This window comes from Paenibacillus tundrae, assembly GCF_030812775.1.
Lineage (GTDB): Bacteria > Bacillota > Bacilli > Paenibacillales > Paenibacillaceae > Paenibacillus > Paenibacillus tundrae_A.
In genome coordinates, this window is record NZ_JAUSTI010000005.1 from 230120 (window position 1) to 287790 (window position 57671).

The 57671-nt window shown below is 45.1% G+C and carries 55 protein-coding genes and 1 pseudogene (2 of these 56 running past the window's edge); 36 read left to right on the forward strand and 20 right to left on the reverse strand.

Annotated features, from left to right (window positions below; genetic code table 11):
- Window positions 1-5 carry the 5' portion of a DegV family protein gene (locus tag J2T19_RS11345; RefSeq protein ID WP_307215718.1) on the reverse strand. It extends 844 nt beyond the left edge of the window, so the window shows 5 of its 849 coding nt (coding positions 1-5); it begins with the start codon at window positions 3-5; its stop codon lies beyond the left edge, outside the window.
- Between the two features lie 102 nt (window positions 6-107).
- Window positions 108-533 (reverse strand): hypothetical protein, encoded by a 426-nt coding sequence (locus J2T19_RS11350; RefSeq protein ID WP_056698381.1) that lies wholly within the window; start codon window positions 531-533, stop codon window positions 108-110.
- A 294-nt stretch (window positions 534-827) separates the two neighbouring features.
- Between J2T19_RS11350 and J2T19_RS11355 the strand changes: the two genes are divergently transcribed.
- A complete protein-coding gene (locus J2T19_RS11355) occupies window positions 828-1214 on the forward strand; it encodes a DUF423 domain-containing protein (RefSeq protein WP_307215721.1) in 387 nt (128 codons plus the stop codon).
- Between the two features lie 157 nt (window positions 1215-1371).
- On the opposite strand, the gene J2T19_RS11360 is transcribed toward J2T19_RS11355, so the two are convergent.
- Window positions 1372-1929 carry a hypothetical protein gene (locus J2T19_RS11360; RefSeq protein ID WP_307215723.1) on the reverse strand — a complete coding sequence of 186 codons (558 nt, stop codon included), beginning with the start codon at window positions 1927-1929 and terminating at the stop codon, window positions 1372-1374.
- Between the two features lie 260 nt (window positions 1930-2189).
- Between J2T19_RS11360 and J2T19_RS11365 the strand changes: the two genes are divergently transcribed.
- The gene (locus J2T19_RS11365; RefSeq protein ID WP_307215725.1) at window positions 2190-2798 is read left to right on the forward strand and encodes a hypothetical protein; all 609 of its coding nucleotides are present in this window, start codon (window positions 2190-2192) and stop codon (window positions 2796-2798) included.
- 326 nt (window positions 2799-3124) lie between these two features.
- Window positions 3125-3427 carry a YunC family protein gene (locus tag J2T19_RS11370; protein ID WP_239292180.1) on the forward strand — a complete coding sequence of 101 codons (303 nt, stop codon included), beginning with the start codon at window positions 3125-3127 and terminating at the stop codon, window positions 3425-3427.
- 178 nt (window positions 3428-3605) lie between these two features.
- Here the strand turns inward: J2T19_RS11370 and mtnA are convergent, their stop codons facing one another.
- Window positions 3606-4679, reverse strand: a complete 1074-nt coding sequence (gene mtnA, locus J2T19_RS11375; protein WP_307215727.1) for an S-methyl-5-thioribose-1-phosphate isomerase — start codon at window positions 4677-4679, stop codon at window positions 3606-3608.
- A gap of 25 nt (window positions 4680-4704) precedes the next feature.
- On the reverse strand, window positions 4705-5922 hold the full coding sequence (gene mtnK, locus J2T19_RS11380) for an S-methyl-5-thioribose kinase (protein ID WP_307215729.1): 1218 nt from the start codon (window positions 5920-5922) through the stop codon (window positions 4705-4707).
- Window positions 5923-6218: 296 nt separating this feature from the next.
- On the opposite strand from mtnK, the gene J2T19_RS11385 reads away from it, so the two are divergent.
- The 9 genes from J2T19_RS11385 (at window position 6219) to J2T19_RS11425 (ending at window position 14232) form a co-directional block, all read left to right on the forward strand.
- Window positions 6219-6680 (forward strand): Dps family protein, encoded by a 462-nt coding sequence (locus J2T19_RS11385; RefSeq protein ID WP_056698356.1) that lies wholly within the window; start codon window positions 6219-6221, stop codon window positions 6678-6680.
- Window positions 6681-6821: 141 nt separating this feature from the next.
- Entirely contained in the window at window positions 6822-7403 is a 582-nt protein-coding gene (locus J2T19_RS11390) for a DUF1802 family protein (RefSeq protein WP_307215732.1), read from the forward strand.
- 365 nt (window positions 7404-7768) lie between these two features.
- The gene (gene sufC / locus J2T19_RS11395) at window positions 7769-8551 is read left to right on the forward strand and encodes a Fe-S cluster assembly ATPase SufC (RefSeq protein WP_056698351.1); all 783 of its coding nucleotides are present in this window, start codon (window positions 7769-7771) and stop codon (window positions 8549-8551) included.
- A 25-nt stretch (window positions 8552-8576) separates the two neighbouring features.
- Entirely contained in the window at window positions 8577-9881 is a 1305-nt protein-coding gene (gene sufD, locus J2T19_RS11400; RefSeq protein ID WP_056698347.1) for a Fe-S cluster assembly protein SufD, read from the forward strand.
- A complete protein-coding gene (locus tag J2T19_RS11405) occupies window positions 9878-11098 on the forward strand; it encodes a cysteine desulfurase (protein ID WP_251382885.1) in 1221 nt (406 codons plus the stop codon). Before sufD ends, J2T19_RS11405 begins: the two co-directional genes overlap by 4 nt.
- Window positions 11088-11519, forward strand: coding sequence for a Fe-S cluster assembly sulfur transfer protein SufU (gene sufU, locus J2T19_RS11410; protein WP_056698341.1), 432 nt, complete (start codon window positions 11088-11090; stop codon window positions 11517-11519). Before J2T19_RS11405 ends, sufU begins: the two co-directional genes overlap by 11 nt.
- 20 nt (window positions 11520-11539) lie before the next feature.
- The gene (sufB, locus tag J2T19_RS11415; RefSeq protein ID WP_307215740.1) at window positions 11540-12937 is read left to right on the forward strand and encodes a Fe-S cluster assembly protein SufB; all 1398 of its coding nucleotides are present in this window, start codon (window positions 11540-11542) and stop codon (window positions 12935-12937) included.
- Between the two features lie 253 nt (window positions 12938-13190).
- Window positions 13191-13910 carry a M23 family metallopeptidase gene (locus J2T19_RS11420; protein WP_307215742.1) on the forward strand — a complete coding sequence of 240 codons (720 nt, stop codon included), beginning with the start codon at window positions 13191-13193 and terminating at the stop codon, window positions 13908-13910.
- Between the two features lie 187 nt (window positions 13911-14097).
- Window positions 14098-14232 carry a YjcZ family sporulation protein gene (locus tag J2T19_RS11425; protein ID WP_217363773.1) on the forward strand — a complete coding sequence of 45 codons (135 nt, stop codon included), beginning with the start codon at window positions 14098-14100 and terminating at the stop codon, window positions 14230-14232.
- 144 nt (window positions 14233-14376) lie between these two features.
- Here J2T19_RS11425 and J2T19_RS11430 read toward each other — a convergent pair whose 3' ends face one another.
- On the reverse strand, window positions 14377-15426 hold the full coding sequence (locus tag J2T19_RS11430; protein ID WP_307215745.1) for an HD-GYP domain-containing protein: 1050 nt from the start codon (window positions 15424-15426) through the stop codon (window positions 14377-14379).
- 120 nt (window positions 15427-15546) lie between these two features.
- Window positions 15547-16296 (reverse strand): molybdenum cofactor biosynthesis protein, encoded by a 750-nt coding sequence (locus J2T19_RS11435; protein WP_307215747.1) that lies wholly within the window; start codon window positions 16294-16296, stop codon window positions 15547-15549.
- 123 nt (window positions 16297-16419) lie between these two features.
- Between J2T19_RS11435 and J2T19_RS11440 the strand changes: the two genes are divergently transcribed.
- The 11 genes and pseudogenes from J2T19_RS11440 to J2T19_RS11490 all read left to right on the forward strand — a co-directional run bounded on the left by J2T19_RS11440 (window position 16420) and on the right by J2T19_RS11490 (window position 26792).
- On the forward strand, window positions 16420-17850 hold the full coding sequence (locus J2T19_RS11440) for a bifunctional metallophosphatase/5'-nucleotidase (protein WP_307215749.1): 1431 nt from the start codon (window positions 16420-16422) through the stop codon (window positions 17848-17850).
- A gap of 69 nt (window positions 17851-17919) precedes the next feature.
- Window positions 17920-19044, forward strand: a complete 1125-nt coding sequence (locus J2T19_RS11445) for an HD-GYP domain-containing protein (RefSeq protein WP_307215751.1) — start codon at window positions 17920-17922, stop codon at window positions 19042-19044.
- A 348-nt stretch (window positions 19045-19392) separates the two neighbouring features.
- Window positions 19393-20529, forward strand: coding sequence for a radical SAM/CxCxxxxC motif protein YfkAB (gene yfkAB / locus J2T19_RS11450; RefSeq protein ID WP_145047912.1), 1137 nt, complete (start codon window positions 19393-19395; stop codon window positions 20527-20529).
- Window positions 20530-20574: 45 nt separating this feature from the next.
- Window positions 20575-21927, forward strand: coding sequence for a hemolysin family protein (locus J2T19_RS11455; RefSeq protein ID WP_307215755.1), 1353 nt, complete (start codon window positions 20575-20577; stop codon window positions 21925-21927).
- 193 nt (window positions 21928-22120) lie between these two features.
- Window positions 22121-22345: a spore coat associated protein CotJA gene (locus J2T19_RS11460; protein WP_056698319.1), complete on the forward strand. Its 225-nt coding sequence runs from the start codon at window positions 22121-22123 to the stop codon at window positions 22343-22345.
- 3 nt (window positions 22346-22348) lie between these two features.
- Window positions 22349-22627 (forward strand): spore coat protein CotJB, encoded by a 279-nt coding sequence (locus J2T19_RS11465; protein WP_307215758.1) that lies wholly within the window; start codon window positions 22349-22351, stop codon window positions 22625-22627.
- Between the two features lie 87 nt (window positions 22628-22714).
- Window positions 22715-23284, forward strand: a complete 570-nt coding sequence (locus J2T19_RS11470) for a manganese catalase family protein (RefSeq protein WP_056698312.1) — start codon at window positions 22715-22717, stop codon at window positions 23282-23284.
- Between the two features lie 928 nt (window positions 23285-24212).
- Window positions 24213-25286 carry a collagen-like domain-containing protein gene (locus J2T19_RS11475; RefSeq protein ID WP_307215761.1) on the forward strand — a complete coding sequence of 358 codons (1074 nt, stop codon included), beginning with the start codon at window positions 24213-24215 and terminating at the stop codon, window positions 25284-25286.
- A gap of 272 nt (window positions 25287-25558) precedes the next feature.
- Window positions 25559-25836 (forward strand): annotated as a pseudogene (locus tag J2T19_RS11480) (PBSX family phage terminase large subunit); the annotation flags it as partial.
- Window positions 25837-25972: 136 nt separating this feature from the next.
- Window positions 25973-26338, forward strand: a complete 366-nt coding sequence (locus J2T19_RS11485) for a YybH family protein (RefSeq protein WP_307215763.1) — start codon at window positions 25973-25975, stop codon at window positions 26336-26338.
- A 238-nt stretch (window positions 26339-26576) separates the two neighbouring features.
- Window positions 26577-26792 (forward strand): hypothetical protein, encoded by a 216-nt coding sequence (locus J2T19_RS11490; RefSeq protein ID WP_307215765.1) that lies wholly within the window; start codon window positions 26577-26579, stop codon window positions 26790-26792.
- Window positions 26793-26925: 133 nt separating this feature from the next.
- On the opposite strand, the gene J2T19_RS11495 is transcribed toward J2T19_RS11490, so the two are convergent.
- From J2T19_RS11495 to J2T19_RS11510, 4 genes are all read right to left on the reverse strand, one after another.
- Complete coding sequence (locus J2T19_RS11495; RefSeq protein WP_307215767.1) at window positions 26926-27918, reverse strand: 3-oxoacyl-[acyl-carrier-protein] synthase III C-terminal domain-containing protein; 993 nt, start codon at window positions 27916-27918, stop codon at window positions 26926-26928.
- A gap of 54 nt (window positions 27919-27972) precedes the next feature.
- Complete coding sequence (locus J2T19_RS11500; protein WP_307215769.1) at window positions 27973-28323, reverse strand: hypothetical protein; 351 nt, start codon at window positions 28321-28323, stop codon at window positions 27973-27975.
- A 125-nt stretch (window positions 28324-28448) separates the two neighbouring features.
- Window positions 28449-28817: a carboxymuconolactone decarboxylase family protein gene (locus tag J2T19_RS11505; RefSeq protein WP_307215772.1), complete on the reverse strand. Its 369-nt coding sequence runs from the start codon at window positions 28815-28817 to the stop codon at window positions 28449-28451.
- Between the two features lie 11 nt (window positions 28818-28828).
- On the reverse strand, window positions 28829-30472 hold the full coding sequence (locus J2T19_RS11510; protein WP_307215774.1) for a thiamine pyrophosphate-binding protein: 1644 nt from the start codon (window positions 30470-30472) through the stop codon (window positions 28829-28831).
- Window positions 30473-30884: 412 nt separating this feature from the next.
- Between J2T19_RS11510 and J2T19_RS11515 the strand changes: the two genes are divergently transcribed.
- Window positions 30885-31841 carry a Gfo/Idh/MocA family protein gene (locus J2T19_RS11515; RefSeq protein ID WP_307215776.1) on the forward strand — a complete coding sequence of 319 codons (957 nt, stop codon included), beginning with the start codon at window positions 30885-30887 and terminating at the stop codon, window positions 31839-31841.
- A gap of 193 nt (window positions 31842-32034) precedes the next feature.
- Here the strand turns inward: J2T19_RS11515 and J2T19_RS11520 are convergent, their stop codons facing one another.
- On the reverse strand, window positions 32035-33753 hold the full coding sequence (locus tag J2T19_RS11520; protein WP_307215778.1) for a methyl-accepting chemotaxis protein: 1719 nt from the start codon (window positions 33751-33753) through the stop codon (window positions 32035-32037).
- 285 nt (window positions 33754-34038) lie between these two features.
- Here J2T19_RS11520 and J2T19_RS11525 point away from each other — a divergent pair, with 285 nt between their 5' ends.
- The 8 genes from J2T19_RS11525 to J2T19_RS11560 all read left to right on the forward strand — a co-directional run bounded on the left by J2T19_RS11525 (window position 34039) and on the right by J2T19_RS11560 (window position 44115).
- On the forward strand, window positions 34039-34725 hold the full coding sequence (locus J2T19_RS11525; protein WP_307215780.1) for an HAD hydrolase-like protein: 687 nt from the start codon (window positions 34039-34041) through the stop codon (window positions 34723-34725).
- A gap of 247 nt (window positions 34726-34972) precedes the next feature.
- Window positions 34973-35863, forward strand: coding sequence for a carbohydrate ABC transporter permease (locus J2T19_RS11530; protein WP_056698288.1), 891 nt, complete (start codon window positions 34973-34975; stop codon window positions 35861-35863).
- A 22-nt stretch (window positions 35864-35885) separates the two neighbouring features.
- On the forward strand, window positions 35886-36755 hold the full coding sequence (locus tag J2T19_RS11535) for a carbohydrate ABC transporter permease (RefSeq protein ID WP_307215783.1): 870 nt from the start codon (window positions 35886-35888) through the stop codon (window positions 36753-36755).
- A 108-nt stretch (window positions 36756-36863) separates the two neighbouring features.
- A complete protein-coding gene (locus J2T19_RS11540) occupies window positions 36864-38615 on the forward strand; it encodes a cache domain-containing sensor histidine kinase (RefSeq protein WP_307215785.1) in 1752 nt (583 codons plus the stop codon).
- An 11-nt stretch (window positions 38616-38626) separates the two neighbouring features.
- On the forward strand, window positions 38627-40231 hold the full coding sequence (locus tag J2T19_RS11545) for a response regulator (RefSeq protein WP_307215787.1): 1605 nt from the start codon (window positions 38627-38629) through the stop codon (window positions 40229-40231).
- Window positions 40232-40364: 133 nt separating this feature from the next.
- Complete coding sequence (locus J2T19_RS11550) at window positions 40365-41765, forward strand: ABC transporter substrate-binding protein (RefSeq protein ID WP_307215789.1); 1401 nt, start codon at window positions 40365-40367, stop codon at window positions 41763-41765.
- A 77-nt stretch (window positions 41766-41842) separates the two neighbouring features.
- Window positions 41843-42178 (forward strand): cupin domain-containing protein, encoded by a 336-nt coding sequence (locus J2T19_RS11555; RefSeq protein ID WP_307215791.1) that lies wholly within the window; start codon window positions 41843-41845, stop codon window positions 42176-42178.
- Window positions 42175-44115 carry an alginate lyase family protein gene (locus J2T19_RS11560; RefSeq protein ID WP_307215793.1) on the forward strand — a complete coding sequence of 647 codons (1941 nt, stop codon included), beginning with the start codon at window positions 42175-42177 and terminating at the stop codon, window positions 44113-44115. Before J2T19_RS11555 ends, J2T19_RS11560 begins: the two co-directional genes overlap by 4 nt.
- An 82-nt stretch (window positions 44116-44197) precedes the next feature.
- Here J2T19_RS11560 and J2T19_RS11565 read toward each other — a convergent pair whose 3' ends face one another.
- Genes J2T19_RS11565 through J2T19_RS11585 form a run of 5 tightly spaced genes read right to left on the reverse strand, consistent with a single transcriptional unit; the run spans window position 44198 to window position 50559 of the window.
- Window positions 44198-45376 (reverse strand): YheC/YheD family endospore coat-associated protein, encoded by a 1179-nt coding sequence (locus J2T19_RS11565; RefSeq protein ID WP_307215795.1) that lies wholly within the window; start codon window positions 45374-45376, stop codon window positions 44198-44200.
- 54 nt (window positions 45377-45430) lie between these two features.
- Window positions 45431-46537 carry a YheC/YheD family endospore coat-associated protein gene (locus J2T19_RS11570; RefSeq protein WP_145047820.1) on the reverse strand — a complete coding sequence of 369 codons (1107 nt, stop codon included), beginning with the start codon at window positions 46535-46537 and terminating at the stop codon, window positions 45431-45433.
- On the reverse strand, window positions 46537-47910 hold the full coding sequence (locus tag J2T19_RS11575) for a YheC/YheD family endospore coat-associated protein (RefSeq protein WP_307215798.1): 1374 nt from the start codon (window positions 47908-47910) through the stop codon (window positions 46537-46539). Before J2T19_RS11575 ends, J2T19_RS11570 begins: the two co-directional genes overlap by 1 nt.
- A gap of 60 nt (window positions 47911-47970) precedes the next feature.
- Window positions 47971-49161, reverse strand: coding sequence for a YheC/YheD family endospore coat-associated protein (locus J2T19_RS11580; RefSeq protein ID WP_307215801.1), 1191 nt, complete (start codon window positions 49159-49161; stop codon window positions 47971-47973).
- A gap of 30 nt (window positions 49162-49191) precedes the next feature.
- Complete coding sequence (locus J2T19_RS11585) at window positions 49192-50559, reverse strand: YheC/YheD family endospore coat-associated protein (RefSeq protein WP_307215802.1); 1368 nt, start codon at window positions 50557-50559, stop codon at window positions 49192-49194.
- Between the two features lie 273 nt (window positions 50560-50832).
- Between J2T19_RS11585 and J2T19_RS11590 the strand changes: the two genes are divergently transcribed.
- The 3 genes from J2T19_RS11590 to J2T19_RS11600 all read left to right on the forward strand — a co-directional run bounded on the left by J2T19_RS11590 (window position 50833) and on the right by J2T19_RS11600 (window position 53210).
- A complete protein-coding gene (locus tag J2T19_RS11590) occupies window positions 50833-51180 on the forward strand; it encodes a YlbF/YmcA family competence regulator (protein ID WP_145047816.1) in 348 nt (115 codons plus the stop codon).
- A 150-nt stretch (window positions 51181-51330) separates the two neighbouring features.
- Complete coding sequence (locus tag J2T19_RS11595; protein WP_128101172.1) at window positions 51331-51615, forward strand: hypothetical protein; 285 nt, start codon at window positions 51331-51333, stop codon at window positions 51613-51615.
- A gap of 260 nt (window positions 51616-51875) precedes the next feature.
- On the forward strand, window positions 51876-53210 hold the full coding sequence (locus tag J2T19_RS11600) for a DRTGG domain-containing protein (RefSeq protein ID WP_307215805.1): 1335 nt from the start codon (window positions 51876-51878) through the stop codon (window positions 53208-53210).
- Between the two features lie 160 nt (window positions 53211-53370).
- On the opposite strand, the gene J2T19_RS11605 is transcribed toward J2T19_RS11600, so the two are convergent.
- The 3 genes from J2T19_RS11605 to J2T19_RS11615 all read right to left on the reverse strand — a co-directional run bounded on the left by J2T19_RS11605 (window position 53371) and on the right by J2T19_RS11615 (window position 54677).
- On the reverse strand, window positions 53371-53712 hold the full coding sequence (locus J2T19_RS11605; RefSeq protein WP_307215807.1) for a YtpI family protein: 342 nt from the start codon (window positions 53710-53712) through the stop codon (window positions 53371-53373).
- A 125-nt stretch (window positions 53713-53837) separates the two neighbouring features.
- Window positions 53838-54326 (reverse strand): sporulation membrane protein YtrI, encoded by a 489-nt coding sequence (locus tag J2T19_RS11610; RefSeq protein ID WP_307215810.1) that lies wholly within the window; start codon window positions 54324-54326, stop codon window positions 53838-53840.
- A gap of 21 nt (window positions 54327-54347) precedes the next feature.
- The gene (locus J2T19_RS11615) at window positions 54348-54677 is read right to left on the reverse strand and encodes a YtrH family sporulation protein (protein WP_056698247.1); all 330 of its coding nucleotides are present in this window, start codon (window positions 54675-54677) and stop codon (window positions 54348-54350) included.
- A 238-nt stretch (window positions 54678-54915) separates the two neighbouring features.
- Here J2T19_RS11615 and J2T19_RS11620 point away from each other — a divergent pair, with 238 nt between their 5' ends.
- Window positions 54916-57671 carry the 5' portion of a DNA polymerase III subunit alpha gene (locus J2T19_RS11620; protein WP_307215812.1) on the forward strand. 1258 nt of this gene lie beyond the right edge of the window, so the window shows 2756 of its 4014 coding nt (coding positions 1-2756); it begins with the start codon at window positions 54916-54918; its stop codon lies beyond the right edge, outside the window.

The window sequence follows — 57671 nt, forward strand, 5'->3', positions numbered from 1 at the left end:
GACATGTTGATCTCCTTTGGATATGATAATTTGAACAAAAGTTATGCCATATGTTTGATGTCTGCAACGTAAATGTTGCTGCTTCATATCGACACTGTGTTGCCTAATTACGCCATGAACATCCCTGCTAGAATCAGTCCAGCAAATGCCAAAATCAGAATACCATTCAGAATCGTTCCGATAATGGCGAAGATTTTCTTCCGATTTTTGAGCACAAGCCCAATGACACCAACGATAAGCCCAGCCAAATTCAGGACGAGACAAACTAGGATGGAAAGCGAAGCAAGAATCACCGCAGGATGCAGAGCAATTTCTTCAACGTTCGCAGGTGTGAACGAATCTAGTGAGCTAGTCAGAGCCATCGCAGCAAAGAAGAACGTTAAAATATAAGCAAACAGAGCGACTAGTCCAAGTATAAAGCTAGCAATACCAGGGCCAGATTGTTTCAAGCGGATGTTGTTCGGTTCTTCTGGATATGGCGTGAACGAGTTGTTATCGTATGAATGTGGTTCATTCAGATGGTTATTATTCATATTATAGGATTTCCCTCCTTATCCTCCTGATTAGGTCATGCATGTTATTACCCTTATTTAAACGTAGTGATTCTTGAGTTGGTTTCAAAAACACACCTTTTTACTTTTCCATAAAAGTCGATAAAAATCAAGATATCTCAGCACTTTCGCCATTGTTTTCGAGTGAATATGTATTTTATAACAACCAAAGTAGGCGAGTACGTTCAGTTATTGAGCTAACTGGCAAACGATAGTGAGATTCGAGTACAATAAAACATAGTGTAAACTATGAACTTAAAGGAGAGAGAAAGGGAAATGCAACGTAAATGGATGATGCTGGGCGCAATACTTACGATGTTGTCTGTGGCGATTGGTGCGTTCGGTGCACACATTGTGAAGGAGCATATTGATGCCAAAGCCCTTGCTACCTATGAAACGGGTGTACAGTACCACATGATCCACGCTGTCGCTTTGCTGATTGTTGGACTTACAGCAGGACAACTAGGGGAGTCGACGAAGCTTAGATGGTCGGCACGTCTTCTGCTGATTGGTATCATTGTGTTCTCTGGTAGCTTATATGTACTCAGTACAACAGGCATCAAAATATTAGGTGCCATTACTCCAATTGGTGGTGTAGCTTTTATTGCAGGTTGGCTACTGTTCGCGTTAGACGTGTGGCAACGAGGTAAGGGGCGATCCTAATTACATAAGGATGCTTCCGTGTTTCACTTGAAAAACCATTGTTAATATGGAATGCTTCATTGAACTGATGCGCTTACACCATGTTTAAAAAAAGCAGCCTACATGGAAATGTTATGGGATTTCCACGCGGGCTGCTTTTCATTATACTTTGTTGTTTTTACAAAAACTCATCAATTTCATTGGTTCTGAATGAATAAACCTGCTTCTCATCAACATGGTAAATGCTTACGATGTTATTATCCCGATCAAAATTTAAAATGCGGCAAGGGATACTCTGATGCTTACCATTCTTGTTGTTTACGACGATACGTGTCAGGCGATTTTCCTTAATCAGTGTGTCGATCCATTCATCAAATGAGTTTCCGCTTTGGGAAGGCTCAGGTGATTCTTTCTTTGGAGTGACATCTTTAGGTTGCTCTTTTTTGGCTGGAGCAGAAGAAGCATTCGTTGAAGCGCTTTTCTGTACCGTACTGTCCTGAGCTTTTTTTCGTCCATTGTAAAGAGTCGTAATGGATTCTTTTTTTGATTGAATTGTCGCTTCAATAATCTTGCCAAGCTCTATACCGGATTGAACCCGGAAGTCCACAATCTGTTCCTCTTTGTTCATGAGCTCCAACAGGGACTGCAGTGCCAGTGCATTTGAGCGGTTCTTAATCAGAACATCGACGTTAAATAGATAGCCGATTTCTTCTTCGTTGGATAAGGTTTCTTTCATTCATCCCAGCCCCGTTAAAATATATGTGAAAACCATAATACGTCTAACCTACTATATCATTAATGTGGCAATAATCATAGTGTCAAGGCTGAGAAAATGCTATGGAAGAATCGGTCAAAATCATGGTGATTGAAGGGTTCTTTATTTTTGCTTATTAGCTATGTTATATGTATATAAAGTTGGTAATGACTGGTGATTTCAGTAGGGTTGTATCATTGTGAGAACGGTAAACCGTAATCAAATTCGAAAGATAGAAGACTATGAAAGAACATTTAGAAATTGATGAGGATGAACAGATGAGTTATTACGAATTGGCAGCGAAGAGGATTAGAAATATTGCCCCTAATTTATACAAGGAGATGTCGCAGAAAAGCTACAAAGAAGTTAGGTCAAGAGGACAGTATGAAGCAGACACCATATTAATTGCCGAGTACTACCGCAGAGTCGGTGGTTTTTTGCAGCATCTTTCTAAAGGAGGAACAGGCATTTATGTGGGAATGGACATGTTAATTGGTTATCGAATTCCTGATGATGCATGGGACAACTTCGTAGTCGATTTTCCGAATTTTACAGATATTGATATTATGCTTATGAAGATGTCAAGTATCCACTATCTTCGATGGTGCGCTTTAATGGATGACAGAAATAGTTTTGCATTACAGTACCCAGACATCTATGAGCCGATCATTAAGCTGTTCGAAAGAGGTGGTGGACGAATTAGTACTCATCACCATGAACTAGTTGGAGGATTTGGAGGTTTCCCTAAGACTATCTTGGCCACGAGAGGGGACATGAACCCTTTTGAAATTAGTGAGTCAGCACTTGAAAAGATTATTGAAGAGGTTTTATTTGCGGAGGAATACGTATAGGTGTATAAAACTGGAGATTTAACTGAGCGGAACTGTATTCGTTGCGGTAATCGTTTATTGATCCATTCACACATCACGGAATATGGTTATCCATGGTACTAAATTAAATGTGTTTCTGAAAATTGTTTTGATAAAAATTTCTCATGATTCTTCTGATAAAAGCCGCAATGATGTGTTTTCTAATTTGAAATAAGTTGATTTCATTTCGAAAGTGAAAGACGGATTGGGAAGCCATTTTCTCGATACACGGCAGGTGTCCACACGACTCTTCAGGGCAAGGCATACAATTATCTTGACCTGCGGAAGAGGAGGTGGATCGGAAGACTATGGTGACGATGGAGCCGATTGTCGTTGGGGAACACGTGTTGGTGGGAGTGGAAGTGAAGCTGCCCAAAACAACGCTGCTTACAATTAACACATCGAAGGGGTATATCATGTGTGGAGCACTCGATGTGGGATTACTTAATGAGGTGCTGGGAGATCGCAAAATCATTGCAGCTCGGGCAGTAGGTGTGCGCACACTGGAACAATTGCTGCATGCTCCGATGGAATCGGTGACGACAGAAGCCGAAGCTATGGGAATTACAGTGGGTATGACAGGCGTAGAGGCATTATTGAAAATGATATGAACATCTAAATGAACTAACACATCCAATCCAATCTAATATGATCCCTATCCCAATTTAGTTACAGCAACTCAATGTCAACTTAACTTCGATTGTTTACGCCAAAAAAGGGCTCCTTTCAGGGAGCCCTCGTTTCTTTACGTATCATTTTTTCATGAAATTCCGTTCATAAATATAGAAATTAAGCTTCTTCCTTAGCAAACAATGCAGCAAGGTTCTCTTTGAAAGGCGCACGTACGACACCTTTTTCCGTAATGATGGCTGTGACATATTCGTTCGGAGTGACATCAAAGGCTGGATTAAATACTTTAACACCTTGGGGTGCGGTACGTTTACCAAACCCTTCGGTAACTTCCTCTGCTGCACGCTCTTCAATTGGAATAAGATCGCCCGATGGTGTAGACAGATCAATGGTGGACAGTGGGCTAGCTACATAAAACGGAATGTTATGAGCTTTAGCAAGCACGGCAACACTGTACGTTCCGATTTTGTTCGCTACATCGCCATTCGCAGCCACACGATCTGTGCCGACAATAACGGCTTGAATCCATCCCTTCGACATGACCATTCCGGCCATATTATCACAGAGTAGTGTAACGTCAATGCCAGCTTGTTGCAATTCAAATGCAGTCAGGCGTGCCCCTTGTAGTACAGGACGAGTTTCGTCCGCAAAGACTTTAAGGTTGATACCGCGTTCTTGAGCGAGATACATCGGTGCAGTTGCTGTGCCGTATTTGGCTGTCGCGAGTCCACCGGCATTACAGTGTGTCAGTACACCCATACCATTCTCGAACAGTGGGAGTGCGTTCTCACCGATCATACGGCATACTTCTTCGTCTTCTTTTTGAATGAGAAGAGCTTCGGCTTCAAGCGCTGCATTACCATCCTCAATCGATGTGCCAGCTTCTGCAAGCTCATTTGCCTTTTGCATCATACGATCCAACGCCCAGAACAGATTCACTGCTGTTGGACGAGATGTTGCCAAGTGAGCACAGATGGATTTTACATGATCCAGCCAGCCTGGTGTACCCATTCCATCATAAGCTTTAGCGCCTAGAACGACGCCGAATGCAGCAGCAATCCCGATCGCAGGAGCTCCACGTACTTTCATGGAATGAATCGCTTCCCATACTTCCTCAGGTGTGTATAGCTTCAGCATCAGAATGGTTTCAGGTAGAAGACGCTGGTCAAGCATTTCAAGCTTGTCCTGTTTCCATATCAGGGAGGACAAAGGCTGGTGTTCAGAAGTTGTCATGGGTGTGCCTCCGTTTTTGTTAGATTTATGATTTGAGTGCAGAGACAGCTGTAGACACGGTGTCTAACAGTTCTCCGATGGTGTTCAAGCGACGATTGCTCTTAATTAGAGCTTTACCAATGGCGAGTGATTTGCGCTGTGCGCGTTCACGTTCTGTTGCATCTTCAATGCTATCGATATCCGCTACATGTGCAAGACCTACAATACGGCGTACCATTTTAGCACCAGCGAAGCCGGCAGTATCCCGGAACACTTTTTGCACATAGAGGTCTTGATATCCCGGAGCTTTTGCCATAGGGTCAACCAGATCATTCACCCAAAGTGCACGGAAACGGCTCTCAAATTCAGTCCAGACGTCCCGAACCATGTCTAGCAGCAGAGCTTCACGCTCTTGAAGTGCTTGGCTATCTTTGATCGATCCTGGGAGGGAAGCATAATTGAGTAGCAGGTTCGCAATCACCGCACCAATATCGAAGCCCATCGGCCCATAATAAGCAAACTCTGGATCAATGACTTTAGTGGATTCTGGTGTTACAAAAATGCTGCCTGTGTGCAGGTCGCCATGGAGCAGTGCTTCACCATGAGTCAGAAATTTCTCACGTAATAAAGCGACTTCCAAGTGAAGTTCTCCATCCGTACGAAGCGCTTCAGCCTCGTCCTCAATAGAAGCTTCATAATTATTTTTCTCAGCGATCCGGTAGGGCTCATCGAATATCAAATCCTCGGTTATTTTACACTGATCTGGATTGATAAATCGACCTTGTTTTTCTTTCTTCAGTTGTTGGTTCATACCGAGGTCTGAAGTAAAGAAGAGCGTTCTTGCCATAAATTCACCAATATGTTGTGCAAAAAGTGGATAGCTTGTACCCTCTATAAGACCTTTGCGCATAATCACATGATCACTCAGATCCTCCATCACCGTTAATGCAAGATCGTCATCGTAATGATACACCTCAGGCACCATTCCAGGGCAGAGACGATACTCTTCCTGTAGAATTTCACGCTCAATGCGAGCCCGTACAAGAGACAATGGCCATGATTCTCCTACGACTTTCGCATAAGGAAGCGCCTGTTTGATAATGATACTTTTATCGGAGTTCTGATCTGTGATATGGAAGACCAAATTCAGATTGCCGTCGCCGATCTCACGACATTCTAGATTTGAATCTGCCGTAAACGGATCAGGTAATGTTCGCGCCAATTCAATTGCTTCCTGGGGTGTTAAAGGGTGATATTGGGACAAGAGTGCCACCTCCATATATATGAAGAAACAGGAAAACCCACTTCTTTGCTTGGTATATGTCAGTATATCGGAATTAGCTCGGCTTTTGTACCCTTTTTTTGATACCGGCGATGTCAATCTTGTTTCACACTTCAGGGACAAGGGTAAAAATAAATAGGCCGGACGGTTGAAGTAAAACGCCCGACAAGGCTTCCCGCAAGCAGCGGTGCCGAATAGTTAAATCTCTGTTATACAGGGGCAGAACGACTCTGCTTTCTCGTATAACGGACTAACTTTAAATAAAGGATGGGATTCAAATGGCTACAACTAACAAAACAAATCAAACAAAAACAGTTGAACAATTACTTAATCGTCAAGTGGCAAACTTGAACGTCCTTTACGTCAAAATTCATAACTATCACTGGTATGTAAAAGGCCCTAATTTCTTCACGTTGCACGTTAAATTTGAAGAGTTTTACAATGAAGTGACTGTACAAATGGACGAAATTGCTGAGCGTATTCTTACACTTAAAGGCAGCCCAGCAGCTACAATGAAAGAATATCTGGAGCTCTCTTCTATTCAAGAAGCTGCAGGCGGAGAAGATGCGAAACAAATGGTGCAGAACCTAATTGAAGATTTCGCAACGCTGTCTAATGAATATCAGGAAGGTATTGAAGCGGCTGACGCTGCTGAAGACCAACCAACATCAGATATGCTGACAGGATTCAAGGCAGATCTGGAGAAACATATGTGGATGCTTCGCTCCTTCTTGGGCTAAGACATCGAATTCATCCATTACTATAGTACCTAAACTATGTACTAGTACACGAATCGTCGCCTTTCCTACTTTATGGAGAGTTGTCAGGTAGGCGCTTGAACGTCTATACTGCTGACAAGACCGATTCGGGGAGGGGAGCATATGATAGGTAACAATATACCGGCATTGAAAGAGTGGGCTTCCACGATCAAAGCCTTAGAGCAAGGTCGCCAAATTATGGTGATGCGTAAAGGCGGGATCGTGGAGGAAACTCGACATTTTGAGCTGAAAAGTCCAGCGTTTGTTCTGTATCCGACTTATGAACATCAGCGTAAAGAACTGATTAAGTCCTCTGATCATTCCTATGTTGAGGAATCATTGGCCGAATGGGTGCCCGAAGCCTCGACAATCCGCATCACCTCTTATGCCGAAGTGGTGCAAGACGTGGAGATTAGAGATCAGGAGACGCTGGATAAACTTCTAGATTTACATATGTGGACTGCGGATTTTGCCGAAGACCGCCTGAAGTGGAAACGAAAAGATCCGCTCCATGTATTATTGTTGCGCGTGTACCGTTTGAATGAACCGATGGAGATTCCGATTTTGTCTGAATATAATGGTTGTCGTTCATGGATTTCCATTCCGAATGGTTCTTTGCCGAGCGAAATGACGCCGGTGATGGACGTTGCGGATTTTGACAAACAGGTACGGAAGGTTAACGAATTGCTCAAAAATGAAGAATAATGACAAGAAGGGCTTGTCCATCATATGGATAAGTCCTTTTTTTTGTAGGAGGACATGCTATGACAAAAGATGAGTTACAGTGATTTTTGTCACTGTTTATATACTGTCAGGATGTATTCTCATTTGATTCAAACCTACTTTTATTATAGAATCAGGTAGAATAATGTTTTCTATAGAGGACAAAAGTTCTCGGAAATGACTTGATAATCAATGAGAATCAGTTTAGAATTATTCTAAAGTGTTCTTGGCTTTACAGATTACAGTACCATAAGAAATTCAGAGGAAGCTCTGTTCAGATATTAATAGGCGCTTTTTCGTTTTCGACAGCAAACATCAAATTTAATCAATGGAGGGAAACAATACACATGGCTACGAATTTCGTCATTGAAGGTCTGAAAGCGACGATCGAAGGTAAGGAAATCCTGAAAGGAATCAACTTGGAAATGAAAGGTGGAGAAATCCACGCAATCATGGGTCCAAACGGAACAGGTAAATCTACACTGGCTTCCGCGTTGATGGGACATCCTAAATATGAGGTAACTGATGGTGTAGTAACACTTGACGGTGAAGACGTACTGGATATGGCTGTAGATGAGCGCGCACGTGCTGGCTTGTTCTTGGCAATGCAATACCCAAGTGAAATTGCTGGTGTTACTAACTCCGACTTCTTGCGTAGTGCAATCAACGCACGTCGTGGCGAAGGAAACGAAATCTCATTGATTAAGTTCATTCGTCAAATGGAAGGTAAAATGAAAGAACTTGATATGAATCCTGAGTTCGCTCATCGTTATCTGAACGAAGGTTTCTCCGGTGGTGAGAAAAAACGTAATGAAATTCTGCAAATGATGCTGCTTGATCCAAAAATCGTAGTACTTGATGAAATCGACTCCGGTCTGGATATCGACGCTCTGAAAATTGTTGCAGACGGTGTAAATGCAATGAAGAGCGAAGATCGTGGATTCTTGATCATCACTCACTATCAACGTCTCTTGAACTACATCACACCTGACTACGTTCACGTTATGATGCAAGGTCGCATTGTGAAATCCGGCGGACCTGAGCTGGCTCAACGTCTGGAAGCTGAAGGTTATGATTGGGTAAAAGCAGAACTGGGAATTACAGACGAAACTGTAGGTCAAGAAGCGTAATAGACAAAACGGAGGAGGATAATAGATGACAACACAAACAATTCTTCCGGTTGAGTCTGAAGCGCTTCGTACTTTGTCGGAGAGCAACAATGAACCCGGCTGGTTGACTGAGCAACGGCTTGAGGCTTTGAAGCTTGCAAGTGAGCTTGCGCTTCCTAAACTGGAAAAGCAAAAAATTGAACGCTGGAACATCAGCGAGTACGGAACATATAAAACGAACGGAGCAATTGCTTCTTTGGAAGAAGTACCTGCTTCAATTAAAGAGTTGGTTCAAGACCAAGCTGAAGGTAGTCTGGTTATCCAACGTAACTCTGCTACAATTTACTCTAACCTGTCTGCTGATTTGGCAGCAAAAGGCGTGATTTTCACAGATCTAGCTTCAGCTGTTCGTGAACATGGTGATCTGGTGAAACAATATCTGGGCACAGCAGTAAAAGCGGATGAGCATTCTATCGCGGCACTACATGCAGCTTTGTGGAATGGTGGAGTGTTCCTCTACGTTCCAAAAAATGTTGAAATTGAAATTCCATTGCAAGCGGTCTTGCTTACAGATGATGCATCTGCAACATTTGCACCTCACGTGCTCGTTGTTGCTGAAGCAAACAGCTCTGTAACTTACGTAGACAACTATGTATCCGGTGAACTGTCCGCACCTGTTTTCCATAATGGGGTCGTGGAAGTGTTCGTTAAATCTGGTGCGAAAGTACGCTTCGCAACAGTACATCAGTTGAATGTGAACGTAACGGATGTTTCCTACCGCCGTGCAGTGGTAGAGAACGACGGCTCGATCGAATGGATCGTTGGTGAAATGAACAATGGTGACACAGCAAGCAACACGATGACTGTGCTCAAAGGGAATGGATCCAGTTCCGATTCCAAAGTAATTGCTGTCGGTTCCGGTTCACAGAAGATCAACTACACGACAGAAGCTCGCCACTTTGGTAAAAACACGCCAAGCCAAATGATTACGCGTGCGGTTATGCGTGAAGAAGCTTCAGCGATTATCAACGGTATTACGAAGATCGAGAAAGGTGCCACAAGAGCGGATGGACAGCAAACAGAGAAAGTATTGATGCTGAGCCCTAAAGCGCGTGGAGATGCCAACCCGATCCTTCTCATTGATGAAGATGATGTAACAGCAGGTCACGCAGCTTCCGTAGGTCAAGTGAACGCGGAGCAGATCCATTACTTGATGTCGCGCGGGATTAACCGTACGGATGCGGAACGCCTGATCATTTATGGCTTCCTCGCACCGGTGGTGGCGGATATTCCTTTGGAAGCACTGCGTACCCAATTGCAGTCCCTGATTGAGAAGAAGCTGGGACAATGAATCCATCTATTCGCGAGCAATTTCCGATCCTCCACCAGGAAATTAACGGACATCCGCTCGTTTATCTAGATAGTGCTGCAACTTCACAGAAGCCTCGTGCTGTGATAGAAGCAGTTAAGCATTATTATGAATATGAGAACTCAAATGTGCACCGCGGTGTTCATACCCTTGGTAGCCGTGCCACAGACGCTTATGAAGGCGCGCGTGAGAAGGTTGCTAAGTTTATCAATGCACGTCGCACGCAAGAGATCATATTCACACGCGGGACTACGACAGCCCTGAACCTAGTGGCTTCGTCGTATGCTCGTGCGAATTGCAAAGAAGGCGACGAAATTGTTATTACGCAAATGGAGCACCATAGCAACCTGATTCCTTGGCAGCAAGTGGCTAAGGAGACAGGTGCAACATTGAAATACATCCCACTTCAGCCTGATGGTCACATTGAATTGGCTGATGTGGAGAAGACGATTACGAACAATACCAAAATTGTAGCAATCGCGTATGTATCCAATGTTATGGGATTAGTCCATCCCGTGAAACAAATTGCTGAAATTGCACACCGCAATGGTGCGGTCATCGTGGTTGATGGCGCACAGAGCACACCGCACATGAAGGTGGACGTGCAGGATCTAGATTGTGATTTCTATGCGTTATCCGGCCATAAAATGTGCGGTCCAACCGGAATCGGTGCACTTTACGGCAAAAAGGCGCTGCTGGAGTCCATGGAACCGGTTGAGTTCGGCGGTGAAATGATTGATGATGTAGGTTTGTATGAATCAAACTGGAAAGAGCTACCTTGGAAATTCGAAGGTGGAACGCCAATTATCGCTGGTGCGGTAGGCTTGGGCGCTGCTATCGATTTCCTAGAAGAGATTGGCATGGATGAGATTGCGCATCATGAAGGTGTACTGGCAGCGTATGCTACAGAACGTTTGTCCGAAATTGATGGGCTTACGATCTATGGACCAGCTAAACGACATGTCGGTGTCGTAACCTTTAACTTGGGAGATGTTCATCCCCATGATGTGGCAACGGTGCTAGATGCGAGTGGCGTAGCTATTCGTGCCGGACACCATTGCTGTCAACCGCTAATGCGCTGGCTTGAAGTGAGCTCAACAGCTCGAGCTAGTTTTTATCTATACAATAACGAACAAGATGTAGATCGGCTTGTCAGCGCCTTAATCCAGACAAAGGAGTATTTTGGCGATGCAACTTGATGATCTGTACCGGCGTGTTATAATGGATCACTACAAAAATCCGCGTAACCGCGGAACGTTTGATAATGACGCTGTCACGGTGAATTTGAATAATCCAACGTGTGGCGACCGGATTTCACTGCAACTTATGCTGAAAGACGGAATCGTTCAGGAAGCCAAGTATACGGGCGAAGGCTGTTCCATCAGCATGTCTTCGGCATCGATGATGTCTGAGGCGGTTAAAGGTAAAACCATGGAGCAGGCTCTCGATATGGCTAACCGTTTTTCCTCACTGATGAAAGGGGAAGAAGTCGATTTCGACGATTATGAAGATCTCGAAGCCCTATCCGGTGTGAACAAGTTCCCTGCACGCATCAAATGTGCCACCCTGGCCTGGAATGCATTACGCAAAGGAATTGACGAAGAGGACAATGTACAATAACGATAGGGAGGTAGAGTAAGATGGCTAAAAAAGCACCAGAAATGGAAGAGTATAAATATGGTTTTCGCGATGAGCACGAATCCATCTTCAAAACCGGTAAAGGTCTGACTGCAGAGATCGTTACTGAAATTTCTCGGATTAAGAACGAACCGGAGTGGATGTTGGAATTCCGTTTGAAATCCTTGAAGCAGTTCGAAAAAATGGCTATGCCTAACTGGGGTGGAGACCTCGACGGATTGGACTTCAACGATATTCAATACTATGTTCGCCCTTCTGATAAGCAAGGGAAAACATGGGAAGAGGTTCCTTCTGAGATCAAAGAAACCTTTGATAAATTGGGTATTCCTGAAGCAGAGCAGAAGTTCCTTGCCGGTGTATCGGCTCAGTATGAGTCCGAGGTGGTATACCACAACATGCAAAAGGAATTGGAAGATCAAGGTGTTATCTTCATGGATACCGATACAGCTCTGAGAGAGCACCCGGAAATCCTGCGTGAATATTTCGCTACCGTTATTCCACCAGCAGACAACAAGTTTGCTGCGTTGAACAGTGCCGTATGGTCCGGAGGAAGCTTCATCTACGTGCCAAAAGGCGTGAAATGTGAAGTGCCTCTGCAAGCATATTTCCGGATTAACTCCGAAAATATGGGACAATTCGAGCGTACACTGATCATTGCGGACGAAGACAGCTTCGTTCACTATGTTGAAGGTTGTACAGCTCCGATCTACAGCACAAACTCACTTCATAGTGCGGTTGTTGAGATCATCTGTAAGAAAAATGCCCGTGTTCGTTACACAACGATTCAAAACTGGGCACCAAACATCTACAACCTCGTTACGAAACGTGCGGTTGCAGAAGAGAATGCAACGATGGAATGGGTCGATGGTAACATTGGTTCCAAACTGACAATGAAATATCCTGCTGTTGTTCTGAAAGGTCGTGGAGCGAAAGGTTCCGTTCTGTCCATCGCTGTAGCTGGTAAAAATCAGCATCAGGATGCAGGTGCGAAAATGATCCACTTGGCTCCAGATACAACATCAACGATCGTTTCCAAGTCCATCAGTAAACATGGTGGTAAAGTAACGTATCGTGGTCTGGCGTCCTTTGGTCGCCAAGCGGAAGGCGCGAAATCCAATATCAAGTGTGATACGCTCATTCTCGATAATGAGTCCACATCCGATACAATTCCTTACAATGAAATCATGAATGACAACATCATGCTGGAGCATGAAGCGACGGTATCCAAAGTATCTGAGGATCAACTCTTCTATCTGATGAGTCGTGGTCTGACCGAAGCAGAAGCAACACAGATGATCATCATGGGCTTCATCGAGCCGTTCACGAAGGAATTGCCAATGGAATACGCGGTAGAAATGAACAGATTGATCAAATTCGAAATGGAAGGCAGTATTGGTTAACCTTTGTCTGACAATGGTTAGCGGATAAGCTGGACGCTTGCGTCCTAATTCCTACCTAAATAAACTTCATGTAATACAGATTAAGATCGAGGATTCTTCTCGGTCTTTTTTTGTTGTCAAAAAGTAGGTTTTATTTTGTGTGAAACGAACCTTAAGTGTATGCTAAATGTTGATTATTTGGTATAAAATAGGATCATTCGCACAAGCCATCTCATAGATTCAAGCATCTATTGATAGAAAAGGATGTGACATGATGAGCTTAAATCCGTTTGAGGGATATCGTATTACCAGCTCATTTGGTTATCGTATTCATCCCATCCATGGCGGGCAGACATTTCATCGGGGTATAGATCTGGTCACAGAGCCATGGAATGGCCCTGTGTATGCTTTTTTGGAGGGAGTCGTACGATTTGCTGGTGAAGGGGTTACAGGCTCAGGATTCGGAGGTTACGGGCTTACTGTAGCGATAGAAGATCATCGTGGTTACTTACATTGTTACGCTCATCTGTCCCGAATTGCGGTGAAGGTTGGACAACATGTTCAGCAACAGCAACTTATTGGCAATCAGGGCAGTACTGGCCAGAGCACAGGGCCGCATGTGCATTATGAAATACGTAAAGCAAGCAGACCCTCTTATGGATTCACAGCGAGTGAGAGTGGCGTTGTCGAGCCGGAAACATATCTGAAGTCCGAATATCGCTCCATGGCGGAGGAAGAGGAGGCGCAACCCATGACAAGTGAGGAGAAGCAAAGGTTTGAGACTATGCAGAGAACATTGGAAGCTCAGGCGTCCTGGATTAAGCAGCAGCAAAATCGTGCCAATATGCCTTGTCCCCCCTGGGCACAAGATGCATTCAATTATTACCGTTCATTCATCATGACGGATACAGGGAGCTATGATTTCTGGAGACTGCTTGTCATTATGTATCGCAAAGAGAAGAATATTAACGTAAACCCCGATGCGACAAGTTGACAACTAGGTATTGACCAGGCTAGTGATCGTTCCAACCATGCGATAAGCTTTAACAAAGCCCTAATGCTCTTCATCAAGTATCTGAACTTAGGCGGATAACCATTTATGGAATATTGCCAATTCGCCCGGTTCAAAAAAATGCGGTTGTCATATGTTAGGGTATACCTGATGAAGAGGAGGCAATCACATGAGCGAAGTAGGATATGGCTGTGGTGGTAACAACGTAGGTGGCGTGGGTGGTTACAACCCATTCACATCGACAGGTGCAATCTTGGTATTGTTCATTCTGTTGGTTATCATCACCAAAGCGTTCTGTGTATAATTCGTAAACAATTCTCTAAATAGAAAAGGGAAGCCGTTCACACGGCTTCCCTTTCATACATTATAATGACGAATGTAGTGACATACATATCTTGACATATCTGAATCGAATCTCAATAGGTCTGTTGATGGTGTTTATTAAATACTACTGGACATAAATCTCGACAATCGCAACATCTCTTTCCTTCGCTAAATCGATAAAGGCAGAGGATGTCTGTACGAGTGGACGGAAGTAATCCGCAGGATTATTCATGACAATGAGACCAGTCTGACCTGTGGTGAGAAGAACTCGTTTACCAATAAAATTAGGAAGCATATGTTTAATAAGTTCCTGCGTAACTTCTCCATTTAATTGACCAAAGCTAAGGCTGTACAGCTCGCATAAGACAGAGATTAGCTCTTGTTTGGTTTGATATACCCGATTGGTTGTCATGGCGCTATACACGTCAGCTACAGCCGTAATACGGGAGTATGGATGAATTTCGTCTCTTTTTAGTCCGTAAGGATAACCACTACCATCCTCACGCTCATGATGCTGTAATGCTACGGTTGCAAGAAGTTCATCTTGAGTAGATTCCATAATAATCTCATACCCATATAGGGTGTGCTTTTTCATTTCTTCGAATTCTTCCGGAGTTAATTTACCCGGCTTATGTAACATTTCAGGTGGAATCTTCGATTTGCCAATGTCGTGCAAATAACCAGCTTTGGCCACGGTCAAACACTCTTCTGGATTATACCCCATCCACCCCGCGATATAGAAGGCAAGCATGCCAACTTGTAACGAATGGGTATACGTGTATTCGTTATCTCCATCCATCATGAGTAGAAGGGAAACGACATCTTTTTGTTTTTCAAGCTGAGAAGTTAAGTTAACTAAGATATGATCGACCTGAGACTCATCAATAAATCCCTTTTCCATAGCTTGCTCGAACAACATTTCAGTACCTTTTATCGTATCTTCAAACAGATTAGTTAAAAGACGGGTTTGATCGGAACGTAAGGTTTGTTCATCAGAGTGTAAATCGGATGGTGTATGCTCTACATCTGCGTAATCGATTCCGTGTTGCAGCAATTTGGCAATATCATCTTCGCTAAGCGTGGAACCTTTCACCAGCATGTGGAGACCTGCATTGTTATATACGTCATTTATTAACAGGTCGCCAGGTTTAAGATCAGTAACATGCACTCTCACGTATAAACCACCTTTTCCTCGACTAATATCGACACATATCATTATAATAACAAGAAAAAAATGGGTTGACAACGACTTATTTACTAATTTAATTCGTAATTCAAGAGTTAGAATAACTAATTATTGTTGAAGCATAGGGTTCCAAGGACCCAATTGATGACCCTTCCACTCGGAGCCATCTTCCCAAATTTCTTTTTTCCAGATCGGCACAGTTTGCTTCAATCTCTCGATGGCATAACGACTTGCATCATAACAATCACTGCGATGAGGAGAAGAGACGGCAATGACCACACTAATCTCAGCAACGTCCACTTGTCCAATTCGATGGCTTATTGCGCATAACACGCCAGGCCAGCGCTCAGAGATTTCATCGCCGATGGCTGCCATCTGTGCTAGAGCCATGGGAACATAAGCTTCATATTCTAAGTGCACTGTTCGTTGTTCACCCGTCATCTCACGCGTAGTTCCGACAAACGTAAGAGCAGCACCATGATTAGCGGTAATAACGAGATTGGTCGTTGCTTCCACAGACAGAGGGGATGTGGTGATCTGATATCGCCCATCAGGCGTCGTGTGAGCGTTAGAAGAAACATCGTGCTCAGACTTCCGATCTTCAGTACCATCGCCTCCAGATACCGGAGGGATTAAAGCAATCTCATCTTGAGCCGATATAATAGTATCGGCAGGAGCGTACTGTTGGTTTACAGCAAGAAAGGAAGTACGAATCTGGGAAGCAAGCTCTGGGTATGTTTCTGCTAATTGTTCCTTTAGAAGAGCAGCCGTTGGTTCGGCTCCATCGTATTCATATTCAATCAGAGAAGTGCCGAGGCGTTCAGCAATACCTGCAAATAGTTGAATGTTCAATTTCATGAGAATGTTCCACCTTTTTTTCAAAATCTAAACCCTTTCAATATATCATAACGAGAAGGAAAATGTTATGCTTATCTATTAGAGGAATGAACGTTTTAAACGGAATCAGAAGGAGGCGGTGTGATGAGCACCACGAATACACAAGTGTTAACAATACTGCATACGAATGACATTCACAGTCATTTTGGTGCCATGAGTTCGATCGCCGCCATGATTGAAAAAGAAAGAGAACAAGCTGAGAATGTTTTGGTTCTTGATATAGGAGATCATATGGATCGTAAGGCTGTGGAAACGGAAGGCACCCTTGGAGCAGCCAACGTCGATGTGATTAATCTTACTGGGTATGATGCCATTACGATTGGGAATAACGAAGGACTTACGATAACACCTGAACAGCTGGCAAGAACGTATTCAGGGCTTCAATGTCCTGTTGTTTGCGGGAATGTTGTCGAATATGAGACTGGCCTTGTCCCATCCTGGATGCACACGTCGCTCGTCGTGACCAAGGGTGAATTTCGCATTGGTTTGTTAGGGGCAACAGCACCATTCACTACGTTTTATGATTTGTTAGGATGGAGTCTTCTTGATCCTATCGAGACGCTGAGTAAACAAGTTGCTGAATTGTCTCCCAAGGTGGATGTCATCATTGTTTTATCGCATTTGGGACTTTCCACAGATCGCAGATTGGCAGAGCAGGTTGAAGGCATTGACGTAATTTTGGGCGGACATACACATCATGTGCTTGAGGAGCCTCTGATGATTGGCAATACCACCATTGCAGCAAGCGGTAAGTTTGGGGAATGGCTCGGTAAAGTGGTCTTAGAGCGTCAGAACTCTGCGAGCAAGCCTGTCCTTGTAAGCAGTGGATGTGTTCCGGTTACAACCACCCTTCTGGAAGAGCGGGTTACTCTCGCAAATGCTACGAATCGTGCTGAAGCAGAGAAATCCCTAGAGCAGACAGCCGTAATGGTGGACAAGCCACTTTCGGTTCATTATGAGCGTGAATCCCCTTTCGCCACCTTGCTTGCACAAGCAGTTAGACAGGCTACAGGGACCCAAGTGTCTCTGGTGAATGCAGGGCAGTTACTTGGAGATCTTCCACAGGGAGTCATTACCAAAGGAATGTTACATTCCCTATGTCCTTCTCCGATCAATGCTTGTACAATATGCTTAAAAGGCAGGCACATCCGTGAAGCACTTGAGCAATCATTGCTGCCAGAGTTTACGGATAAGCCAATCATTGGATTTGGGTTTCGTGGGAAGGTTCTAGGAACGTTATCCGTGGATGGGATGGAGATTGAATATGATCCTAAGCGACCGGCATATGAGAAAATTCGTTCTATACGTATTGCAGGCAGTCCTATTCAGGAGGAACAACAATATGTGGTCGGTACACTCGGAATGTTTACGTTTAATGTAGGATATCCTCCACTCGCCCAGGGTACAGAGACGAATTATTATCTTCCAGAATTTTTACGGGATCTAGTGGAAATAGAACTTAAACGACCAGGAGCGCTGGACGAATGCTTGCGACCTCGCTGGCGAGAAATATAACAAGTACTTGCCTTCTGCTGAAGCGGCGGCTAGTTGCAATTACATCTACGGAGCGGGAGAGGATAGGCTGTGCGTTTAGTACATATAAACTTATTGCAGCCTGGCATGAAGCTGGGGAAACGGATATATAGTGAAGAGGGTTTGGTACTGCTCAGTGAAGATGTGGAATTAACTCAACGCTTAATCTCTCGAATGAAAGATCTAGGCATTGGATATGTCTATATAAAAGATGCGGCAACAGAGGATATTATTGTACCGGAGATGTTGCAGGAGGAGACCAAACGTAGGGCGCTGGTTGAGATTAAGCAGCAGTTTCAGAACATGTCAGGCTTTCGAACAAAAAGCCGGATTTCGCACTTTGGCAAAACGTTGACCGGTTTGATGAATACAATTCTGGAGGACATCGGTAGCCAGAAGGAAGCCATGATTATGCTCATGGACATGAACTCTACTGATTTTGACCTATATAATCATTCATTGAATGTTTGTGTATATACATTGGTTCTCGGGGTAGCATCAGGCTACAATAGACAACAGCTAATGGAAATTGGCCTGGGTGCCTTATTGCATGATATTGGTAAAACACAGATAGCTTCAGATGTATTGTATAAACCTTCTAAATTAACGGACGAGGAATTCAAACTGATTCAGCAGCACACTACATATGGACATCGTATCCTCAAAGACGAACCGGGCATACCGCTTCTGGCTGCACATTGCGCCCTCCAGCATCATGAACGAATTGACGGTAGCGGTTATCCCTTCGGCCTAAAAGGGAATGAAATTCATGACTATGCCAAATGGATTGCACTTGCGGACTCATATGATGCGATGACAACCAATCGAGTGTATCAAAAAGCCTTATTGCCCCACCAAGCGGTGGAAGTTCTCTATACGGGTTCTTGTACGCTTTACGAACAACGTATGCTTGAGAAATTCCGAGATTGTGTAGCGATTTATCCCATTGGCATGACGGTAACATTAAGTACAGGTGAGGTTGGGGTTGTATCCTCCATCCATACACGTATTCCGCAACGTCCAATCATACGTGTGTTGAAGGATACAGAGGGCCAAGTTTTACAAGCACCATATGAGATCGATCTATCTACTGCATTGTCAGTCATGATTACAGGTGTGGAGGGCGCGGATGAGATGCCTTCGATGCCAGTTAGTGGACAGTATTTGGAAAGCTGACATCCAACTTAATCAGTACGAGACGCTTCTATCGTGATATTTGGGTTGAATAGACTCAATATACAGAAGCGTTTTTTGCCTTGTAATTGTACCCATTAGTTATAAGGTTGTTCAAAGTTACGCTTTATGATAATGAAACAAATCTGGTCTGATTATCTACAATTAAGGTGGGTTTTACAGATACAAATGTAAGCCTACGTAGGGCAGTTTCCCTACACGAAATAGACAGACCCTTTCCTCCGAGCCATTCAAAATTGTGCTATGATAAAAGATAGCTCCAAAAGATTGAGTCGGAGTATGATGTAAATAAAAATTTTTAGGTTAATAAAAGGAATAAGGTGAAAAACAATGACCATGCTAAATTCAGGATCGGTTCAACCGATGCCTTTATCACCGACAAACGATCCATGGGATCCAATCGGTTCTTTGCGTACATATGGACGCCATGTACTGACCAGTGTAGAAATGACCGTGACTCACTTGTGCAATATGCGCTGCGAGCATTGTGCGGTAGGTGATATGCTTACGATGCGTGAGGCTCCAGCTCTTCCGTTGCCTTTGATGTTGAAACGATTAGATGAGGTAGAACATCTGCAAACGATTAGTTTGACAGGTGGGGAACCAAGCTTCAGTCAGAAAACGGTGGATGAGATGATTATTCCGCTGCTCAAATATGCGAAGGAGCGTGGCATAAGGTCCCAGATCAATTCCAATCTTACGCTAGATCTGAATCGATATGAGAAGTTGCTTCCTTATTTGGATGTCATGCACATTTCCTTTAATTATCTGAATGCGGATGATTTCCATCAAGTTGGGTTTGCGAATAGTGGCAGACCGGTTAAACGTGAAGTAGCGGTGAAGATGTACGAGAAAATGATCGAAAACTCACGTAAGTTAAGTGAAGCTGGCATGTTTATCTCTGCCGAGTCCATGATTAATTACCGTACTCATGACAAACTCGAGGGTATTCACCAGTTGATTCGTGAGATGGGCTGTGTACGTCATGAAGTGCATCCGATGTATAATTCAAACTTTGCATCCAACCTGCCTGTTCTGTCGCTGGATCATATGCGTACGGCCATTCATCGATTGCTGGACGTGCGTGATAAGGAGATGTGGATGTTGTTCGGTACACTTCCATTCTTCGCATGTAGCGCTGCAGAACAGGATCGTGAGCTGATTAATCGTCTGCACAGTGAACCTAACGTAACAGTTCGTAACGATCCAGATGGGCGTAACCGTGTTAACGTAAATATGTTTACAGGTAATGTGTATGTGACTGACTTTGCAGACATCCCAGCCTTTGGCAACATTCGAGATCGTAAGCTGGATGATGTCTTCCATGAGTGGTCAGCAGAGCATCCGCTGAACCAGACAGTGAATTGTCACTGTGATATCGCATCCTGCTGCGGCCCTAATCTGCTGGTGGCGGATATGTATTATAAGGGTGTTGATTTCAAATCAAGAAAGGCCATTACACGCTGACCTTCCAGGTGCATTCCTGAATAGATAGAAAAGGGGAGTTTCGACTTGGATATTCATACCGAATTTCATCTTGGGCAATTACTGTTTAATCTGGTGTGTGTGTTTCTGCTCGTCTTCTTGAATGGTGTATTTGTTGCAGCGGAATTTTCTCTCGTGAAAGTGAGGCAGACTCGCCTGACGCAATTACAGAGTGAGGGCAATCGTCTGGCTGGCTATGCACTTAAAGTGAACGGCAAACTGGATGCGTATCTATCTGCAACCCAGTTTGGAATCACGTTGACTTCCCTTGGACTTGGATGGCTCGGTGAACCAGCGATATCCGAATTGCTGGTTCAACCCCTCATGACCAAGCTTGGTGTGGTGGATACAGCGCTCATATCGACCGTTTCCGTTATCGTAGGTTTCAGTATTATTACGTTCCTACATATCGTACTTGGTGAGCTTGCTCCCAAATCACTGGCGATTCAAAAGACAGACGGAGTTGCGCTGTTCTTGTCTGCACCGCTATTACTTTTCTATAAAATCTTCTTCCCATTCATCTGGGTGTTGAATGCGTCGGCGAATGCGTTACTCCGTCTTGCTGGAATTGAACCTGCAAGTGAAGGAGAAGCACATTCAGAGGATGAGCTGCGCATTCTCATGAAACAAAGTGCCAAGAGTGGAGTTATTGATAAGGATGAGATCAAATTGATGGATAACATCTTTGATTTCTCTGATATGCTCGCTCGTGAAGTCATGTTGCCACGTACAGATATGGATTGTCTTTACACCAATTTGTCTTTGGAGGAGAATCTGAAGATCATCAATGCCACCAAGCACTCTCGATATCCGGTAGCGGTGGAGGATAAGGATGAGATTATTGGATTTATCCATATTACGGACTTACTTCTAGCTAAACCAGAACAACAGCATGACCTCGCTTCTCTCGTTCGTCCAATTCTTAACGTTCCGGAATCCATGGAAATTAGTCATGTGTTACGTCTGATGCAGAAGAAACATTCTCAGATGACGTTGGTAGTTGATGAATATGGTGGTACAGCCGGTTTGTTAACAGCCGAAGAGATTCTGGAAGAGATTGTCGGAGATCTGTACGATGAGTTTGAGGACGAGCGCCCACATATGGAGCGAAATGGGGATTCTTTCTCAATCGACGGTCGTTCTCTTATTGAAGAAGTGCATCAATGGACTGGAGCGGTTATTGAGGATGATGAAGTGGATACCATTGGTGGTTGGCTGTTCAAGGAGCTTGAAGGTAGTCCTGTCAAAGGCAAAACACGCGAACGGAACGGATACGTATTCGAGGTGGAGGAATCCAGTCGATTGCGAATTACGCGGGTGAAGGTGTACAAGCATACAATAACGCAGAACAATGATGAACCAGACAAACAAGATGAATAATGAAAGTGAACACGTTTGATGAATAATCGTGAGTCATATTGACCTTCGTGAAGCTTCCCTGTTGAGGGAGTGGAACGGAGGTCTTTTTTTAGCTTTTACTGAAAAATACGGATTAACCATTACGATTGAGACATATGGTTATAGTGACGGGAAGCGTATGGAGATTATGAAACGTAGAAAGGAGGTTTGTGGTATGAAGGATCCGCAGATTCGTGCATACAGGCCATTTATTGGACCGTTTGATCCGTGTGAACCGAAGGAGATTCGAACGTATCTGGTTCCTCCGCAGTTGTTCATTCCATTTCAACCTATGGGATGGCCGCAGTATAGTCCCGCAGAGGCGTTGAGATTAGGTACGTTGTGGCCCGCCTTGTACAGCCCATACACATCAGCAAAAGCGAAGGAAAAGGGGGTGTAATGGATGGATTCTGAAGAGGTAGCTAAAGCTTGTGATGCTAGATATTATGAGTTGCTGGAGGAGTTACAGGCGTTAGATTTTGTGTTGGTCGAGCTTAACCTATATTTGGATACACATCCTGGAGATTATCAGAGTATTGAGCAATATAATAAGTTTGCTCAAGAGCGAATGCGCGTAGCACAGGAATTTCAGCAATTGTACGGTCCGTTAATGAACTTTGGTCATGCCTTTTCCAAATATCCGTGGGAATGGTCGCAAACGCCTTGGCCTTGGCAAGTGTAGAAGTAGTGGGCAAAATTAGACCATATGCATGGAGCGAGAGTTAGACTTGAAGCTGAACCAAATGGATGAATAAAGGGGGAGCCCTGTGTGTGGGTGTATGAGAAAAAATTGCAGTATCCCGTTCGGGTAAGTAAATGTGACCCTCATATGGCTAAACTACTTATGGAGCAGTACGGCGGTGCTGATGGAGAATTGGCTGCTGCGTTGCGATATCTTAACCAACGTTATACGATTCCTGATAAGATCATTGGTCTGCTGAATGACATAGCGACTGAGGAATTCGCTCATCTCGAAATGATTGCTACCATGATCTACAAGCTTACCAAAGATGTAACGGTAGAGCAGTTGGAGCAGGCAGGCTTAGATGCACATTACGTCAATCATGATCGAGCGCTGTTTTATAATAATGCTGCAGGCGTGCCTTTCACTGCTACGTACATCCAAGCTAAAGGCGATCCGATCGCAGACCTTTACGAGGATATTGCAGCTGAGGAGAAGGCGCGAGCTACGTATCAATGGTTAATTGATATGACCGACGATGTTGACCTGCAAGACAGTCTGAAGTTTCTGCGTGAACGGGAGATTGTGCATTCTCTGCGATTCCGTGAAGCTGTGGAGATTCTGAAGGATGATCGGGATACGAAGAAGATATTTTAGGGTAGATAAAGGGTATAAAAGATTTGAACCAAGAGCCACTCCTTGCTATAGAGGAGTGGCTCTTGGTTGTACATTATTAGTCTAGCAAGAATTAGTTAGGTATGGATTAACGAACAGCTTAACAGTTAATTCTTGATATTTCGTGAAACCTAAAGAAAGCTTCCAGGTATGCTGGTGAAGGATTTGAACTAGAAAAGGGAACCAAATTAGTGTCTTCTAGATTATTCAATATCTTCTTTTTTTGTGAAGTTTCAAGGGAAATATTTTCTGTTAAAAACAGGTAAATAGCTAATAATCCCCAATACATAAACCCACATCCGAAAATAAAGGAAAAAGCATGACAGCATATGAATAGAAAGGTTTTTCGTATATTGTAGAGATTGTTCCAAATACATTAGCTATATCCTTAAACATTCAACTCCTCCAACAATGTAAAACAATCTAATATACTCTATCAAAAATTTTCAAAAAATCCATATTTTTAAATTAGAGAGAGTAGTGTTTTTTCTGCGGCCGGTATGGACGCCAATCTTTTAAAAGCGTCACATGAATCGCCAAAAACGTCATTTTATAGACAGAAAACGTGATAGCGTACGCATGCATATGATAGTCACCCGAACGTTGAAACCAACTCAGCACAATAAGAATAGGATTTATTTTAAGCTTCTGAACAGTTACTCAGTTTGGAAATTAATAATCATTTGGCTCTACGTACTAATCTAACATGTCAATAGCCTTTATTTCATTGAAAATAGGTTTTAGCATAGGTGAAAATAGTTAATAGTCCATGCCTGTAGCCAACTACCTACGTACACTGAGCTATGATTATAGGGAGGTGTACGTATTGAGTTATTCGGACGAAAAAAAACGGCATAAGAAAAGAAACGTAACTGTATGTCCAACTAGAGGGAAAAGAAAAGAACGTAGAGTGAAGGTAGTAAAAAAGATTGTCCAGGTAAAATGTCCGCCACCTGAAGTGAATGTAACTACACCGACAGTTGTTGGCCCTACAGGCCCCCAAGGTACGCAAGGAGCCCAAGGGGCACAAGGAAATCAAGGCGTACAAGGACCGCCCGGGCCACAGGGGCCAGCTGGAGGTCCTCCAGGACCTCAAGGACCCCAAGGAGTGCCTGGTCCAGCAGGAGCAGTAGGTCCTCAAGGTGTAGCAGGTCCAGCGGGGCCGATTGGTGCGCAAGGTGTTCCAGGCGAACAAGGACTGTTGGGGCCACAAGGGCCCCAAGGAGTGCCTGGCCCAGCCGGAGCCATTGGGCCACAAGGATTTGTTGGCCCAACGGGAGCTACTGGTGCAGCAGGAGCAGCAGGTCCGGCAGGCCCGGCAGGAGTTACTGGTGCAACGGGAGCAGCAGGTCCCGCAGGAGCTACTGGTGCAGCAGGAGCAGCAGGTCCGGCAGGCCCGGCAGGAGCTACTGGTGCAACGGGAGCAGCAGGTCCCGCAGGAGCTACTGGTGCAGCAGGAGCAGCAGGTCCGGCAGGCCCGGCAGGAGCTACTGGTGCAGCGGGAGCAGCAGGTCCGGCAGGAGCTACTGGTGCGACGGGTGCTACAGGTGCAGCGGGAACTGTATTGGGATTTGCTGATTTTTTTGCCCTGATGCCACCTGATAATGCTGCAACGGTTGCTCCAGGCACAGATGTTAGCTTCCCTCAGGACGGGCCAACAAGTGGAACGACTATCGCTCGCACGGGACCCAGCTCATTCAATCTGGCAGCCATAGGTACGTACGAGGTTTTGTTTCAAGTTAGTGTTAATGAAGCCGGTCAACTCATTTTAAATCTTAATGGCGCTGATTTGGCTTACACGGTAGTTGGGCGGGCAACGGGAACATCTCAGATTGTAGAAATGGCTTTAGTAGAAACAACTGTCATTAATTCAATACTAACCGTGCGAAATCCAGCCGGTAACTCCACTGCATTGACTATTACACCACTTGCTGGAGGAACAAGGCCAGTATCGGCACATCTGGTTATCAAACAATTAGCATAAAAATTCTACAAGTTTTACTCATAAATCAGAAGGATCAGTAATTCATATTATATAAGACGAGTTGATGAGACTCGTCTCTTTTTATTGTGAGAAGTATTTATATGAACATCAGAATCGTATCGATCGATCAAATTATTGCAGCAGCCTCCCCTCCCCGTGTTGATCTTCAACCTGGCGATGTTGAATATGAGAAGCTTCGCCGCAGCATAGAGGAATCCGCTAAGTTTGCTTGTGAGAACTTCCGCTATAGCCGTAGCTTGCCATTGGGTTCACTCAAACGTATGATTGCGAGTCGCGGGTACCAGGTCCATGACAACAAGATAAAAAACGTTCTGACGGTATCCCCTTGACTTGTCAGCAACCAGTTTTTCCTGTTTAATGGTAAGGACGTACGTTCGCAGGAACTAATCCAAGGTATCATCTTGGCGGGCATGTTCTTTGATGAGGTTGCACTCATGCCGAAGTCCTTCGTGGATCAGCAACTGCCCGTTGTTCGGTTGAAGATGCAAAGATGTGGTTCAACTGTAACCCTGCTGAACCTTATCACTGGTGCTACAAAGTTTGACCGCAAGTGTATATGTATTGACTACGGAGCCAATAACCGACCACATTCCTGAAATATGGTGTTCAAGGCAAGGTGTATTATAGAAATACTAACAAGTTAGCAGAGGAGAGAGAGCTAATCCATGAGCTATGAAAATGCATTGCAACGTTATATCCATGCGACAAACACCCATCAGTTTGAGAATGTTAAACAGTTACTACACCCTAATGCGGTTTACTGGTTTTCAGATCAAACGTGCAAGACGACTTATGAAATTCAAAATTATTTTGGGAAATCTTGGGATGCGATTAAGGATGAAGTCTACTCCATTTCGGATGTACATTGGCTAGTGACTGAAGAGAATACGGCAACATGTATCTATACATATCATTATGAGGGAGTGCTTAACGGGAAGTTTGTATCTGGCAGTGGTAGGGCAACGAATGTTTTTGTCAAAGTAAACGAAGAAGAGTGGAAAATCATTCACGAACACCTCAGCAGCCTTTAGCGCCTCCGTAACACATAGTCACAGAGAACATGCTCAAATGGAAACGAAATGGCTACCTATAGAACGGTATGGATTTCATCTGACTTCTTCTTACATTTCATATGTATAATTGCTATAATAATACTTATTAAGTTAAATCAAGAATTTCCCTCAAACTTCACAGAATACCTGCACCTCTAACGCTAGACACAATACATACATTAGGGGTGATCAGATGACAAGAAGCATATTTAGGAACATGCCGATGTGGTTTATACTCGTCGCAATTGTAGTGTTTGTTCTCCTTTCAGTCAATTTCTTTTACTTAAATACTGCGGTTAATATGCTTGCATTAACCATCTTGAATGTTGCCAACGCCATTCGATTGTGGAAGGCTGAGCGGAGCGTGGCCATCGTGTTATTAATAGCAGGTGTTGCTTGTGGACTGTACCTCACCAAGTACTTATTGAATTGAAATCCCTAAATGAGCGTTACAAATCAAATTTGGTCGTCCACGTTGGACGATCTTTTTTTACGCATAATAAAAAACAACCGCCATTGTAGTTCACCAATGAACGGTTGCCTTCATTTATTTAATAGTCAACTAATTAATATTCAACGATCATGGCAACATTTTGCCACCCAGCACCGACAGTCCAGAACAGCACTTTATCACCACGTTCAATCTGTCCGGAGGCAATGGCTCGATGTAATGCAATGAATGGACTGCTCGTGGATGTATACCCGAACTCATCTCCGATGTACACCGCAATTTCATCCGCAATCCCAATGTTCGCCGATACCGCACGAATATTGGCGATGGACAGTTGAGAGAAGCAAGCGGCTTTGATCTCACTCGGTGCTATTTCATTACGCGCGAGCAACGTCCGAATAGACTCGGAAGCGGCATCTACACAGATGGAATCATCGAAGGGTGTGAATTTCACGTGAAAAGCACCTGCATCTACTCCAGTTTTACCCAGCTTCGCTAATCCTTCAGCAGGAAAGAGAGAGTTACCATACACACACGTATCTGTCTGGTAGATGGAGTCAATGAAACCAATACTCTGCTCTTCGCGCTCCACGATTACGGCTGCTGCAGCATCTCCGAAGTTAGCAAAGTATACCGGATCATCAGGGTTCGCATGAGGAGCGACATAATCCGAACCGATAATTAGAGCGCGGCGGATTCTTGGATTGCCTAACATCTGGCGGCTAACCTGTTCGAAGGCTGCGGTCATTCCAGCACAGTTGGCATTGCTATCGATACAGATCGTATGAGAAGCTCCGTTTATCAGGCGATGAATCATTAAGGAATTCGTAGGGAAGATGTACTCTGGTGTTTGGCTTGCATATGCAATGAGGTCAATATCTGCACCCGTCAGTTCAGCTTTCTCAAGAACATTGCTAGCCGCTTCGAACGCCATACTAAGTGAGTTTTCATCCTCATTGTCAATCTTATAACGCTGATCGCGCCCAAGTGCTTTTAACAAACCGCGAATATCTACACCTCTCGCATCAAAGTGTTCAATATAAAATTCATTGCCCACCTTGTTTGATGGATGATAGATATCGATGTCTACTATACGAATTCCAGCCATCTTCGTTCTCCTCCTGTGCGGAACGGTGTATCCAGAGCTTGTCCGCCTGGTATTTTAAGTTGTCACAGTAGATATGATCTCGAGGTTATCCAGACCAACCGCACGGCCGAGTCGGGATAACTGCATTTTAAGAATAGAATTATTCTCAAGGGTCAGAACAATATTTTTGTACCCGTCTTTTTTGAACATCGCCAGGCAGCCTTCAAGCAATGGCACAATATCTGGAGCAGTAACGTTCAGTTTCTTGCAATCAATATTCAAGTTATACTCTTGGGTGTTAATCGGAGCAATGGTATCTTGATACGCAGAGATCGAACGCAATCCGTCTTCCTGTGAAAATGAACCTTCTAGCTCGATGTTTAATACCTTGTTTGCTGCATCCGTTTTAAGAATAAAACTTCCCATGATTGTTCTCTCCCTTTAAATGAGTTAAGGCTATCCCGAAGGATAATTTAACCATATTATAAAGGGGTTGATGTAAGAAGATCAATAAAAAAGTCGAATCATGTATAAGTATGTAGAAAAGTTAATTATTGGATTTCCTCGAGTGTTGTGAGCAAGATATTGAACGCGCTGATGATGCGCGGTGCGCCAACACATGGAGCCAAATGTAGCAGAATTCCTTTGAGTTCCTCGACGGTTATTCCAACACTCAGAGCCATTGTATAATGTACACCCAACTGCTCATATTGTCCCTGTGTAATTAATGAAGAGATGATTGCGACTTCTTTCCATTGATCTGTTATCGTGGTACGTTGAAAAATATCCCCGTAGGCTGTCCCCATAATGAATTCAGCCAATTCAGGAAACTGTTCTCTGATTGGATTAAGCGCACGTGCACCATACTCGCCAGATAACTTGGTAAAACGTTCTAATCCCTGATTTACGTGTTCACTCATCGCTGTTCCTCCTAGTTCAAATTAAGTGTACGATGGGCTGTTGGTGGAATCTCATCACGATCGGTAAGCAGTTCAATGACCGTAACTTGATTTAATTGTTGGGCTTCCTTGAGAGCAAGGGTGAATTCGGCGTGCGTCTCTGCTCGGAAGGCCACTGCGCCTAGAGATTCTGCAAACTTCGCTGCATCCATTGGAACCTCGAATAATGTGCCATCGATCCGGCCTGTTGTTTTTTGCATACCTTTGAGTGCCATGTCCAATTGCTTGTTGTTCACCACAATAAAAATCACGGGGAGTTGGTTGCAGACAGCGGTATTAATCTCAGTTCCTAACATCATGAAGCAACCATCCCCTGTAATACATACGATTGTTTCTTCAGGTGCTGCTGCTTTGGCTCCAATCGCCATACCGATGGCATTACCCATGCAAGCGAAGTAGGCATCGAATACGAAACTTCCTGGTTTCTTAACTTTGTATCGCTGAACCGCATGGAATCCGTGGCTACCATCATCTACGAACAAGGTGTGGTCATACGGAAGGATATCGCTCATGTTCTCTAGTACAGATGCCAACGATAACTGAGATAATTCTGGAAGCGGAAGGTAGTAATCCGCAGGTGGTAACGCTCTGTTCACTGCTTGAAGTTGATCTGTATGTTCTGTGAGGTGCCCAAGAAGATGGTTCATATTATCTTTAAGATCGCCGGAGATATGTAAGGTTTGTGAGTTTAGAATTTTACCAACGAAGGTGGGATTGCTATCAAACTGGATTAGGTGTGCCGGATGATTCTCTGACTTAAGGTTACAAATCGTCATATCACTCAAACGAGAACCTAGCACAATATATAGATCACTCTGATTCATCAGATCATCCGCATGTGGGAAACCGCCGACTCCACAAGGGCCATGATATAACGGATGATTCCAAGCAATAGCGCCTTTTCCACCAGGTGAAGTGATGACGGGAATATGAAGAAGTTCGGCAAGCTGTAACAGTTCATCATGAGCTTGTGCACGGCCAACGCCTTTGCCAGCGATAATTAATGGATGTTTGGACTGTTGAATTAAGGGAAGCACGCGGTTTAGATTGGGAACACTGATCATAGGCTCAGGCTCGGGAAGGATGATTCGGCATTGTTCCACAAGTTCGGTTTGTACATCAAACGGAAGACAGAGATGGACGGGGCCTTTGTTCGGACCTAGTGCGATGGAGATCGCATGATTAAAAAGGGTAGCGAAGTGGTCTCCGCGCTCGACTAACTTACTGAATAATGTGGCGGGTCTGAACATCTCAGCTAGATCGGCCAGATAAGACGAGGAATCCTGACACTGAGGAAGTCCCAATTCTTGAATGGACTGATGTCCGGTAATAAATAGTACAGGTAGGTTGTTCGCCTTCGCATGGGCAGCAGCTGTTAATAGATTGGTTCCGCCTGGACCTGAGGTTGCAAATGCTACACCCAATCTCCCAGTCTGAAGTGCATAACCCGATGCGGCGAATCCTGAACTAGATTCATGGCGTCCGGGGATGAATTCCAGGCCATAATCGACCATCTTCAACGCAGCAGGGCAAATGGATTTTCCGATAATTCCAAAGACATGGGTGACGCCTAGATTACGCAGAGCTTCCGCTAAATAATCTGCAACGGTTCTCATTTGGGCACCTCGCTTCATGAAATAGGTTTTTAGACCCAAAGGTCTGATTCCTTTTTTTGAGAGCAAATTAACGGTATTAGGTTGTAATAGGAAATAAATGCTTGATACTAGGAAGAGTATCTTTTTTTGTGGTTTTTTGTCAATAGATTTTTAAGATTATTAATTTTTGATTCTGAGGGTGGTAGCGTTTAAAGTCTTACTACAACTCACAAAAAAATATAGTAAAATATAAATGGCACAAAATACCTATTATTTTATAATTACATTTAATGTAAAATAATGACTGGAAATGATGGTTTTCAACTGAAATAAACAGAAAAATAAGAGCGAGGCTTCACTTTTCGTAACTATGCAAAAAGGAGTTGCGCTGTAACACTTTCTGGTATACTAGAATTCGATTGGAGTGAACTCAATGAAAAAACTTAAAATGGCTGTCATTGGATTAGGTAAAATGGGCTTACATATGATTCATCAAGCTAAGAATGAACAGCACGTAGAGGTAGTGGCAGTATGTGATAGCAATGAGCAATCTCTTGCGGATTATGTAGCCTCGAACCCTGAGACAAGTACATATACGGATTATCGCCTTTTGTTAGATGAACATGAGATTGATCTGGTATACGTTGCGGTGCCACCCAAGTATCATTATGGAGTAGTGATGGAAGTGCTTCAGCGTGGAATCCATATCTTCTGTGAGAAACCTCTAGCTAACAGTGTGGAGGAAGCCGAAGCTATGCTAGCTGCAGCTGAGCAGTCAGGTGTGATCCATGCGATCCATTTCTCCATGCCTCATGAACCAGCGGTGCTTCAATTGCAAAAGTTAATACAGGAAGGAAATACGCTTGGCACTATTCGTAAAATTGAACTGATTCTCCAGTTCCCGCAATGGCCGCGAGCTTGGCAACAGAATTCATGGATTACGACCAGGGATCAAGGTGGATTTATTTTAGAAGTGGGTATTCACTGGATTCATGTAATCCAGACGGTGTTCGGTGGACTGAATGTCATAAACAGTCAGGTCCAATATCCCGATCAGTCGAACGGATGCGAGACGGAAATTCATGCAGAAATGCAGCTTCAAGATGGCACACGGGTAGAGATGAACGGAATCTCACACTTTGCGGGTGAAGAACGTGTATCTATGGTGGTGTATGGGACGAAAGGAACAATTGCGCTGGAAAACTGGGATCAACTGATGAGTGGACGGATTGGAGAGTCACTTACACCAGTAACCGTTGATGAATCGTTGAGTGAATTACCTGTCCTGAAACATGTAATTGCACGTATTCAAGACAAACCGGGCAAAATTTATGATTTCAAAGCTGGGCTTGAAGCACAACGGATCCTGGAAGCACTTCGAAGTAAGTAACCTAAGCGATAAGATTAAATAACCGACGAGATACTTTCTGGATCTACATGATCAAAAAATGAACGTCACAGAAGACATCTTTTCCCTACACAGTGTCAATGTGATCCAAAACTAAATACAAAGAAGCAGTTGCCTAACTAAGGCTACTGCTTCTTTGTATTTAGTTTCACTAACGATGTTCCTCAATTTCTCATTATGCAAGTTTAAATCGATTTACGAGCTGATCCAGTGCATCGGACATTTGGTTCAACTGTTTGGATGTGTCAGTCATTTCTTGCAAGGAGGCTAATTGCTCCTCTGTCATAGCAGATACTTCTTCGGTTGCTGATGCAGTGTCTTCGACAACAGCGGATACAGCATGGATAGAAGACATAACAGCTTGGCTGCCTGCCGTAAGCTCTTCCACCACCGCGGATATATCCACCATTTCACCACTTAGATCATGAATGTGTTCTGTAATATTAGCAAAGGCATGCCCAGCATCCTCTATCGTTCGTAACCCTTCTGTGACATGTACAGTATTGGAATCTACGATCTGAACGGTGTTATGCACACCTGCAAGTACAGTTTCAAGAATGCTTGTAATATGTTTGGCTGAGGTAGCGCTTTGATCTGCCAGGTTGCGAATTTCGGTAGCGACAACCGCAAATCCTTTGCCATGTTCTCCGGCGCGTGCGGCTTCAATTCCGGCGTTAAGAGCCAGAAGGTTGGTTTGTCTAGCCGTTCCTGAGATTGATTCTGCAATGGAGATGACCTGATCGGACATTTTAGAAATATCCGTAATTGACTCCTGAACGGAGCGGAACGATTGTTCAATGGTTCCCATTTTACCCACTGCATTATTAATGCGTCCTTGTCCATCCACAGCGATTGATTCGGTTCTTACAGCACGTTCAGCAACATCAGCAGTAGAAGCGGATACTCGGTTAAGTCCAGTCAGCGATTGCCCCATGGCAGCGACCATCGTTTGCGTTAGAACGACTTGTTCATCTGCACCTTCGGCGACCCGTTCCATGGCGGTGGCAACTTCCTTACCTGCGGATAGATTATCCGACACACCTTTGTCCAATCGATCTGAAGCCGTGCTCAGGATGCTGGCATTGTTCTGAATCTCAAGCATCATTTGTTGCAATCCGAGTAGCATTGTATTAGCTGCATCTGCCAATTCGCGCGTCTCATCCTTCATAGGGGTCGCAATCCGGAGGGTTAGATCTCCGTTAGATGAGCCAATGTCGTTCAGTGCGCTGGTGACGCTACGAATGTTTTTGACAATAGAGCGGGACAGTGTCAGAGCTGCAATGATTGAAATCAAGGCAACAAGGATGAGCGCACCGTATAGTTCGATGTTGAGTAGCTCGTTTTTTTGTTTGAGTGCTTCAGTGCGTTGTTCGGTCAACACTAGCTCATTGGTGCGAAATGTTTTTAGTGAATCACGAATTTGATCCATATCCTGCTTACCAGGATCATTCACGAAGAACGCTTGCACGGTGGACGTGTCGTTAGCTCGTCGTGATTCAATAACTGGTTCACCTGCAATCTGTACCCAATTGTTCATTTTATTATGTATGTTCTCGAGCAAGGCGAGCTGTGCTGGATTATCAGCAATGAGTGCTGTGAGTTGTGAATAAATTGCTTCCTTCTGTCCCAGACCTTCAGTGTAGGGAACAAGATAACTATCCTGCCCTGTAATAACATATCCTCGTTGGCCTGTCTCCATGTCGACCATCGTTCTTTCCAATTCATGCGTCAAATCATGTACTTTCATATCGTGATCGACTAGAAAATCAAGCTCTCTTTGGAGCTGGCTAATGCTGTTTTGGATCAATACAATAGAACCGGCTAGAACAGCCAGCACGAGCAAATAGCCCAAGCCAATCTTGTAAAAAATTTTAAAGGTTCTGCGCTTTACCATGTTTGTTATTCCTCTCTGTCGGGTATATATATTTGTCGAAAAAACAGGAAAAACATTAAATTGGGACTTTAGATTTAGGGTCTGAATGACTATTTTCAGTATTATACTTAAACTAAATCGTTTTGTATATAGTTTGTTTACTTTTTGTATAGTGTTATTTGTTGAGTTGTATAACGTTCGCAGAGTGTGTTTTACAATGTTCGGTTTACACCTGCAAACGTTTATGTTTATCATGGGGAGGGAACGATTCCGAATACATATCCCAATCCGAAAGGACGCTTTGATATGACAAAAGAAAAGGTATTGCTTAAACCGGAAGCAATGATATTTGATATGGATGGCACACTATTTCAGACAGAGACGCTATTGTTGCCTGCTTACCACCAGTTGTTTGATACGCTGAGAGCAGAAGGACACTTTGAAGGAGAGACCCCTCCAGAGGAACGGATGATTGGAAGTCTTGGTATGTTGCTTGAAGATATATGGAAAGTAGTTATGCCAGACGCATCGGAGGCGGCACATCGCCGCGCGGACGAATTGTTGCTTCAATTGGAGATTGAAGGTCTGGATCAAGGGGGTTCTACACTCTATCCTCACGTGAAGGAGACTTTAACAGCGCTCAAAGAGCAGGGGGTGCGGTTATTTGTTGCGAGTAATGGACTTGAGGATTATGTCAAAGGTGTAGCGTTTGCCCACGAGATCATGCCTTTGTTTGAAGGAGTGTACAGCGCTGGTCAATACAAAACTCCTTCCAAAATTAATCTCGTTCAGATCCTGCTTGAGAAACATCGGATTCAAGATGCGTGGATGGTGGGTGACCGTTCGTCGGATGTAGAGGCTGGGAAAATGAATGGACAGACCGTTATTGGCTGCGCTTATGCTGGTTTTGGTAGGGATGAAGAACTGGCGGGATCGGATGTATTGATCTCTGATTTCACAGAACTACTTCGTCTGTATAAGGAAGCAGAATAACCATATTAAACATTTCACATATTTATTCTTGTTCACAAGGCATAGCCTGTATTTCCGGTGGAGTTTCATTGGAAATACAGGTTATTTTGTTTGTCACTCATTTGCAAATACCCACTCACACGCTTCACATTTATCATTCACATTCACTCAGTTACATTCTCCCCTGTAAAAAGTGGATTTCCCCATCCCGCTTCACACGGTGATCGCTCTATACTTCTTGCAAAAGCAAGTAAGGGGGTCAATGTTGATGAAGCCAAAAAAAGTGCATGCGTACCTGTTCATCTTTCCCAGTTTATTTCTAACTCTCGTGTTTGGGGTGTATCCCCTCATATGGGCTCTACGTTATATGTTCTACGATTATCAAGGCATTGGTACGCCCGTATTTATTGGACTTGGCAACTTTGCCCGCATTATGCGGGATACACAGTTCTGGTCGGCTGTTGGCAATACAGGAGTCTATGCATTAGGTAAGCTTGTGGTCACGATTCCGCTAGCTTTGACACTCGCCATAATCTTGAATCGCAAATGGAGAGGGCGTTCACTGCTAAGAGCTGTGTACTATCTTCCAACCATTTTCAGTGCTTCGGTTATGGCGATTGTATTCTTTATTATTTTTAATTCGTACAACGGAATATTGAACCAACTCCTGGTAAAGTATCATGTGATCTCTGCCCCGATTGGCTGGTTGGATGCGGATCATGCCATGATGACGACCATCATTATTGCGATCTGGGGAGCTGTGGGGAACTACATGCTGCTGTTTATTGCCGGTCTGCAGAGTATTCCTGAAGAACTGTACGAGGCGGCATCGCTGGACGGAGCGAATGAGTTCCAGAAGCTTAGAAATGTGACGATTCCACTACTCGGTCCCGTGCTGCAGATGATTATTATGCTGGCGATTACCACCGCACTCAAAGGATACGAGAGCATTATGGTACTAACCGAAGGAGGCCCGTATGGCAAAACGGAAGTGATGTACTTGTATCTGTTTAAGTTGTTATTTCCGATATCCGCGGATACACAATCGCTCCAGCAACTGGGTTACGGCAGTGCAGTAGGCTTCACTACAGCCATCATTGTAGGTGCCGTCACACTCATTTATTTCTGGATATCCAAGAAGCTTAATGATGTTTATTAATAGCAGACAGGAGGAACCGAACATGTCACAAACGGTCATAAATCCGAGTATTTCACCCAAGTGGGTTCAAGGAATAAAGCGAACACTACTCACTATTTTTCTTCTTGTCATCGCTGTCCTATCGTTGTTTCCGATTCTATTAGTATTGCTGGGCTCGTTCAAAACAAATCAGGAATTAACGGGCGGTGCAACAATATTACCTAAGGTTTGGCAGTTCTCTAACTACGCTCAGGCATGGCAGACAGCCAATTTCTCAGGATTTACGTTCAATAGTGTTTTTGTTAGTGTCACTGCAACAACAGGAATGCTGTTAGTTTCATCCATGTCTGCCTATGCTGTGGATCGCGTGAACTTTAGAGGGAAGAAGGCATACTCCATTTTGATGGCATCTACCTTGTTTATATCCATCGGAGCCGTGGTTCTGCGTCCGCAATTTGATCTGATGGTCAAATTAGGCCTGAATCATACCTTATGGGGTGTCATCATTATTTTAATTAGCGCTCATGCCGCGACGTACTTCATTTTAGTGGGCTTCTTCAAAAGCATCCCGCGTGATCTAGATGAGGCAGCCCTGATTGATGGCTGTAATTTCTACACCGTGTATTGGCGCATCATTCTTCCACTACTTCGCCCCGGTTTGGCGGTTGCAGGACTCGGAGCATTTCAGAGCTCGTGGAATGAGTATATCTTGCCTTTTGTGTTCACGATGAATAATCCGAATTTGCAGACCTTGCCTGTGGGCTTGGCTAATCTGCGTTATGGTATCGGGGCTGCTGCTGAGGTTCAACTTATGATGGCTGGGGCGTGTCTATCCATATTGCCACTGCTCGTTGTGTATATTTTTGCAAACAAATCCTTCATGCAGGTGACATTAGGTGCGGTCAAAGGCTAGGTGTAATCTCCTTAAAATGGGAACGGTATTACGGGATATTCTGCTGTGCTATACTCTTGTTAAAATCTCCAGTGGCAGAGCTAATCCGTATCCGAGGAGTGAACGCCGATGAACATGAACTTCTATAAGATGACTCTGAAAAAAAGGATACAACTGTTGTACATTTTCCTGGTTGTATTATGCATCAGTGTAACAGGAATTAGCTCATATCTCTTCGCTGCACGAAGCATTGAACGAAACGCGCTTGAGTTGAAGCAGGGCATCCTGAATAAGTCTGTCCAGGTCATGGATGAACACTTAAGGCACATCGTGGTATCTTCATATTCCTTTATGCTAAATGACACCTTTACTCAAGTGATGCGAGATGTTCGCAACAATAATGCCTCCCATTATTATCAGAATCTTTCACTTCTGCAAACGTCATTTACGCAATTGAAGCTTGTAGAGCCCTTAATTGATACGACCTTTTTAACAACACCAATTGGTGATTTTTACTCAACCAAAGATGTACCGAACCGGGATGAGGGATTTGCTAAGGAATACGGGCAGCTTGTGAAGCAACAGGGCTGGAATACAATGTGGTTTGGTTCGCATCAAAGTCAGTTATTCCAGGCCAATGATCATGTGTTGTCACTGTTACTCAAACCAATTGTGGTCGATAATCACTCATTGTCTAACGTGTATATGGTGGTCAATATGAAGGAAGAGGCGATGAGGGATATTCTGGTTCAGGATTTGATGAATAATTCAATTGAATTGTTTTTGCTGAACAAAAATGGGTCACAGGTTATCCGGTCAACCTCCCAGGATGTGAGTTACTTAACCGACCCTGAATTCAGCCGCGAGATCAGTCTTGGTACAGGCGGGGATTTTAGATATACGAGTAGTCAAGGAGAGGACATGCTCATCAACTATTCTGCATTATCCATGAATGAGGACTGGGTGATGGTCAGTGTGCAGTCCAAATCAGATTTATTGTCTCCACTGCGGAAGATTCGTTGGTTAGTTATTGGGATTATGGGTTTTTGCATCGTGCTCGCCCTAGGCCTGTCGAACTTACTGGCATCTGCTCTGCTCAAGCCCCTAAATAAGCTGCGTCGTTTAATGGTTGAAGTACAATCGAACGATCTGGATGTGCGCTTCCGCAGCAAGTACGATGATGAGGTCAGTGCGGTGGGGTATCGTTTTAATCGAATGCTGGATCAGATCCAGGTGTTGTTTGAGGAGGTACGGGTAACCGAGCGGGATAAACGACGTTTCGAAGTGAAAGCGCTTCAAGCACAGGTTGATCCTCACTTTCTCTACAATACGTTAAATACAATGTTCTGGAAAAGTGAGAGCGGTGAGAAAAAAGACGTTAGTGAAATGATCGTATCATTATCACTGTTGTTCCGACTCGGGTTGAATGATGGGAAGGACATGACCAATGTAGAACAAGAGATTAAACATGTAGAGCAGTACCTGCAACTTCAACAACAATGTTATGAGGATCTATTCATTTACCACATCGAGGTAGGTGATCCATCCTGTTATTCCGTAGAAATATTGAAAATATTACTGCAGCCTTTAGTCGAAAACGCTATACTGCACGGATTCCGTGATAAGGATGAGCTCGGCGTCATTGTAATCAGAATTAATCGAGATGAAGAGATGCTGACACTAGAGGTCACTGATAACGGATGTGGTATGGATACGGCTGAGGGGCAGATCAGAGAAGGAGTCGAAGGCAGACGTCAGGGATATGCACTTGGGAATCTCCATAGCAGACTAAGCTTATATTACGGAGATGCCGCTTCAGTTGAATTTGAGAGCAACATAGACGTCGGAACGACGGTCACCATCACGATTCCAATCATCTGAGGAGGGGTAGTATGGATCATTTGACGGTATGTGTCATGGATGATATTCAGGCGGTTGTAAAAGGCATATCTTCGACCATTGCTTGGGAAGAGCATCAGGTGAAAATTGTAGGTACAGCCAACAATGGCGAACAAGGGTGGTTCCTACTCAACGAACAAGAGCCGGATCTTGTCATTACCGATATCAAAATGCCTCGCCTCAGCGGTCTTGAATTGATGAAACGGGCATCCGATGCAGGACTGCGCACCAAGTTTATATTCATTAGCGGGTATTCTGATTTCCGTTATGCCCAAGAGGCGATTAAACTAGGTGCTTCCGATTATTTACTCAAACCGTTTACCCCTGATGAAATATTAGGCGCAGTGCTCAAGGTAAGAGAAGTGATTGAAGGTGAGCAGGCACAGTTGAGGCAGCTTGAACAATTGGAACAAAAGGTTGAGAGCAGCAGCGTTCATATTCGTCATAGCTACCTTTTGGGACTGCTTCGTCAAGAGGTTGGTGGTTTTATGAACGAGAATCGTTGGGACGAACTGCAGATCGATCTCGATTCCACGAATCTTCAGCTTATGGTGATTGAAGTGGACGGGTACACCCGGTGTGAAAATACGATACATCTGGATGCCGAGATCGTGCCTTTTGCGGTTCAAAATATTGTGGAAGAGACGCTGAATCGTCACACCAGAGGGGTTGTATTACGCGAGAGCAGATACCGGCTTGTGGCGATGTTTAATACACCAGCATCAATGACAGTCCCAGAGCTGTTGGAGGAATGTCGGCTTAATGTGGAACAATTCAGTAAAAAGACGATCTCGATCGGTTTGGGCACGATTGCCCGAAGACCTCAGGAGGTTTGGAGTGCGTACGCACACGCCGATAAAGCCATTGCCTACCGCTTTTATAGTGAGGGTAACTGCATTTTCCAATATGCAATCGTCGAACGTCAGGAGTGGGTAGCACCTGCTTATCCTTTGGAGAAGGAGAAGGAACTCTTTTATGCGCTCAAGTGTGGCAATGAAAGCACCTGTCACCGGATCATAGATGATATCTTGGATGAATGGCAGTTTTCGGAAGGATACCCCGAGCCACTTACGATGATCCGTTTGTTGTCCGGACTCGCGTTTGCCATCTATCGTGCCTTTTGCGATGAAATTACGGAGGAAGAACGTATGCATTTAGAAGCTGACCTGATGGTGCTGGAGGAGATGCGTTCGTTGACATTTGACGGTTGGAAAGGATACATCAAGCACTTCAGCAGCATGGGCTGCGACATTATGGATAAGAAGCGGCTTACGGATGTGAAGCAGGCCATTCATAAAGCTCAGGAATTTATAAGTATGAACCTGGAAGAGAACCTGACGTTGAACCTTTGCGCTCAGTCGGTTCACTTAAGTCCAAGTTATTTTGCCAATGCATTCAAGAAAGAGACCGGTATGACCTTGATTCAATACATCACAAAAATGAGGATGGAGAAGGCCAAGGAATTGTTGGTCGCAGGTATACAAGTACAGGAGATCTGTCAGATGCTGGGTTACGAGGATCGCCCGTATTTCAGCGGATTGTTCAAAAAGTACTGTGGTATGACACCTACGCATTTCCGTCAAATGTATCTGAATTAATGAATGCAGGGATCATCATTTGTCCCCCCATTCATAGTTATAATGTCCCTCACTTCATCAACGGTAGAGCGATTATCATTACGTTATCGGGTGACCTGACAGGTTGTCCAGACAAGCATAGGGGGGCTTTTCAATGGCTAAGAAATGGATAATGACTACACTGAGTGCATTGCTCGCATTGAGTTTGGCTGGTTGTTCTACCAACAATGGAACGACAGCAAGCACCGGAACGGGTGGTAGTGATGGCAAAAGTACAGAAGGGAAAACCAAGGTCATCTACTGGACGCCCGATCGCCATGATGCTGATTTTATGAAAACCAAAATTGATGAGTTTAATAAAACCAATAAGGATAATATTGAAGTGGAAATGACCGTGATGGGTGACAATTACCCTCAAGCGGTAGATATTGCTTTTGCAAGTAAACAAGCACCAGATGTGCTACAAGTCAATGATTTTCAGACCTATTATCAAAAGGGATACCTAGCTCCAATTGACGGCTATATGAGCGAGGACATGAAGACTACGTTCAAAGACAGCCTAATCGACAACAAAAATACAATAGATGGAAAAATATATACTCTCCCGAATACAGGACAAGTGTGGAGACTCGTGTATAACAAAGATATTTTTCAAAAAGCCGGAATCACCAGTCCGCCTAAAACGTTGACCGAAATGGTGGAGGATGCGAAGAAAATTACGAACGCTGGGAAAAGTGAAGGAATCTATGGTTTTGCTAGTCCGTTCAAAAGTGGAAGCGGTTTCTGGAGAGCAGCGAACACGATCGCAGGAGCCAGTAACAATTACGGCATCGATGGCTATAACTACCGAACAGGTCAATTCGATTTTGGCATGTACAAGGATGTGGCACTTGCGCTCCGCCAAATGAGTGAGGATGGAAGTATGCTGCCAGGGGTTGAAAGTCTGGATATTGATCCGCTGAGAGCGCAGTTTGCACAAGGCAAAATTGGGATGTACATCAACCATTCCAGCGAACCAGGGGTATATAAAGATCAGTTCCCTACCGAAGAGAACTGGGCTGCTGCTCCTGTGCCTACTAGTGATGGAACGATCAAGGGGGCTTCGCAAGTTATAGGTGGTTCATATATCGGGATCAGTGCAGATTCAACTCAAAAAGAAGCGGCATGGAAGTTTATGGCGTATGTATACAGCAAAGACCTTCAGAGTGAATATTACGAAAAAGGCTACGGTATCTCCCTTATTCCAGCGGTATTAAGTTCAGGTAAGAAACCAAGCATTCCTGGCATCGAAGGCTTCTTGCCGAAGCGCTATGATGCGATTTTCCCCGCGAATCCAGGGGTAGTAACAGAGAGCTCGCTGGAAGGAACGAAATGGACAGATGCATTTTCCATCTTTGTCTTTACCGGCGGCGATATCGATAATGTGATCAAAGATCTGGATAGCAGATACAATGCTGCACTGGAGAAGACCAAAGCGGCAGGCTTGACCAATATAAGCGCTGATCCTTCTTTTGATTCCTCCAAGCTTCAAGGCAAATTATCAACAGAAGAATAGCAGTAGTGATGGGTTAAATTAAGTGGCTGGGGTTCCAAGACTCTGGTCGCTAATTCCTAAGGAGAGGGGCAAGAACAATGATATTGGAAAATGCAGCGATACCTGCACATGTCATTAACACAATGAGCGCTCGTAAAATTTTGGGTATGGGTGGAACATTGATGATGGTCGAGGTGAGCTTTGCGAAAGGCGGAATCGGTGAAGTTCACTCTCATGATCAGCATGAGCAGGTAAGCTATATCGTTAAGGGCAGTTTTGAGGTTCAAGTTGGTGAGGAGACACGCATCATGAGGGCAGGGGATAGTTTCTATGCTGGCTATAACGTTCCGCATGGGGTTAAGGCACTGGAAGATTCCATCATTCTAGATGTGTTTACCCCTTTTCGTGAGGATTTCATTGAGGACCCCCAATGAGTGATTTCTTCCTTTCGACAGTTGAACTGCATCAGGCGGCGGACTATTATAAGCGATATTTTCCAGAGGAAGCACGTAATTCGGTGACAATTGCTAATCGTGCAATAATCAATGAATTTATCGTTCCTTATACGAATGATCTCAATCGATGGATTCCGATGGGAACCCCTGTAGATTGGCTTCATAATCCAACCCATGATCTGGAGTTCACCTGGGGCATGAACCGGCATTGGCATATGATTGATCTAGGCAAAGCGTATTTAATGAAAGGCAACCCCCTATATGTGTCCACCTTTATGGCTCACTTTCGAAGCTGGAGAGAGCAGAACCCAGTACCTAACCAGTCGTCGTATGAAGAGGCAGTTTTTTTCCAAAAGCCAGACCCTTGGCGTCTGCTGGAGACTGGACTGCGGGTACAGTCGTGGATATCTGCCTACAAATACATGGAGGATAGTCCACTGCTGGACGCCGACTTTCAGGGAGAATTCAGGCAAGGTTTAGAGGAACACGCCGAATATTTGACCCGATACCTAGGAAGCACAGAGATTAATCATGCCATCATGCACATGCAGGGATTATTCATGATCGCGATCTTTCATCATACCCACCCAAGAGCTGCATATTGGCGGCAGGTAGCGATGGAACGACTGGAGCTGTGTCTGCTTCACCAGATTAACTCAGAAGGAATACAAATTGAACTGACGACTCATTATCATAATGCGAGCATTGAAATGTTTGGAACACCGTATTTACTAGGGAAAATAGCGGGCCATTCTTTCTCAGCATGGTATGGTGAAAGTCTACGCAAAATGGGTGCGTTTACCGAAGCATTAATTCGGCCAGACCATCAATCAACCGGAATCGGTGACTCCGACTGGATCAGTGATGGAAGGCAGCGCTTAACCCTACTTGGTGCCATTCTGGAGGACGATCATTGGATCGGTCGAGGGGCAGAAAGCTCCGAATGTCTCTGGCTTCTCGGTGCAGATCAGTATAAACGTTGCACTCAACTTCAGGTAGCTAGTACGCCTTCGTTGTCGAGCTGTGCGTTCCCACAGACAGGGTACTATGTGATGAGAGACCATCATCAATATCTCTTCTTGGATGCTGCTTCAATGGGTGGAGCACACGGGCATGCAGATGCGCTGAACATGGAGTGGATGTGGGGCAAGCAGCTAATGTTCACAGACACTGGACGTTATACGTACGAAGAAGGGGAATGGCGACACTATTTCAAAAGCACACGAGCCCATAATACGATTGCAGTGGATGGGCTAGATCAGACTCCTTACGTATCCACACAGCAATGGGGGGAGCCTGAGGCGGTAGCTACAACATTCCGTTGGGAGAGTAATGACTGCTATCATTTTGTGGATGCGTCGCATGATGGGTATACCCGCCTAGCTGATCCGGTTACACATCGCCGCTGGATTATGTCAGGTGTAGACGTCCCTCTGCTTTTCATCGTGGATTGGCTGGATGCGGCAGAAGAGCATGTGCTAGAACAACATTTTCACTTGCATCCAGATGCTCGTCTCACATGGCAAGGGAAAGCGGCTGACGAGAGAGTAGCTCAAATGACGTATTCAGGAACGAATACCACACTTTCCATGCAGTGGATCACAGCAGGTATAGCAGAACATAGATTACAGCTGACGGAGCACACAGGCTGGGTATCCGAAATATACGGCTCTAAACTTGAAACTACCGTTATTCAAGGCAAAGCTACTTTTACAGGTTCAATCGGCATACTTACGCTATGTTTGCCAGCGGATCAGCAGACCGATCGCGTAATACAGGTAACCTCGTGTAAACTCGAATCTGAGCGGATGCGAACGGAAGTAGCATACAGGTATGGTGACGAAGGTGGGGTTATCGTTATTGATAACGACACTGTGCAATGGACGGCTGAAGAGGATTCCATTCCATCCCTATAATTGAGACGAGTGGAGTTAGAACGTTGAGAAGGAGTGGATGTTCACGTAAGTGACATTCACTCCTTCTGCTGCAATCTCACATTTATCTGGTTTTCCGGACTTTTCTCATCCGTGTACTTTTCTTCACCGTTGTTATGATGCTGCGTTCTTTTCGAGGGATGCCTGGTTTCTTATTGCGGTACACCCACAAAGCGTAAGCCAGAGGTTGAGTGATGGCTTTTTGATAGATTTCACGTTCACCAATACGAGCAAACACCTCACGCGCTGGCTTGGGATTCACCTCGAGCAGATAGATCCGACCACTCTTATCAATCGCTAAGTCTAATGCAAGCTCGCACAGATCCCCATACGTATCTTCTAGAAAGGAAGCTACATCAATGCCGAATTTCTCGGCAGTTGTATGGATCTCAATTCGCTGATCTTCATCCGATATCCATTGCTTCATCAAGCGGTTCATCGCTACCGCCTGCCCCCCGCCATGCAGATTGGACGTTACACTTTTCTCGGCTCCCATGCGTCCAGCACAACCAGTCAGTTCCCATTGCCCCTCGCCGTTCTTCTGAACAAGCATGCGGTAATCATGTACACGCCCGTTGGGAAGCTGAAGCTGGATGCCTTCTTGAACCAGATATTTATCTTTCATATTCCAGTGTTGGAGCAGGGAACCGAGCCGAGACAAGTGCACTTTACGCGGTGTAATAATTCGCCTCTTCTGATCTCGTCCCTGTACCAAGACCATATTGGATTCACTTTTAATTCGTTCAATACGCAGAATGCCACGTCCACCGGTGCCATTAATCGGCTTGAGATAGATGAGAGCAGCACTTTTCAACATGCGATTCACGTCAGACATATCCTGGAACAGGATCGTTTCCGGCAGATGCTCGCGAAAGGCGGGTTTCCCAGACAGTGTCTGATGAATCGTCCACTTGTTGCGTAGTGGACGATTCAGAAAGAGGAGATGCCCGTATTTTTCACGAAAGGCAAGGAGCTGTTGAAATCTACGATTACGCTGTATCCGACAACGATCGAAGATCATATCGGGGAAAGGACGCCACTCTCTGGACCAACCCTTCTCCGAATGAAAGACCATTGCTTCAATCTGCTTACCTCCCGGATGTACATCCGCAGGTGTGAACACATATATGTCGAGTCCCCGCTTGCGTCCTTCGAGGATCATTCTGCGATATATGCTCCGTTCTTCTAAGGCTCGGTGTTCGTTCAGGTACAACGTCATAATGCCTAGAACAGGTGAGGACACAAACAATCACCTTCTTTAGCTTTTATTCCTTTCCAGTAAGTGTTCAAATAAGAGTTAACGTTTGGACTGACGGGCAAGATAGGCACTGTAGTGGAAAATGCGTTCCAGCGACCTACGTCTGATCTGTGGTTCATCGAATTTCATAGGCTTTGCATTAGCTTCAAAAAACCAGATCTCGCCGAGATCATCCACCCCAAGATCCATGGACATCTCGCCAAGGGTGTGCCCCGATCCACGTTCGACTTGCCTAGCAATCATCAGCGAGGTTGATTTCACCCTCTTCATTAGCGTGGTGCTTAACTCCTCACCGAAGAGCTCAGTCAGCAGCTTTTCGGGATCCTCCACACTGCCTCCGCGAGGGACATGTGTCGTGATGCTACGGGAACCGGCCAACCTCGCACCGACGCCCGTAACACTCCATTGACCTTTACTATTCTTCTGCACAAGTACCCGTAGATCGAAAGGGCGTTTACGAGAAGAAGCGAGTTCAATGCCTTGCTGCATAATGTACGGGGTATGACCCGTCTCTCTACGGATGCGAGCCCACAACTTGGCGAGTGTAGCAGTTTTGTATGTGGTGCTTTTTCTAGAACTTTGGACTTTGAGCCGATAAGGGAGCCGATCCTTCTCTTGAAACTTGAGCATCATGATACCTTTTCCCGCTTTGCCGCTTTCGGGTTTCAAGTATAGATAAGGATAGGATTTGAGCACAGTAGCAAGTGCGGATGCACTGCGCATACGGCGAGTATAAGGTATTAGGTTTTGAGTCGATTTCGACTTCTTGAGCCATTCAAATAGATTCCACTTGTTGAAGAAAAAAGGATTATATAACTCGATCCCAGATTCCATGCATTCAGCGATTTTACGTTGAACCGACGGTTTGCGCTCATCTTCCCGGTTCGGTATGCGATTATACAGGACATGGGGAAGTGGGAAGGACTGTGAAGTCCATTTTCCACTTCCTTTGTTGTAGATGTAGCCTTTGACGGTCGAGCCAGCCACATTCAGATCACGGACAGTCACGATGTAGACCACATACCCCATACTTTCTCCGGTTTGAATAATGTCTTGAAAATTTTGATGATTTCCCCTGAACATCCGTTGATCATCATGCATCGTCAACACGGCAATGACAGGTTTAAAATCATCGTGAAGGCTCATCAAATGTCGTCCTTCTTCCGGAATTTGCTCAAGTATAGGCAATGTTCCAAGATGTGCTCCACTGATGATTTTCCCTCCACTCGGAGTGAAGGGTGACGGAAAATGGAGCGTCCGGGTTTGGCGTTCGCTTCGAACATCCATACATGTTCCTCCTGATCAATGCCCAGATCAAAGCCAATCTCACCAATCAAATGCTGGTGCTGGGTTTCAATCGCCTGGGCCAGTGTAATAGCGACGGATTTGGCCTGCCCTAGCACTTCTCCCGCGCGGTCACCGAAGTTACGGCTGAGCGCCTGCTCAGGGGTCATTAGAGAGCCGCCGTTTTTGATATGTGTTGTTACGCTACCCCGACCTGCCTTCTTGGCGCCGATGCCAACGACGACCCACTGATTGCTGCCGTTTTTGTGCATGTGAAAACGAAAATCAATCGGGCATTCATCGATTTCAATAAGACGGATTCCCTGCTGAACGACGTAACCACGGAGCTGCTTGCCATGTCTGCCTTGCAGCATCCGCATCAAGCTACTGAACGAGCCAAAACGCAAAAGTGCATTGCCGCTTTTTTTGCGATAACGTGCGAAATATCCCCGTTTGGGTGAGTAGGTCAAACGATAAATCCCGTTGCCGAGACTTCCAGCCGTTGGCTTATAATAGACAAATTGATGGCGCTCGAGCATTTCTTTCATTTGCTCCACTGTCGGATTCGTAATGGATTCAGGAATATAACGCCCTGCGGACGGATCATTCTCCAGCAATTTATAGATATCCGATTTGTTAAAAAAGCTCCAGTTGAAGAAAGGAATTTTCCGGCGGATGAACCGTTCGCGCAACTGGTTAATCGCAGGTGAAAAATCGGAACGTCGGCTCGGCAACCGATTATATACAACATCCGGCAACGGTACAGTTTTGCGTACAAAGCTACCATTTTCATTCAGAAAGTATCCAGATACCGTCTCATTTGACCAATTGATATCTCGTGGTGTGAAGGCATAAATATAAGATTTACGACTTCCTTCACGAAGCAATTGTTTGATAAAGCCGGTACGAGAACCGAACGGATTCGTACTGGTCGCTGGACCGTCAGACAATACACCGATCAGTGGTCCAAGCTGAACCTCATCGTTCTGCAGGTTGCGCAAGTAGATGCTCCCACGTTTGGGGACATTCATCAGATTGCGGATGCCTGAGGCGAGATAGAGGTGTTTCCCCGCCTTCTTAATAGGTTTGATCGTAGCAGGTACGCGGTCTCGACCAAATCGCAGATGTATCGTTTTTTTACCAGACAGATTGAGGCTCTTCATTAATGCGTTGGACACATATACCACCTTATCCGGCTGTTGAGTGAAATGCAGATTGCAAAAGGTCAAACTCATGATTTATCCTCCTATCCTGAAAAGAACCTTCGGCTCCATGGCAAGCGGGCGCTGCAGGCCTTAGCCGCCGTGAATCTGGATGGGTTTCAGGCCAGCTTTGCTGGATGTATTCGGCATTTTCATTGTTGGACGGTAGACGTCCGTGAGAACATGTTGTTGCAGCAAATAACGAGCATAGGCAAGTGGTTCGGTATACGTCAGTGTATGCATCTGCGGATTATCCGCCATTGCGAATGCGGATCGACCTGGTTTGGAATTCACTTCGAGCAGCCAGAGACGGCCGTCAGTGTCTGCTCCGAAATCAATGCCAAGTTCAGCCAGCCGGCCAAATCGGCTCTCCAGCAGCGGAGGAATTAGAGTAGCCGCCTGCTTGATCCTCTCCAGCAAAATAGCGGTATGAGATGAACCATATCGATCCATCAGATATGAATGCACAGGATGTGCTGTACCTCCACCATGTAAATTAGAAGTGAGTGATCCCTCGATACCTTCTCGCACCATACATCCGGTCAGGGACCATTGCCCGTGACCATTTTTTTGTACTAGGGCTCGAATATCGAATGGATGCCCGTGATGGCTTAGATTAAGGTAAGGCTGCATAATCATTCTGTGGCGGGTCATAGATGATTCGACCCAGTCATGTACTGATTGATACGTATACAGTGAATAGCTAAACCTCTCATTGTGGGAGTCTCGACCATCTACGATCCAAGAACGGCCTGCTTCTGAAACGAGTCTGAAGGTATCCCGTCCGTGAGTTCCAGCCACCGGCTTGAAGAACAGTCCTGATGGCCAGCGCTTTAACCAAGGCTCCCACTTCACACCGGGTTGTAGGAGGAGCGTGGGCGTGAGTAAGGAACGCAGCGCCGGTTCGTGTGATAACGCCCGATGCACCTTCCATTTGCCAGGTAACGAAGTTGACCAGTAACTCGGTCGCTGTCCACTAGTTGACCACACAAGATGGTGAAGCTGTTGTCGTGTTTGTTTGGGGATAGGTCGCAAGCAGCGATCCATCAGCAGATGAATCTCGGGAATAGGAGCTTTCTTCCATACTCCGTGCCGGTACACATATCCATGTTTAGGCAGTGTGCGTGTCAACTCGCTCGATATGACGAGCACGAATATATTGAGATTAAACTTCGGACTTTCCAAACTAAGACGCCTGCAGAAGAGTTCATCTGCGAAGGGAGAGGTTGCTTCCTCGCCACGAACCAGTATCGCCATGGTTTTGGGCGGATGCCATGGGAACATTGCTCTACACCTCCTGTTCTAGATGACTCTTCAGAATCCAGCGAGATAGCTTGAATATTCCAACATCGCTTTGACCGAAGGTCGGATTTTGCTCTCGCTTAGCGGTGTATTATCATTTTTAGATGGCTTCGAGTTGACTTCCAGCAGCCACACACGTCCTGTGGTGTCTAGGGCTAAGTCAATCCCGAGTTCACCAAAATGAGCGGGAATCGCTTGCTCAATGCCTTTCGCAATATCCAGTGCAGCCGTGTGCAGCCCAGCGTAAGCTGAAGCTTTGGCAGCACTAGACAATGCCGTTTTGGCGACAGCTTCCTTGACGGTGCTTAGACTCCCGCCTCTTGCCAGATTGGAGACATAGTGACTTCCACCAGCAATGCGGGCAACAATTGAAGTGACACTCCATTTGCCAACTTTGTTTTTCTGCACCAGAGCACGGAAGTCTACAGGTCTGCCGCTATTATCGATCAAGGTCAGTCCCTGCTGAATCTGATAACGAGTTGTTTTCATTTTTCCAGACAGACTGGCATACAGTTTATCCAATGAAGTATAGGTCTGCTTACGAGTGCCTCCAACGCTTGTAGCTAAAGTGAGGAAGCTTCCATCGTTCTGGCGGGATACTCGAATGATCCCTTTGCCCAGAGAGCCGCGAACAGGCTTAAGGAAAACGACGGGATATCGGTTGCACATCGCTTTGAGCATGGAAGAAGTTTTGAGCAGATGAGATTCCGGCATCACTTTTTTGAGCGTTGTGATGGACTTCAAAGCATCAAACACTTCATTTTTGTCCAGAAATTTTTCATTAAAGGTTTGTGTACCGTAGAGCGATTTTACTTCTTTCATGAAATGCTGTACGCTAGGTTTGTTCTCAAGCTTACGGGACGTCAGCCGGTTATTGACGACATCTGCTACAGGCAGAACGGTCTTTTTCCAGCCGTCATCGTACACCCAGCCTCGCATTTGACCCTTGACCGTTCCAATATCCTCTGGCGTAAAGAAGGATACATAGGCGCCTTGCTTCCGGCAGGCGTTCACCAGTTCATGACAGAACATCGTGATGGAGCCGAAGGGTCGATCAGGCTGATCGGGGTAATCCTGGCTAACCAACACACTGATGAAGGGACCAAGGCGCAGCGTGCGACTGGCTGAACGATAAGATACGCTAAGCACAGAGCGGGGTACAAGGCCAGTTTGGCTGGCTACCGTCTGATTGATGCGTAGACCGTCATAGCGAGGAACCGGAATGACGGTAACTTCACGGTGGAAAGAGCCAAATTGTAACTGAAGCGGCCTTCCCGAAGGGATCTTTAATGCTTTGAGTACCCCTTCGCCCAGCATGATGACGTCGTCCTGCAAGATGCCCGAGCCGGTAACCTGAATCGTTACTTTTTTTGTGGACATCACGGATCTCCTTCCGGGCGGCAACTTGATGTCTGATCTCGAAATTAAAGCGGCATCTGAAAACATGGCATGTGCTTCATCATATGAGGACATATATCCCTTGGTGATTGACCCATTTGGATTAAATGCATTTCCTTCGGGTCAGGTGATGGAGGGCTTGTTTTGACTTGCCTTGTTTGACAGTGGTTATTTACGTGTATTAACACGGATGAACGTTGCGATGAGAATGTGATGAACAAATGAACAACAACTCATATCCGAGGAGGAATTATAGTGAACATTTATGACAAAGCCAATGATTTGGCGAAAGCCCTGAGAGAAAGCAACGAGGTGGAGGAAATCACCTCTGCAATGAAGTTGATTGAAGCTGACCCAGAAGCAAAACGTATGTTGGATGGCTTCCGTGACCAGCAAATGGAGTTGCAACAACGTATGATGAGCGGGGATATGCCTGCACCAGAAGAGATGGAGAAAATGGAAAAGTTGTTTGAGGTGCTGAGCCTTAACCTGAACATCCGTCGTCTATTTGATGCTGAGCGTCGTCTGAGTGTCATCATTGAAGATGTGAACAAAATTATCGCTGATAGCCTTGGTCACTTGTATGGTGGCTCAGAAGCATAAGGTGATCTAGTAGCTCTACACATGCGTATATACGTCAAGTTATGACTACATGAATGTATCCTAACGATTTGTCCAAACCTTTCATATTACAGCGATCCGGTTCATAGACTAGACATATAGAGTCGATCAAGAACGAAGGAGCTGTGAATTGTGAAAAGGTTGAAAAAAGCAAAACATGTGATCTATCTGTTGATTGCCTTGTCGATGCTAGTTATTGCATTGCCTCGAATTTCCTTCGCAGGTGGAATGGACTGGGTGAACATTTTTGGTATCGTGTGGGTGCTATTCTCCATGTTAATCATTGGTGCTCACTTACATTTCATTCTCGGTGTGGATGAAGAGAAGAAGCGTGCTCTTGAAGCGGTAAGACGCGCCAAGTTACGGCAATGGGAAATGAAGCTGATGGACAAGCAGGAACAGAGTAAATCGGTGTAGAGATTGTTTAAAAAGTCCGGAATGGATCAAGCATGGTTAGGTGCGTAGTGGACGAGTTGGAGCTATTGTAGAAAGACCGTATTCTCTTCTATCGTGAGGAGATGCGGTCTTTTTTGGCGATCTTTTTTTGAGATAAATGAAGGTGTTCATGATCTATTAAAGAGGTTGTATACATACGGAGACACGATGGGGTTATTTTCCTTTGCTCGTGTTATAATAGATACAGAATAGTACAGATGCATCTTCGGGGGTGGTACAGTTTGGACGGACAAGAAGAGAATGTAACGAAGCATGAACAACTGTTACAGCATATCGAACAATTGAAGGTTGGTAGTAAAATATCCGTTCGTGGATTAGCGCGAGAACTTGGGGTAAGTGAAGGTACCGCATACCGCGCGGTGAAAGAGGCAGAGAACTTTGGGATGGTTGTGACCAAGGAAAGAATCGGAACGGTTCGAATTGAGAAGAGACCTCGGGGCATGACAGAGCAGCTTACTTTTGCCGATGTGGTCACGATTGTAGAAGGACATGTGCTCGGCGGCAGTGACGGACTTGCCAAACCGCTCCATAAATACGTGATCGGTGCGATGAAAGAGCAAGCGATGGCTCGTTATATCGATGCAGGAAGTTTGTTGATTGTTGGTAACCGTGATAATGCACACTCGCTTGCCCTTGAGCAGGGAGCTGGTGTATTGATTACTGGGGGCTTTGGAACAAGTCGAGAGGTGCGTTTGCTTGCTGATGAACTTGGGCTACCCATTATCTCTTCCAGACATGATACATTCACTGTGGCCTCTATGATCAACCGAGCGATCTTTGACCGACTGATTAAGAAAAAAATTATGCTGGTTGAGGATATCATCGGTCAGAAACCACGACTTCAGGTACTTAAGGTGACCAGTTCAGCCTCGGATTTCCACAAGCTGGTTGCAGAGACAGGAGAACATCGCTTTCCTGTGGTGGATGAATGGAACCGTGTTATTGGGATTGTGAGTCTCAAAGATGTGAGTGAATTGAAAGAAGATCAGAGCATAGAGAAATGTGTAGTACGCCGGCCAGTTACAGCCTCACTGCAGACCTCTCTCGCTTCGGCTGCTCAGATTATGACCTGGGAGGGAATTGATTTCCTGCCCATCGTGGATCGGAACCGTAAATTAATTGCTTCCGTGACACGCAAAGAAGTCCTTCAGGCGATGCGGGATGCTCAGAAGCAACCCCAGCTCGGGGAGACCTTCGATCATCTGATCTGGAACGGATTCGCCGAAGAACGCGGAGAGCAGAATGAACTGATGTTTCATGGATTTATTATTCCGCAGATGGCGACGGATCTTGGAACGATCTCAGAAGGGGTTCTCCTTAACATCATGACACAAGCCGGACGCCGTGCTGCATGGGACGTGACGGGCAATGACCATGTTGTGGATAATGTGACTACCTATTTCGTCAGACCCGTGCAGATCGAAGATCAGATTCTGGTTCGTCCGATTATTTTGGAGACAAGCCGTCGTACCTGCAAAATGGACATTGTGATTACACGTGATGGAAGTGTAGTATGCAAAGCGGTCATGACCTTACAATCCATTGATCATGCGTAGTAGCGTCGTGGTCACTATATTATTGGGTGTAATTCCAAAAGAGGATACCTCCTCATCGTTTACGTCAACCGTTATGGAGTGCGCGGTCAGACATGTATTTGATGTAGGCAGAGATCCTCTTTTTGTTAACCGAACGTATGGAAAGACAGGGTGAGTTACTTTAAACGGATGGGCTGGATGGATGAGGTGATCTGCCTTCTGCCTGTTGCTGCAGCCGAGCATAATGACTACGGTTACGCAAACCAGCAAACAGATTGTATGCACCAACTAGCAAAAAAAACGCTTCCACAACGATGGCCAATGTTGAGCCGCTAAAGACAAACATGAGGATTAGAGCCAGTACAATGAGCATTGCACCCATCCAGATGTTTGTCCAGGAACGATACACACCTGTGGTAGCAGGATGTGCGCTTCGATGGGAACGAATACTATTCACGGCGGCACAGACCAGGGTCAATGTGAAGATGGCGATAAGGCTGTACTTGAGTACTTCAATAAACACGAATACCAGGCTCCTTTTCTGGAAAGCATTTACTGCCCTTATTGTATCATGTCATTTGCAGACAAGGGCAGTTTTTTTGCTGTGGTATTCGTGAATCAATCATTCGTGAAACTACATAGTGTGGGTTACGTTGGGACATGTTGACGAATCTGCACCCAGACTTGTAGCACACCTTCCATCACTAGCATCGTTTTCACTTGAACGGTATAATCCTTCTCTCGAACCGTATACACCTTTTGATTTAACATAATCCGGGTCATTTTACTATATTCGTCGATGTTGAAAACATCTCGTCCACGAAGCGCCTCGAGTTCATCGCCGACCTTTTGCAGTAATACTTTTAACGAAGCCTCGTCTGGCCCCTTGTCAGAATCCTCTGCTCGGACTTTAATTTCTTTGATGACCGTTTGGCGTTTACTATATTTCTTCAGCGTTTTGATATCTTTCTCATTCTGATGAAGTTGTAGCTGTAATTCCTGATTGTTCAGCCACAAGGTGTTGTAACTGAGGTGAAATATCGCATTGTAAACAATGGCTCCTGCAATCATACCAAGGACAAAAACAGCGGTCATGCGCATTAATGGACGGTAGTTGGAGAACGGCGGGATTCTCATGAACCTTGTCCTGTGACCATATCAGCCACGTCCGCCGCCGCAGACCCATTTCACAAGTTCGGTTCCCATATGAGCGCCCATGAAGGCTGAGATGAGATACAAGATTTGTTTGACTGCTGGTGATAGATTACCGTCAAAGAAATTACTTTCGATAACACGCATGGGATCAATCGTACCTCCGACTGCCGCTGCAAGTGCCCATATTTTTATTTTGCCTGAAATATCTAGCATCGTCTGTGTAGGCGGCTGAAGAGAAATGACAGCTCCAATCCCTCCAATCATGGCACCGCCAAGTACGATCCCGAATGCGATAAAAAAATCAAGAATAGCTTTGGACAAAAATGTGCTCATCTAGCAACACTCCTTCTCAGGCCCAGTAAACGTCCCCATATCCGAGTTCGAATAGGAGGGCGGCTTGTACTTCTATTGTATGGGCGTGCCCCCAGACGTTATGATAAAATAGAATAATAAAGTGTTTAGTCCATATCGATGAATTAACAGTTCATAGAAAAGGTAGAGGACAGAAATAACTGTTTCATTATATAAGTTATTGCCTACTGCAATAATAGAGGCGAAAGGAAGAAAAAACATGAGTTCTTTTGTGCATTTGCATGTTCACAGTGAGTATAGTCTGCTGGACGGCGCTGCGCGTATTTCGGATCTCGTGGATAGAGCTGCAGATCTCGGAATGACATCACTTGCGCTAACCGATCACGGTGTGATGTATGGCGCTATTCCTTTTTATAAAGCGTGCGTAGCACGGGGTATTAAGCCGATTATCGGATGTGAGGCGTATATGACTGCAGGCTCTCGCAAAGAGCGGGGGAGTCGTAAGGATCAGCCGATTCATCATTTGATTTTGCTGGCGAAGAATATGACAGGTTACCGTAATCTGATGAAGCTATGTTCGATCGGTCATTTGGAAGGTTTCCATTATAAGCCACGGATTGATATGGAGAGCTTGCAGGCACACCACGAGGGCATCATATGTTTAAGTGCGTGTCTGGGCGGAGAGGTACCCCAGCATTTGTTGCACGGACGAGAAGAGGAAGCACGGCGGGCGGCGCTGCGTTACAAAAACATTTTCGGTGAAGACTTCTATCTTGAACTTCAGGATCATGGTCTCTCAGAGCAAAAACGTGTCAATCCACAGCTAATGAAATTAGCTGCTGAGCTGGAAATTCCGCTCGTAGTGACGAATGATGCTCATTATCTGTTAGAAGAGGATGCGGAGCTCCAAGATGTGCTGATCTGCATCGGGACAGGTAAAACTGTTGATGATGAAACTCGGCTGCGGATTGGAACGAACCAACTGTACCTGAAAAGTGGGGAAGACATGGCGCGTTTGTTCCCTCATGTGCCTGAAGCTATAGCCAATACCGTTCGCATTGCCGATTCTTGTGAATTAGAGCTGGAGTTTGGCAAATCGATTTTGCCTGAATATAGACCACTCCCAGAAGGACAAAGCCCATCTACGTATTTGCGTCAATTGTGCGAGGTAGGTATGGAAGAACGGTATAGCAACACCGTGCGGTGGACGGACAAGGAGCAGCGTTCTGAACTGGAGCAACGATTGGATTATGAGCTTCGGGTGATTGATAGCATGGGATTCTCCGATTATTTCCTTATCGTATGGGACTTTATCGCTTATGCTCACCGTCAGAATATTGTGACAGGGCCCGGTCGGGGTTCATCTGCAGGTAGTATCGTAGCCTACACGCTGAAAATCACGGATGTTGATCCTATGAAGTATAACCTGCTCTTCGAGCGGTTTCTGAATCCTGAACGGATCTCTATGCCCGACATCGATATTGACTTCAGCGATGAACGTCGGGATGAAGTCATTGATTATGTTGCGGACAAGTACGGAAAAGCACATGTAGCGCAGATTATTACCTTTGGTACAATGGCTGCTCGTGCAGCAGTACGTGATGTTGGACGTGCACTCAACGTGCCATATGGCGAAGTAGATAAAGCCGCAAAGTTGATTCCGGCTCAGCTAGGTATCAATATACAGCGGGCGATGGAAACGACGCCTGAATTGATGACCTTGTATGAGACCAAACCGAAAACACGTGAGCTATTGGATATGGCGATGAAGGTAGAAGGTATGCCTCGTCATGCCTCCACACACGCAGCCGGAGTGGTCATCTCTCGTGATCCGCTGACAGACGCTGTTCCGCTGCAAGAAGGCAGTGAGGGTACGGCTCTGACGCAGTATTCTATGGAGAATTTAGAGGCCATCGGATTGCTCAAAATGGATTTTCTCGGATTACGTACTCTTTCTATTATTGAGCGATGTCTTCGTTGGATTGGGGAGCATGAAGAGGTGCCAGATTTCCGCCATATACCGGATGATGATGCACAGACGTATGAGATGCTGGGGCGTGGCGATACGATGGGCATATTCCAATTAGAGTCTGCGGGAATACGGCGTGTCATGAAAGACATGAAACCTAGCGTATTTGAGGATATCATCTCCGTGCTGGCTCTGTATCGTCCAGGCCCAATGGAGTTTATATCCAAATATATTCAAGGTAAGCACGGTCAAATAGCAGTGGATTATCCGCATGCCGACCTAGAGCCAATCCTGAAAGATACTTACGGTATTATCGTCTATCAGGAGCAAATCATGCAGATTGCTTCGCGAATGGCTGGTTTCTCACTGGGTGAAGCCGACTTGCTGCGCAGAGCTGTGTCGAAGAAAAAACGGGAAGTGCTGGATCTGGAGCGCGGACACTTTGTTCAGGGTAGCCTGAAACAGGGGTATAGCGAAGCAGAGGCAGATTTGGTCTACGATATGATCGTCAAATTTGCAAACTACGGTTTCCCGCGTGCCCATGCCGCTGCTTATGGTGTACTGGCTTTCCAAACGGCGTATCTCAAAGCCCATTATCCCGTTCATTTTATGGCATCCATGCTGACAGCTGTAATGGGTAGCCACCGGAAAGTTGCAGAGTATGTTGTGGAGTGTCGCCGGATGGAGATTGAGGTATTACCTCCGGATGTGAACGAGAGTGGTATTTTGTTTACGCCGGTCTTTACTGCTACTACTTCTTCTGATCGACAGGAAAGTAATGCTACAACTCAAACCGGTGAGAACACGAAAGAGGAAGCTATGCATGGTCATGGTCATGGCTATGACCATGCACACTACGGTGATGCACCTCTGCCAGATGATCCTGGGCCTGAGCCGGGAGAAGAGGGTGCTGATTATGAGTGGCAGACATCCACTGCCATAACCGAACCTTCTGTGAAGCCCGAAGGGACGGGCGTTGTCACAGCTGCTACAGCAGGACATTCGAGCGATGAAGAGAACTCAGCTTCACAGCCGGCGATTTCATT

Excerpts from the sequence above, each read along its gene's own strand:
- J2T19_RS11540 (WP_307215785.1), top strand. The coding sequence starts at position 36,864 with ATGAACATGAACTTCTATAAGATGACTCTGAAAAAAAGGATACAACTG.
- J2T19_RS11495 (WP_307215767.1), bottom strand. The coding sequence starts at position 27,918 with ATGGCTGGAATTCGTATAGTAGACATCGATATCTATCATCCATCAAAC.
- J2T19_RS11610 (WP_307215810.1), bottom strand. The coding sequence starts at position 54,326 with ATGAGAATCCCGCCGTTCTCCAACTACCGTCCATTAATGCGCATGACC.
- J2T19_RS11510 (WP_307215774.1), bottom strand. The coding sequence starts at position 30,472 with ATGAGAACCGTTGCAGATTATTTAGCGGAAGCTCTGCGTAATCTAGGC.
- sufB (WP_307215740.1), top strand. The coding sequence starts at position 11,540 with ATGGCTAAAAAAGCACCAGAAATGGAAGAGTATAAATATGGTTTTCGC.
- J2T19_RS11560 (WP_307215793.1), top strand. The coding sequence starts at position 42,175 with ATGAGTGATTTCTTCCTTTCGACAGTTGAACTGCATCAGGCGGCGGAC.
- J2T19_RS11515 (WP_307215776.1), top strand. The coding sequence starts at position 30,885 with ATGAAAAAACTTAAAATGGCTGTCATTGGATTAGGTAAAATGGGCTTA.
- J2T19_RS11505 (WP_307215772.1), bottom strand. The coding sequence starts at position 28,817 with ATGAGTGAACACGTAAATCAGGGATTAGAACGTTTTACCAAGTTATCT.
- J2T19_RS11530 (WP_056698288.1), top strand. The coding sequence starts at position 34,973 with ATGAAGCCAAAAAAAGTGCATGCGTACCTGTTCATCTTTCCCAGTTTA.
- J2T19_RS11355 (WP_307215721.1), top strand. The coding sequence starts at position 828 with ATGCAACGTAAATGGATGATGCTGGGCGCAATACTTACGATGTTGTCT.
- J2T19_RS11390 (WP_307215732.1), top strand. The coding sequence starts at position 6,822 with ATGATAGGTAACAATATACCGGCATTGAAAGAGTGGGCTTCCACGATC.
- J2T19_RS11460 (WP_056698319.1), top strand. The coding sequence starts at position 22,121 with ATGAAGGATCCGCAGATTCGTGCATACAGGCCATTTATTGGACCGTTT.
- J2T19_RS11575 (WP_307215798.1), bottom strand. The coding sequence starts at position 47,910 with ATGAGTTTGACCTTTTGCAATCTGCATTTCACTCAACAGCCGGATAAG.
- sufC (WP_056698351.1), top strand. The coding sequence starts at position 7,769 with ATGGCTACGAATTTCGTCATTGAAGGTCTGAAAGCGACGATCGAAGGT.
- J2T19_RS11615 (WP_056698247.1), bottom strand. The coding sequence starts at position 54,677 with ATGAGCACATTTTTGTCCAAAGCTATTCTTGATTTTTTTATCGCATTC.
- J2T19_RS11585 (WP_307215802.1), bottom strand. The coding sequence starts at position 50,559 with ATGTCCACAAAAAAAGTAACGATTCAGGTTACCGGCTCGGGCATCTTG.
- mtnA (WP_307215727.1), bottom strand. The coding sequence starts at position 4,679 with ATGACAACTTCTGAACACCAGCCTTTGTCCTCCCTGATATGGAAACAG.
- yfkAB (WP_145047912.1), top strand. The coding sequence starts at position 19,393 with ATGACCATGCTAAATTCAGGATCGGTTCAACCGATGCCTTTATCACCG.
- J2T19_RS11350 (WP_056698381.1), bottom strand. The coding sequence starts at position 533 with ATGAATAATAACCATCTGAATGAACCACATTCATACGATAACAACTCG.
- J2T19_RS11365 (WP_307215725.1), top strand. The coding sequence starts at position 2,190 with ATGAAAGAACATTTAGAAATTGATGAGGATGAACAGATGAGTTATTAC.
- J2T19_RS11485 (WP_307215763.1), top strand. The coding sequence starts at position 25,973 with ATGAGCTATGAAAATGCATTGCAACGTTATATCCATGCGACAAACACC.
- J2T19_RS11385 (WP_056698356.1), top strand. The coding sequence starts at position 6,219 with ATGGCTACAACTAACAAAACAAATCAAACAAAAACAGTTGAACAATTA.
- J2T19_RS11580 (WP_307215801.1), bottom strand. The coding sequence starts at position 49,161 with ATGTTCCCATGGCATCCGCCCAAAACCATGGCGATACTGGTTCGTGGC.
- J2T19_RS11360 (WP_307215723.1), bottom strand. The coding sequence starts at position 1,929 with ATGAAAGAAACCTTATCCAACGAAGAAGAAATCGGCTATCTATTTAAC.
- J2T19_RS11570 (WP_145047820.1), bottom strand. The coding sequence starts at position 46,537 with ATGAGCCTTCACGATGATTTTAAACCTGTCATTGCCGTGTTGACGATG.
- J2T19_RS11465 (WP_307215758.1), top strand. The coding sequence starts at position 22,349 with ATGGATTCTGAAGAGGTAGCTAAAGCTTGTGATGCTAGATATTATGAG.
- sufD (WP_056698347.1), top strand. The coding sequence starts at position 8,577 with ATGACAACACAAACAATTCTTCCGGTTGAGTCTGAAGCGCTTCGTACT.
- J2T19_RS11425 (WP_217363773.1), top strand. The coding sequence starts at position 14,098 with ATGAGCGAAGTAGGATATGGCTGTGGTGGTAACAACGTAGGTGGCGTG.
- J2T19_RS11535 (WP_307215783.1), top strand. The coding sequence starts at position 35,886 with ATGTCACAAACGGTCATAAATCCGAGTATTTCACCCAAGTGGGTTCAA.
- J2T19_RS11440 (WP_307215749.1), top strand. The coding sequence starts at position 16,420 with ATGAGCACCACGAATACACAAGTGTTAACAATACTGCATACGAATGAC.
- J2T19_RS11550 (WP_307215789.1), top strand. The coding sequence starts at position 40,365 with ATGGCTAAGAAATGGATAATGACTACACTGAGTGCATTGCTCGCATTG.
- sufU (WP_056698341.1), top strand. The coding sequence starts at position 11,088 with ATGCAACTTGATGATCTGTACCGGCGTGTTATAATGGATCACTACAAA.
- J2T19_RS11435 (WP_307215747.1), bottom strand. The coding sequence starts at position 16,296 with ATGAAATTGAACATTCAACTATTTGCAGGTATTGCTGAACGCCTCGGC.
- J2T19_RS11525 (WP_307215780.1), top strand. The coding sequence starts at position 34,039 with ATGACAAAAGAAAAGGTATTGCTTAAACCGGAAGCAATGATATTTGAT.
- J2T19_RS11545 (WP_307215787.1), top strand. The coding sequence starts at position 38,627 with ATGGATCATTTGACGGTATGTGTCATGGATGATATTCAGGCGGTTGTA.
- J2T19_RS11490 (WP_307215765.1), top strand. The coding sequence starts at position 26,577 with ATGCCGATGTGGTTTATACTCGTCGCAATTGTAGTGTTTGTTCTCCTT.
- J2T19_RS11370 (WP_239292180.1), top strand. The coding sequence starts at position 3,125 with ATGGTGACGATGGAGCCGATTGTCGTTGGGGAACACGTGTTGGTGGGA.
- J2T19_RS11520 (WP_307215778.1), bottom strand. The coding sequence starts at position 33,753 with ATGGTAAAGCGCAGAACCTTTAAAATTTTTTACAAGATTGGCTTGGGC.
- J2T19_RS11555 (WP_307215791.1), top strand. The coding sequence starts at position 41,843 with ATGATATTGGAAAATGCAGCGATACCTGCACATGTCATTAACACAATG.
- J2T19_RS11500 (WP_307215769.1), bottom strand. The coding sequence starts at position 28,323 with ATGGGAAGTTTTATTCTTAAAACGGATGCAGCAAACAAGGTATTAAAC.
- J2T19_RS11420 (WP_307215742.1), top strand. The coding sequence starts at position 13,191 with ATGAGCTTAAATCCGTTTGAGGGATATCGTATTACCAGCTCATTTGGT.
- J2T19_RS11405 (WP_251382885.1), top strand. The coding sequence starts at position 9,878 with ATGAATCCATCTATTCGCGAGCAATTTCCGATCCTCCACCAGGAAATT.